Origin of the sequence: uncultured Jannaschia sp. (assembly GCF_947494055.1) — a bacterium.
Classification (GTDB): Bacteria; Pseudomonadota; Alphaproteobacteria; order Rhodobacterales; family Rhodobacteraceae; genus Jannaschia.
In genome coordinates, this window is sequence record NZ_CANLTR010000001.1 from 167478 (window position 1) to 223294 (window position 55817).

Below are 55817 nucleotides of genomic sequence, written 5' to 3' on the forward strand. Positions count from 1 at the left end.
CTTCATGACCTTCACCAAGTGGACCGTCATCGGCATCATCGTGCTTCTGGTCCTGCTCGCCATCTTCCGGACCTGACGGCCCGGACATGCGTCTCGTCCTCGCGCTCACGGCGCTGCTGCCGCTCCTCGCGGCCTGCGCCGAACACGTCTACGCGCCGATGGAGGAGGTGGCCACGCGGGCCTGGGTCGAGCCCGGGCCACCGACGCTCACGCTGCTGACGGCGATCAACAACCGCACCGGCGGCGGCGGGCATTCGGCGCTGATGGTGTCGGGCAGCCAGCGCGTGATCTTCGATCCCGCCGGCACCTGGCACCACCCCACCGCGCCAGAGCGGGGCGACGTGATCTACGGCGTCACGCCCCCGATCTACGGCCTCTACATGGACTACCACGCCCGGCCCGCCTACCACATGGTCGCGCAGGAGATCGAGGTCACGCCGGACATGGCGGAACGCGCGCTCGCGCTCGTGCAGGCGCACGGTCCCGCCAACAAGGCCACCTGCGGCATCTCCGTCAGCGGGCTTCTGCGGGAGCTCGGCTTCACGGAGATCCGCCGGGCCTGGTATCCCGACCGGATCATGCGCGACTTCGCGGATCTCCCCGGCGTCACCCGGACCGAACTGTACGACGACACGGAGGATATTGATTCTCCGGGTCCCCTTGCCCAGGTGACGGCCAACACGCTCGCCCGCGACGACTGACCGGTCCGCGCCGGGCCTCCCACCCTCAAACGAAAGACCCCCGGCGCCGCATCCGGCACCGGGGGTCGATTCCATCGGCATGATCGCGGGAACGACTTACATCATCCCTTCGCGCTGTGCCTTCTTGCGTGCGAGCTTGCGGGCACGCCGAACGGCCTCGGCCTTCTGGCGCGCTTTCTTCTCGGAGGGCTTCTCGAAATGCTGCTTGAGCTTCATCTCGCGAAAGACGCCCTCGCGCTGCAACTTCTTCTTCAGGGCCCGGAGGGCCTGATCGACGTTGTTGTCGCGAACGCTGACCTGCATGTGGTTTTCACCACCTTTCTAAGCTGGAGTACGTCCCGTCATCGGGTGCAGGAGGTGGCGATATAGACGCCGCCACCTATCTTGTCCAGCGACCCCGCCGAACCGGAGACGCCCGATGACACCGCTGCAGTCCCGCATGATCGACGCCGCCTTGCCGCATGTCGCCTTCGACGGCTGGTCGCCGGCGACGTTCCGGCGCGCCGCCGAGGACGCGGAGGTCACGCCCGCGCAGGCTCGCGCCGCCTTTCCGCGCGGCGCCATCGACCTCGCGCTGGCCTTCCACCAGCGCAACGACGACGCGCTGGTCGAGCGGTTGCAGGGCGAGGATCTTTCGGCCCTGCGCTTCCGCGACCGGATCGCCCGCGTCGTGCGCCTGCGCCTCGAGATCGCGGGCGAGCATCAGGAGGCGGTGCGCCGCGGCGTCACGCTGATGTCGCTGCCCAACCACGCCGCCGACGGAACCCGTGCCATCTGGGGGACCGCCGACGCCATCTGGACCGCGCTCGGCGATACCAGCCGGGACGTGAACTGGTACACCAAACGTGCCACGCTGGCGGGCGTCTACTCGGCGACGCTGCTCTACTGGCTCGGCGACAAATCCGAGGATCGTCGGGAAAGCTGGGGGTTCCTCGACCGGCGCATCGACGACGTGATGCAGATCGAGAAGGTCAAGGCAAGCGTCCGCGACAACCCGGTCCTGTCACGCCTGATGGCCGGTCCGAACCTGATCCTCGGCCGGATACGGGCGCCGGCGCGATCGCCGCGTCCGGACATGCCGGGCCGGTGGGACGATCCGGAGTAGGCGATTCCGGCTTCCGGGAAACATTCTTTCGCTCGGGGAAACTTCCGTCGGTGCCGGACGTTGGCCCTGGACGCGCAAGCAGAACGCTGCGCCGCCACAAAGGATGCCTGCATGCGAACTCCCTCTCCCGTCTCCGCCGCGACCCCGTCCGCCGGCACTGTGCGCCGCGTCTCCTGGGGCGCGATCTTCGCAGGGGCCGTCGTGACGATCGCGCTGATGATCCTCTTCACCACCTTCGGAATCGGGATCGGCGCCGGGATGTTCGACCCGCAATACGAGGCGAACCCCGCATCGGGAATCGGCATCGGCTCTGCGATCTACCTCGTCGTGACGCAACTCATCGCGCTCGCCGCGGGGGGCTACGTCGCCGGACGTCTCGCCGGCATCCCGCGCGAGATCAGCGCCGTGCTGCACGGGGCCTCGGTCTGGGCCGTCACGACCGTCTTCGTCGCCTGGGCCGCGATCTCCGGCGGCAGCGCCTTGTTCGGCGCCGCGACGAGTGCCATCGGCAACACCGCGGGCGCCGTCGGAAATGCGGGCGAGGCCATCGTGCCCGAGGACCTGTCCCTGCCGAACCCGTCGAACCTCGCCGGCTCGCTCTCCCTCGACGCGCTGCCCGAGGAGCTTCGGGCCCGGCTGGAAGAGGAAGGCATCACCGAGCAGAACATCCGCCAGGAAGCCACCGCCGCCTTCCGCGACGTGTTCAGCCAGGAGGAGCAGCAGGCCGCCGTCTCCGAGGCGCGCGAAACGCTGGGCGACATCCTGCAATCGCCCGCCGATGCCGGCGAGGAGATCGGCGCCTTCTTCGATCGTCTGGTCCAGGGTCCGGATGCCATCATCTCCGAGGAAGATCGCCAGCAGGCCCTCGACCAGATGGAGCAGCGGCTCGGCATCACGCCCGAAGAGGCCGAGAGCCTCGTGCAATCGGTGCAGGACGGCGTGCAGAACGCCGTGGCCGAGGCGCGCGACGCGGTCGAGGCAGCCCGCCAGCAGGCCGTGGAGGCCGCACAAGCCGCGAGCGCCGCAATCTCCAAGGCCGCGCTTCTGCTGTCGCTGGTCTCCGTTCTGGGCCTCGCCGCCGCCGCCGGCGGCGCCTATGCGGGCCGACCGAGCCGCCTCATGGCCGATTACGTCTGACGGCGCAGCGCGCCGTCGACGGTTTCACGGGGGCGCGTCCGGTCGGGATGCGCCCCCGTCTCGCGCGGGCATGACGCATTCCCTTGCTGCGACCGCCCGACCCTGCGATCCTGTGCTGCCGAAGGAGACCCGCCATGCCCGACATCATGCGCGCCATCGAGATCAGCTCGCCCGGCGGACCCGACGTCCTGACCCTTTGCGAACGCCCCGTTCCCGAGCCGGAGACGGGCGAGATCCGGATCGCCGTGGATCATGCCGGGGTGAACCGCCCCGACACCTTGCAGCGCGCGGGGGCCTACGACCCGCCGCCCGGCGCCTCCGACCTGCCCGGCCTCGAATGTTCCGGCACCGTCGAGGCCATCGGGCCGGGCGTGACGCGGTGGAAGGCGGGCGACCGGGTCTGCGCGCTGCTGCCCGGCGGCGGCTACGCGGAATATGTCACCTGCCCCGCCGACCACGCGCTTCGCATCCCGGACGGGATGGGCATGGCCGAGGCCGCCGCGCTGCCGGAGACGTTCTTCACCGTCTGGACCAATGTCTTCGACCGCGGGCGGTTGGAGGGGGGTGAGCGATTCCTCGTCCATGGCGGTTCCTCGGGGATCGGGACGACCGCGATCCAGCTCGCCCATGCCCGCGGCGCGCGCGTCTTCGCCACCGCCGGCTCGCCCGGAAAGGTCGAGGTCTGCGAGCGGCTGGGCGCGACCGGCATCGACTACAAGCGGGAGGCGTGGGAGGACGTGCTGCGCGAGGCGGGCGGCGCGCATCTGATCCTCGACATGGTCGGCGGCGACTATGTTCCCCGCGACCTGAAAGCGCTGGCCGACGAGGGCCGGCTGGTCCTGATCGGCGCGCAGCACGGACCGACGGCGGAGGCGAACTTCGCCCAGGTCATGGTCCGCCGCCTGACGATCACCGGCTCCACGCTGCGCCCGCGCTCGGTGCTGGAGAAAGCGCGCATCGCCGAGAGCCTGCGCCGCGAGGTCTGGCCTCTGCTCGACGCCGGCACCGTCGCGCCGGTGATGGACGAGGTCTTCCCGTTCGAGGACGCCGCCGGCGCGCATGCGCGGATGGAAGGCGGCGACCACGTCGGCAAGATCGTTCTCCGGGTGCGCTGACCGCGACACGCTTTTCCGCGCCCCGTGCACGCGGCGGCTGGTTCTCCCGCGGACAGGGTGGCAAGGTCTAAGGATGGATCTCGACGTCGCCTATCCCGCCCTCTCCGACCTCCGTGCCCGCGCGAAGCGGCGGATGCCGCATTTCGCCTTCGAATATCTCGACAGCGGCACCGGGCGGGAGCTCGGCGTGGCGCGGAACCGCGCGGGGCTCGACGCGATCCGGTTCCGCCCGGCGATCCTGAAGGGCGATCTCGTCCCCGACCTGAGCCGCGCGACGCTCGGGATGACGCATCCGGTGCCCTTCGGCATCGCGCCCGTGGGGCTGGCCGGCGTGCTCTGGCCCGACGCGGAGCGGCATCTGGCCGAGGCCGCCGCCCGCCACCGCATCCCCTACGGTCAGTCCACCGTCGCCGCCGCCCTGCCCGAGGATACCGGCCCGGTCGTCGGCGACCTCGGCTGGTATCAGCACTACCCCGTCAACAAGCCGGAGATCCGTCGCGACATGCTGGCGCGTATCAAGGCGTCGGGCTGGCGCGTCCTCGTCGTGACCGTTGACGTGCCGGGCGAGAGCCGTCGGGAGCGACAGCGACGGGCGCAGGTCTCGATGCCCCCGGTGCTCACCCCGCGCATCCTCGCTTCCATCGCCGCGAGCCCCGCCTGGGCCGCGGGCATGGCGCGCAAGGGAATGCCGCACATGGCCTTCCCCGCCTCCTATTCGCCCGTGGCGAGCGGGCCGGACAGCTTCACCCATGCCGGCCGCATCATCCGGGGCTTTCCCGACGACGCCTATATCGAGGCGCTGCGCGCCGAATGGGACGGCCCACTCGTCGTCAAGGGCGTGCAGGACCCCGACGACGCGGAGCGGCTGATCGGCATGGGCGCCGACGCGATCTGGGTGTCCAACCATTCCGGCCGCCAGTTCGAGGGCGGCCCGGCGGCGGTCGACGCGCTCGGCCCCGTGGTCGAACGGGTCGCGGGACGGGTGCCGGTCTATTACTGCTCCGGCATCCAGGGCGGGCTCGACATCCTGCGCGCGCTCGCGCTCGGCGCGGAGTTCGTGTTCCTGGGCAAGGCGTGGTACTTCGCGCTGGCGGCGCTCGGACCGCGCGGGGTGGACCATCTCGTCCATGTGCTCTCCGACGACATGATCGCCAACATGACGCAGATCGGGGCGGCCTCGCTCGACGACCTGCCGGGGCGGCTCATCCGCTGACCCTGTCGCCCGGCCGGTGCGTCGGAGCCTCCGGCGGGGATATTTGGAAAGCAAAGACGCGGGTCAGGGGTTTGCGCGCCCGACGAGTTCCGCGACCTTCGGACCGAATGCGTCCACGATCCGGGCGACGCCCTCGCGGTTCGGATGCAGGCCGTCGGATTGCAGATAGCGCGTGCGGGCGGTGGCGATGTCGTTGCCCTCGATCAGCGGGCCGAGGAAGTTCGGCTCGAGCAGCGCGTCGTATTGCCGGGCCAGTTCGGGATACATCGCGTCGAAGGCGGCCTCGTAGCCGGCGCCGTAATTACCGGGCGCGTCGAGGCCGATGAGGAGGACGGGCAGGCCCCGTTCCCCCGCCACCCGGTCGAGGATCGCGGCGAGGTTGTCCCGCGACGTCGCGGGCGGCAGGCCCCGCAGGAGGTCGTTGCCGCCGAGCGCCACGATCATCGCGCCGGTCTCCGCATCGAGCGCCCAGTCGAGCCGGGCGAGGCCGCCCGCCGTCGTGTCGCCGGAGACGCCCGCGTTCACGATCGTGGCATCGACGCCGTTCGCGTCGAGCCAATCCTGAAGCTGCGGCACGAAGCCCTGCCCGTCGGGCAGGCCGTAGCCCGCCGTGAGCGAGTCGCCCAGCGCCACCACCCGCACCGGCTCCGCCGCGACCGGCAGCGCCAGAAGGAGCGTGACCGCGCCTGCCGCGAGCGGCTTGCCGCATGCCGCGGAGGCCCCATATCGGAGGGAACCCGCCACCCGCCGCAGACAAGCCGCCATATCCCGGAGACGCATCATGGTCCTGTCCCTCAGAGACGTGTCGCTGTCGCTTGCGGGAAATGCGGGGGTGGTCGACATCCTGCACGGCATCACGCTCGACGTGGCGGCGAAGGATACGCTGGGGCTGGTCGGTCCGTCGGGCTCGGGCAAGTCGTCTCTCCTGATGCTGATGGGCGGGCTGGAGCGCGCCACCTCCGGTTCGGTCGAGGCGCTGGGCCACGACCTTACGGCGATGGACGAGGACGCGCTGGCTCGGTTTCGCCGCTCTCATATGGGGGTGGTGTTCCAGTCCTTCCACCTGATCCCGACGATGACCGCGCTGGAGAACGTCGCGACGCCGCTGGAACTTGCCGGCCACGCCGACGCCTTCGACCGGGCCGCCGCCGAGCTCGACGCGGTCGGGCTGGGCCACCGGACCGGGCATTACCCCGCGCAGATGTCGGGCGGCGAGCAGCAGCGCGTGGCGCTGGCCCGCGCCGCCGCGCCGCGCCCCGACATCCTTCTGGCCGACGAGCCGACCGGCAATCTCGACCAGGCGACGGGAGAGGCGATCATGGACCTCCTCTTCGGGCTGCGCGACCGGCACGGCGCGACGCTGGTGTTGGTCACGCACAGCCAGCGGCTCGCCGACCGGTGCGACCGTGTGGTCCGGCTGGTGGACGGGCGCCTCGACACCGACAGCCGCCGCGCCGCCGAGGCCGCCGAATGAGCGCGGCGCCGGGGCGCGGCTGGTTCGGCAACGCCACGACCATCGCCCGGCGGGAATTGCGCGGCGGGCTTGCGGGGTTCCGGATCTTCCTTCTCTGCCTCGCCCTCGGCGTCGCCGCCATCGCGGCGGTCGGCTCCGTGCGCGTCTCGATCACCGACGGCCTCGCCCGCGAGGGGCGGATCATCCTCGGCGGCGATGCCGAGGTCGAGTTCGGCTACCGGCGCGCCGACACCGAGGAGCGCGCATATCTCGAAAGCCTCGGCACCGTGTCGGAGGTCGTGGACTTCCGCTCCATGCTGGCGACCGGCGAGGGGGCTGAGGCCGAGCGCGCGCTAACGCAGGTGAAGGCGGTGGACGAATTCTATCCGCTGACCGGGGAGATCGAGCTGGACCCCGCCATGCCCATCGCCGACGCGCTGGCCGATGACGGGGCGATCCTCCATCCGGTGCTGGCCGACCGGCTGGCGCTGGAGGTGGGCGATGCGGTCTTCCTCGGAAACAAGCGCTTCACGCTGCGCGCCCTCGTCACGCGGGAGCCGGACGCCGGTGGGGCGAGCTTCGGGCTCGGGCCGCGGACCATCGTGGCCAGCGCGGCGCTCGAAGGGTCCGGCCTCATCGCCGAGGGCAGCCTCTTCGACACCGATTACCGCATCGCCATGCCCGAGGTCACCGATGACCGGCTCGACGGGCTGCGCGAGGCCACCCGCGCCGAGTTCGCCGAGGCCGGAACGCGCTGGCGCGACCGGCGCAACGCCTCGCCCTCCGTCGCCCGCTTCGTGGACCGCATCGGCAGCTTTCTCGTCCTCGTGGGTCTCGCGGGGCTCGCCGTCGGCGGCGTCGGCGTGTCGGCGGCGGTGCGGGCCTATCTCGACCGCAAGACCGAGGTCATCGCCACGCTGAAGACGCTGGGGGCGGAGGGGCGGACGATCTTCGCCGCCTACATGATGCAGATCGGGGTGCTGGCGCTGGCGGGGATCGCCGGTGGCCTGATCCTCGGAACGCTCATCCCGCTCGCGGCCGGCCCGCTCATCCAGTCGTTGCTGCCGGTGCCGGTCGCGCTCGGGGTGCATCCGCTGCCGCTTCTGGAGGCGGCGATCTACGGTGCGCTCACGGCGCTCATCTTCACGCTCTGGCCGCTCGCCCGGACGGAGCAGGTCCGCGCGGCCTCGCTCTTCCGGGACGCCACGGGGTCGGTGCGGATCTGGCCCCGGCGCCGCTACCTCGTAACGCTCGCCCTGTCGGTCGCGCTGCTGATCGGGCTCTCCGCGTGGCTCTCGGGCATTCCCACCCTCGCTTTCTGGTCGGCGGGCGGGATCGTCGCGGCGCTGGCCGCGTTGGTGCTCGCGGCCATCGGGGTGCGCATGCTGTCGCGGCGGCTCGCGCGCACCCGCCTCGCCCGGGGGCATCCCGCTCTGCGTCTCGCGCTCGGCGCGGTGGGCGGGCCGGGCGGCGACGCGACGGCGGTGGTCCTGTCGCTCGGGCTCGGGCTCACCGTGCTCGCCGCCGTGGGGCAGATCGACGCAAACATGCGCGCGGCCATCGACCGCGACCTGCCGTCAGTCGCGCCGAGCTATTTCTTCATCGACATCCAGCCCGACCAGCTTCCCGGCTTCCTCGAAACGGTCGAGAACGACCCTGCCGTCAGCCGCGTCGACACCGCACCGATGCTGGGCGCCGTGGTCAAGTCGATCAAGGGCCGGCCCGCTGCCGAGTTCGACCACTGGGTCACGCGCGGCGACCGGCGGATCAGCTTCGCCGACGCGCCGTCGCAGGGCACCCGGATCGTCGCGGGCGAGTTCTGGCCCGAAGGCTACGACGGGCCGCCGCAGATCAGCTTCGCGCGGGAGGAAGCCGAGGAACTCGGGATCGAGCTCGGCGATGAGGTCGTGGTGAACGTGCTGGGCCGCGACGTCGCGGGCACCGTCACCTCTTTCCGGGAGGTCGACTTCTCCTCGGGCGGGATCGGCTTCGTCATCGTCTTCGACGCCGCAGCGCTCCAAGGCGCGCCGCATACCTGGCTCTCGACCGTCTATGCCGAGCCGGAGGCCGAGGCGCGCATCCTGCGGGAGGTGGCGGGCGACGCGCCCAACATCACCGCGATCCGGGTGCGCGACGCCATCGACCTCGTGACCGAGGCGCTCTCCGCGTTGGCCGCGGCGACGAGCTGGGGGGCGGGCGCGACGCTTCTCACCGGGTTCGTCGTCCTCGTCGGCGCGGCAGCGGCGGGCGAGCGTGGCCGGGTGTTCGAGGCGGCGGTGCTCAAGACAATCGGCGCCACACGGCCCACCATCCTCGCGAGCTTCGCGCTGCGATCCGCCCTTCTGGGCGCAGCGGCGGGGATCGTCGCCATTGCCGGCGGGGCGCTTGCGGGCTGGGGGATCATGCGCTTCGTGATGGAGGCGCCCTACGCGTTCGAATGGGTCTCGGCGACGGCGATCGTGCTCGGCGGGGCGGTGGCGACGCTGCTGGCCGGGCTCGCCTTCGCCTGGCGGCCGCTCGCGGCACGACCGGCCCGCGTTCTCCGCGCGCAGGAATGAGGGGATTCCGGATGCGATGACGCGTCCGGGCCGTTCAATCGCACGAACCGGTTCAGGTGAAGAACTCGCGCGGTCGGACCATTGCCGTCCTGCCAATCGTCGTGCGCTTTTCCGTCGAAGCTGAACCGAACGGCTCCGACGACGCCCGCCCGGCGCCCCGAAAAGGGCCCGGTCACGGGGGCGCGCGACCGGGCCGCTCCTGATGAAATCGTTCGGGATGGCGCCCGATACTGCGGACGCGACGGCAATGCGCCCTTCTAATCCGCCGATCGTCACGAACGGATGACGGTTCCGCGTCCGTTCGATGACGTGCCGACGCGCAGGCCATTCCCTCCGCCCGGCGTGACGGCTAGCCTCGCGCGCATGTGGCGCGCCCTGCTCAATCGAACCGTCTCCCTTCTGGCCGCACTCGTCGTGGCGAGCGTGGTGATCTTCGGAATGCTGCAGGCCGTGCCCGGCGATCCCGCGGCCTTCATGCTGGGCCTCAACGCGCAGCCCGACACGGTCGCCGCCCTGCGCGCGGAGCTGGGGCTGGAGGGATCGCTCGTCGCGCGTTACCTCGCCTGGACCGGCGGCATGCTGACGGGCGATTTCGGCACCTCCTACACCTACCGCGTCCCCGTCGCGGGGCTGATCGCCGACCGGATCGGCGTCAGCGCGCCGCTTGCCGCCTACGCGCTCCTCCTGACGCTGGTGATCGCCGTTCCCGCCGGGCTCCTCGCCGCGTCGCGCCGGGGCGGGGTCGCCGATTGGGGCGTGATGGGCGCGACGCAGCTCGGCCTCGCGGTGCCGAACTTCTGGTTCGCGATGCTCCTCGTCCTCGTCTTCGCGGTCTCGCTCGGCTGGGCCTCGGCCGGCGGGTTCCCCGGCTGGTCCGACCCCGTGGCGGCGATCGGCGCGCTCACCCTGCCCGCCATCGCGCTGGCCCTGCCGCAGGCCTCGATCCTCGCGCGGGTCCTGCGTTCCGCGCTCCTCGACACGCTCGACGCGGACTACATCCGCACCGCCCGCGCCAAGGGGCTGAGCCGTCGCGCCACGGTGCTGCGCCACGCGCTGCGCAACGCGGCGATCTCGGTGCTGACGATCCTCGGGCTGCAATTCTCCTTCCTGCTCGCCGGGGCCATCATCATCGAGAACGTGTTCTTCCTGCCAGGCCTCGGCCGTCTGATCTTCCAGGGCATCACCCAGCGCGACCTGATCGTGGTGCAATCGGTGACGATGCTCCTCGTCTTCGCGGTGATCGCGGTCACCTTCGCGGTGGAGCTCGCCTACACGCTGGCCGATCCCCGGCTGCGCCGCAGGTGAGCTGGGCCTTCCGGATCGGAGCGCTCCTCGCGGGGCTGGCCGTGCTCGCCGCCGGGGTCGGGCTGGTCTGGCTGCCCTACGACACGGCGAGCGTGAACATCGCCGAACGCACGCTCGGCCCCTCGCTTGCCCATCCGCTCGGCACCGACCATTTCGGCCGCGACATGGTGTCGATGCTGATGGCCGGCGCGCGGACCTCGATCGCGGTGGCGCTCGTCGCCGTGGGAATCGGGATGGGCGCGGGCGTGCCGCTCGGGCTCCTGGCGGCGGCGCGGCGCGGCGGCTGGGTGGACGAGGTGGTGATGCGCGGCAACGACCTGATCTTCGCCTTCCCCTCGCTCGTCATCGCGATCCTGATCACCGCGGTATTCGGCCCCTCGGCGGTGAACGCGATCCTCGCCATCGGCATCTTCAACATCCCCGTCTTCGCCCGCGTCGCCCGCGGCGGGGCTCTGCCGCTCTGGACGCTGGACTACGTCATGGCGGCGCGGGTGGCGGGCAAAAACGCGGGCCGGATCAGCGTCGAGCACATCCTGCCCAACATCGCCAACCTCTTGATCGTGCAGGCAACGATCCAGTTCTCGCTCGGCATCCTCGCGGAGGCGGCGCTGAGCTATGTGGGCCTCGGCGCGCAGCCGCCCACGGCCAGTTGGGGCCGGATGCTCGCCGACGCGCAGACGATGATCTACACCGAGCCGCAGCTCGCCATCCTGCCCGGCCTCGCCATCGTGGCGACGGTGCTGGGGCTGAACCTGCTGGGCGACGGGCTGCGGGACATGCTCGACCCGCGGCTCAGACGGGTGCGGATGTGAGGAGGGGCACGGCGAACGGGCGGTCTCCGGCCGCCACCGGACAGCAGGCGTCGACCTCCCGCGACGGACAGGTACGTTCCGCCGACGACCACCGCCGTGGACCGATGCGTCCAGCGTCCGCGCAGATGGACCACCCCACCGATCCGGACGCGGACGACGCGCGTCCGGCGCGAGGGCAGCCCCTGGCCGCGGGTGGGGGCAAAGCCACCGCCCTGGGGGGCGGTCGGGGGCTGCCCGGCCTGTCGGTCGGGCTGGACGGGACCGAGGGCGTCAGGGCGTTGCAGTGGTGAACGACTGGACGGAATGTCATGGTGCGCCTTCAGCGCCGTTTGGGCGAGACCCGACCGTGCCGGACGCCGGGGAGACCACCCTCCTCGCGTTCGACCGCCTCTCCGTCGCCATCCACGGCACGCCGATATTGCAAGACGTCTCGCTCGCCCTCCCCGCGGGCCGCGTCACCGGGCTCGTGGGCGAATCGGGGTCGGGCAAGTCGATGACTGCGCTCGCCGCCACAGGCCTGCTGCCCGTCGGCGCGCAGACGCATGGCGCGATCCGCCTCGACGGCCGCGACCTCACGACCATTCGCGAGCGCGACTGGCTCGACATCCGCGGGCAGGACGTCGCGATGATCTTCCAGGAGCCGATGACCGCGCTGAACCCGGTCCACACGATCGGCGCGCAGGTCTCCGAGACGCTGCGGCTGCGCGGCACGTCCCGTGCGGAGGCCACGCGGATCGCGCGCGACCGGCTCGACCGCGTGGGGCTCGGGTCCATCCCGCTCGACCGCTATCCGCACGAGCTCTCGGGCGGTCAGCGGCAGCGGGTCTGCATCGCGCTGGCCATCGCGCGCCGGCCGCGGCTGCTCATCGCGGACGAGCCGACGACCGCGCTCGACGTGACCACGCAGGCGGAGATCCTGACGCTCCTGCGCGTGCTGGTCGACGACGAGGGGATGGCGCTCCTCCTCATCACCCACGATCTCGGCGTGGTAGCGGGCATCGCCGACTGGGTCGCGGTGATGAAGGACGGCCGCATCGTCGAGACCGACGCGACCCAATCGCTGTTCCGCGACCACCGCGACCCCTATACCCGCGACCTCTTGGCCGCCTCACGCCCCCCGGCGCGCGCGCCACGCAAAGTGCCGCCCGACCCGGTCCTCGCCGCCCGCGACGTGGTGCGCGCCTACGGGGGGCACCGGGCCGTCGACGGCGTGTCGCTCACGCTCAACCGGGGCGAGAGCCTGGGTCTCGTGGGCGAGTCGGGCTGCGGCAAGTCCACGCTGACCCGCGCGCTTCTGGGGCTGGAGCCGGTGCAGGGTGGCACGGTCGAGCTGATGGGCCGGCCCAGCGGCACCGCGATGACCCGCGCGGACCGGGCGAAGATCTCCGTCGTCTTCCAGGACCCCTACGGCTCCTTCAACCCGCGCTGGACCGTCCGGCGCATCGTGACGGAGCCGTTCCACCTCACGGGCCGCCCGCCCGATGCCGGGGCCCGTGCCTCCGCCGCCCTCGAACGCGTCGGCCTCTCTGCGGGCGATCTCGACAAGTATCCGCACGAATTCTCCGGCGGCCAGCGCCAGCGCATCGCCATCGCCCGCGCGCTCATCACCGAGCCGGCGGTGCTGGTTCTCGACGAGGCGGTCTCCGCGCTCGACGTCCGGGTCCGGGCGCAGGTGCTCGCGCTTCTGGACGACCTTCAGGCGCGGCTTGGGCTGGCTTACCTTTTCATCAGCCACGACCTGAGCGTGGTGCGCGCCATCGCCGACCGGGTGATCGTCATGCAGGCGGGCCGCTTCGTCGAGGATGGCCCCGTCGCGGACGTGTTCGCCGCGCCGGAATCGGACTATACCCGCAAGCTCATCGCCGCCGCCCCCGCCATACCCGACGCCTGGGTGAAGGAGACATCATGAAGGACATGCCCACCCCCCTCTGGTTCGACCCGGAGGAGATGCTGATCGGCGGACGCTGGCTGCGCGCCTCCGAGACGCTGACGCTGGAAAACCCCTCGACGACGGAGCCGCTCGCCCGGATCGCCCGGGGCCAGTCCCGCGAGATCGATGCCGCCGTGGCCGCCGCCCACGCGGCGCTGGCCGGCGAATGGGGCCGGATGCCCGCGCTGGAGCGCGGCCGCATCCTCGCGCGGATGGGTCGGCTGGTCGAGGCGCGGGTAGACGACCTCGCCGTGCTCGAGGCGCTCGACGTGGGCAAGCCGCTCCGGCAGGCGCGCGCCGATGCCGTGGCGCTGGCCCGCTATCTCGAGTTCTACGGCGGCGCGGCCGACAAGGTGCACGGGACGACGATCCCCTATCTCGACGGCTACAACGTCTACACCCTGCGGCAGCCGCACGGCGTGACGGGTCATATCGTGCCGTGGAACTACCCGATGCAGATCATCGGCCGCTCCGTCGGCGCGGCGCTCGCCATGGGCAATGCCTGCGTCCTGAAGCCCGCCGAGGAGGCGTGCCTCACCGCGCTGGCCTTCGCCCGGCTGGCCGAGGAGGCGGGCCTCCCGCCCGGGGCGCTGAACGTCGTGCCGGGGCTGGGCGCGGAGGCGGGCGCCGCGCTCGCCGCCCATCCGGGCATCCACCACATCAGCTTCACCGGCTCGGTCGCGACGGGGGCGAAGATCCAGGCGACGGCGGCGCAAAACGTCGTGCCGGTGACACTCGAACTCGGCGGCAAGTCGCCCCAGATCGTCTTCGAGGACGCCGATCTCGACGCGGCCCTGCCCTTCCTCGTCAATGCGGGCATCCAGAACGCGGGCCAGACCTGCTCCGCCGCCTCCCGCATCCTCGTCCACCGCGAGGTCCACGACGAGGTCGTGGCGCGCATGGCCGAACGCTACCGCGCGCTCCGCGTCGGCGCGGCGATGGACGATCTCGAGGTGGGCCCACTGATCTCCGCGCGGCAGAAGGCGATCGTGGACGATTTCCTCGCGCAGGCCGAAGGGCTTACCGTCGCCGCCGAGGGGCGGATCGAGGGCACGGGCGGCCATTACGTCGCGCCGACGCTGCTGACCGGCGCGACGGGCGACCACCGGCTCGCGCAGGCGGAGATCTTCGGCCCCGTCCAGGTCGTCATCCCCTTCGCGGACGAGGCCGAGGCGCGCGCCATCGCCAACGGCACCGATTACGGCCTCGTCGCGGGCGTCTGGACGCGCGACGGCGCCCGGCAGATGCGGATGGCGCGCGATCTGCGCGCAGGGCAGGTCTTCCTCAACAATTACGGCGCGGGCGGCGGGGTCGAGCTGCCCTTCGGCGGCGTCGGCAAGTCCGGCCACGGGCGCGAGAAGGGTTTCGAGGCGCTCTACGGGTTCTCGCAGCTCAAGACCGTCGCGGCCTACCACGGATAGGACCGGAGCGGCGCGCGATGGGGGCGGGTGCGAGCCGCGGGACCTGCCCCCGGGCATTGCGCTCGCCGGTTGTCGTCACAGGCTCTTGGGGCCGCGCGCGGGACAGGTTAGCGGTTCCCGGAAGAGATGAAGGGAGAGGCCCATGAGGCTCGAAGGCAAGACAGCGATCGTGACAGGGGCCGCATCGGGCTTCGGCCGCGGCATCGCGGAGAAGTTCGCCGCCGAGGGCGCGCGCGTGATCGTGGCCGACCTGAACGCCGAGGGTGCCGAGGAGGTCGCGCAGGCGGTGCTGGGCATGGCCCACCGGGTCGACGTGTCGGCGGATGCGGACTGGGCGGACCTGACCGCGCGGGCGATGGAGGAATGGGGCCGGATCGACATCCTCGTCAACAACGCGGGCATCACCCACATGCCGAAGCCGATGGAGGACGTGACCGAGGAGGAGTTCGACCGCGTCCTGCGCGTCAACGCGAAGTCGGTCTATCTCTCCGCCCGCCATGTCGTGCCGGTGATGAAGGCGGCGCGGGCGGGCGCGATCCTGAACGTCGCGTCGACGGCGGGCGTCTCGCCCCGGCCGCGGTTGAACTGGTACAATGCCTCGAAGGGCTGGATGATCACGGCGACGAAGGCGATGGCGGTGGAGCTCGCCCCCGAGGGCGTCCGCGTCAACGCGCTGAACCCCGTCGCGGGCGAGACGCCGCTTCTGGCGAGCTTCATGGGCGAGGACACGCCGGAGATGCGGGCGAAGTTCCTGTCCACGATCCCGCTCGGCCGCTTCTCCACCCCGCAGGATCTGGGCAACGCGGCCTGCTTCCTGTGCTCCGACGAGGCGTCGATGATCACCGGCGTCGCAATGGAGGTGGATGGCGGGCGCTGCATCTAACCATGCGGATCGCCGCCGATATCCATGTCCTCGCCGGGGCCTTTGCCTCGCAGCAGCTGGCCTATGCGCATCTCCTCGACGTGGCGGAGGCGGAGGGGCTGTCGCCCGACCTCGACCATGTGGAGGTGATCGCCGGGCCGCTGCACAAGCGGTTGCGTGCCTATTTCGACGACGACCTCGTGTCCGAGCTGGCGCGAGCCGCCGACGGGGAGGCGCTGATCCTCGTCCTGCCCGGCGCCTTCGTCACCGGTGCCTTCCCGGAGACGTCGCTGCTGCGCGATCTGGGGCGGCATCCGGGCCATGTCACGCGGGCGGCTTTGTCGTGAGCGTGCGCGCGTGAGGCCGGGGCCGCGCAACCTGATCACCGACGTGGCGGGATTGCGCGTCGGGAACGCGGCGGACGAGGGGCTGCGCTCGGGCGCGACGGTCCTGCTGGGCGCGCGGCCGTTCACCGCCGCGGTGCATGTCATGGGCGGCGCGCCCGGCACGCGGGAGACGGACCTGCTCGCCCCCGACCGGCTGGTGCAGGAGGTGGACGCGCTGGTCCTCTCGGGCGGCTCGGCCTTCGGGCTCGACGCGGCCTCGGGCGTGGCGGACGGGCTCCGCGACATGGGGCGCGGCTTCGCCGTGGGCAACCAGCGCGTGCCGATCGTGCCGGGGGCGATCCTGTTCGACCTGCTGAACGGCGGCGACAAGGGCTGGATCGCGAACCCCTACGGCGCGCTTGGCCGGACTGCGCTGGAGGCGGCGGGCGAGGACTTCGCGCTCGGCACGGCCGGTGCGGGGTTCGGCGCGAACACGATGGACCTCGCCGGCGGGCTCGGCTCGGCTTCCTGCGTGCTGGCGAACGGCGTCACGGTGGGCGCGCTGGTCGCGGTGAACGCGCTTGGGCGGGTCTGCGACGACGAAGGCCGGTTTCACGCCGCGCCTTTCGAGATGGCGGACGAGTTCGGTGGTCGAGGCCCCGCGACGCTCGACCCCGGATGGGAGCCCTACGGCGACCGGGCGCCGGGCCAGTCCACCACCATCGCCATCGTCGCCACCGACGCCGCACTCACGCAGGCGCAGGCGACGCGGATGGCGGTGGCGGCGCATGACGGCATGGCCCGCGCCATCGTGCCAAGCCACACGCCGATGGACGGCGACCTTGTCTTCGCCGCCGCGACGGGCGCGCATCCCCTTGCCGATCCGGTCTGGGACGCGCTGCGGCTCGGCCACGCCGCGGCCGCCTGCCTTGCCCGTGCCATTGCGCGGGGGGTGTATCTCGGCGGCGACGGGTCCCTCCCCGCCTGGCGCACGCGGTTCAACGGCGGCTGAGGAAGAAGGCGCGGAGCAGCGCCGCGCTCTCCTCGGCGGCGAGCCCGTCCTGCACCTCCGGCACGTGATGCGTCTGGCGATGCGCGAAGACGCGCGCGCCGTGCAGCACCCCGCCGGATTTCGGGTCCGCCGCGGCGAAATGGAGCCGCGCGAGCCGCGCATGGGCGATGGCCTGCGCGCACATCGCACAGGGCTCCAGCGTGACCCAGATCGCGCAGCCCGCGAGCCGCTCCTGCCCGAGCGCGGCGCAGGCGGCGCGGATCGCCAGCATTTCCGCGTGGGCCGTCGGGTCGGTCAACTCCCGTGTCCGGTTGCCCGCGCGGGCCAGCACATCCGCGCCGCGCGTAACGACCGCACCGACCGGCACCTCGCCCCGCGCACCGGCGGCGCGGGCCTCCTCGAGCGCCTGGGGCATGAAGGACCGGAACATGGCCCCGCTCCTGCCGCCCCGCGCGCGGCCGCGCAAGCCGCTTCCCCCGGCCCCTCCCGCGCGCTACGTCCCGAATCATGACCGATGACCCGCACCAGACCGACCGCCCCGGAGACCGCATCGCCAAGGTGATCGCCCGCGCGGGCCTCGCCTCCCGGCGCGACGCCGAGCGCATGGTCGAGGAGCTGCGCGTCAAGGTGAACGGCCGCACCGTGTCGAACGTCGCCCACAACGTCGCCGCCGGCGACCGCGTGACGGTGGACGACGCGCCGCTGCCGCAGGCCGAGGGCGCCCGGCTCTGGCTCTACCACAAACCCGTGGGCCTCGTGACGTCCGAGCGCGACGAGAAGGGCCGTGAGACGGTGTTCGACACGCTGCCCGCCGAGCTGGGCCGGGTGCTGTCGGTCGGACGGCTCGACCTGAACTCCGAAGGGCTGCTGCTGCTGACGAACGACGGCGCGCTGAAGCGGCAGCTGGAACTGCCTGCGACGGGCTGGCTCCGGCGCTACCGGGTGCGCGTGAACGGCACGGCAGAGGAGACCGCGCTGGAGCGGCTGCGCGCGGGGATCGAGGTCGACGGCGAGGCCTTTGCGCCGATGCAGGTCGCGCTCGACCGCCAGCAGGGCGCGAACGCCTGGCTGACCGTCGGGCTGCGCGAGGGGCGCAATCGCGAGGTGCGGCGCGCGATGGCGGCAGTGGGCCTCTACGTCAACCGCCTGATCCGGGTCAGCTACGGGCCGTTCCAGCTTGGCCATCTCGAACCCGGCGCGGTCGAGGAAGTGAAGCCCCGCGTCCTGCGCGAGCAGCTCGGGGGCACGTTCGAGGGAGAACTGGCCGAAGGCCGGAAAGGAGCCGCGATGGCGGAGGATGACAAGGGCGGCAAGCCGCGCAAGCCCCGCAGTTCCGGCGACCGACTGGTCGATCACGGACGCGGCAAGCCGGGCGGCGCCAATCCGAAGGGCGGGCATCGCAAGGGGACCGAACCGGATGCCGAGGGCCGGTCCGAACGCGCCGGCCGGCCCGAACGGCCGCGGACGGGAAAGCCGCCGGTCACGCGCAACGACGGCGCCGGCAGCAAACCGCGATCCGGCGGCCCCGCACGCGACGGCGACAAGCCCCGCGGGCGGTTCGGGGACAAGCCGCGCGGCCCGCGGGACGAGGGCGGCAAGGACCGCCCGCGCGGCAAGCCCTTCGGCAAGCGCCCCCCGCGCGACGGCGACGCGACGCGGGATGCGGGGGATCGCCCGAGGCGCGAGGACCGGCCCCGGCCGGAACGCGCGCGCGAGGATCGCAAGCGCCAGGATCGGCCGCGCGGCCCGAACGCGGACCGTCCCGAGAACGGAAGCGACCGTCCGGCCCGGTCCGGCGGACCGAAGCGGGCGGGCGAGCGTCCGGCCCGGCCCGGCGGCACGTCCGGTTCGCAGCCCGATCGCCGCCCCGGTGCGACCGACGCGCCGAAGGAGACCAAGGCGGAACGGACCGCGCGGCTGCGTTCCGACAGTTCGGTCAGCCTGCGCAAGGGCGGTCAGCGCGGCCGGGGCATCGCCAAGCCCAAGCGGACCTCCGGCAAGACGCTCACGAACAAGCCCGGCGGGAAGTCCTGACACGACGATCGGCCCGTCGTGTCGCGCTTCGCTTTACCCCGAGGGCGTCACCCCCGCTTGCGGCCGGGGCCAGCCTTGCCCCTATCCAGTCCGAAGATCGTGCCCGTCGCCGGTGATCCTCAGCCCTTGTCGTCGAGCCCGTGGGCCTTCATCAGCCGCGCCTGCGCGAAGAAGAAGATGAACATCGCCACCGGCAGGCCGAAGGTCTTGAAGTTCACCCAGGTCTCGGTCGACATCCCGCGCCAGACCAGCTCGTTGGTCACGGCGAGCCCGACGAAGAACCACGCCATCCGACGCGTCAGGATCATCCAGCCCGCATGGTCGAGCGGCAGCGCTTCCGACAGGACCATCGCCAGATAGCTGCGCCCGCGCCAGACGCCGAAGAACAGCACCGCCGCGAAGAGCGCGTAGATCAGCGTGGGCTTCATCTTGAAGAACCGCTCGTCGTTGAGCCAGACCGAGAGCCCGCCGAACACCGTCACGAGGATCGCGGTGACGAGCTGCATCTGGCTCAACCGACCTGTGAGCCACCAGAGCGCCGCCGTGGAGGCCAGCACCAGCGGCACGAACAGCGCGGTGATGACGATGAACCCCTCATATTCCGTACCCCCGAAGGCGTAGCTCTCGTCCTTGAGGTAGAGATAGCCCAGGAAGAACAGCACCACCGGGCCGAGCTCCAGCGCGGTCTTCAGCCATCCAGGCACGGCGCGTTCGGGTCTGTCTGGCATGGCGGGCCTCCTTCGGGTGCGGCGGGGATACGGAATGCGCGCGGCGGGGTCCAGCCTCGGCGGCGGCGGGCTTCACGCGCGCGCGATGCGGGGGGCAGTCGGGTCCGACTGGAGTGGTGCGCCTGAACGGTGCGTTCGTGCGGCTTGCTGACGGCTGAAGGTGATAAAGGCGCTGTCGGGCGGCCTTCACCCGAATTCCACCACCACGGCCCCGAGGGCGATCAGGGAGATCAGGACCAGCCGGCGAAGGCCGACCGCCTCGCCGAGGAGGAACCAGCCGAGCAGCGCCGCGAAGACGGTGGAGGTCTCGCGCAGGATCGCCGCCTCGCCCACGTTGTCGAGCCGCGTGGCCATCATGATCGACCCGAAGGAGCCGAGCGCGACCACGCCGCCGAGCGCGCCGAGCCGCACCAGAGGCGCCTCCGGCCGCCGCCATTTGCCACGTAGGAGCGCAGTCAGGGGGAAGTCCAGGGACGTCAGCATGAAGAACCACGCGAGGAAGGTGAACGGATCGGCCATCGCCCGGATGCCGTACGCGTTCCACGTCGTGTAGACCGCCACCATCAGGCCCGTCACCACGGCGAGCCCGAGCGCCGGCACCAGCGTCGCGCGCTCGACCGTGACATGGGTCATGTTGTAGGCCGAAAGCCCGAAGAGCCCCACCAGCAGAAGGCCCACGCCCGCCCACTGGATCGCGGTGAAGTGCTCTCCGAAGATGAGGCCGGCGCCCAGCACGGTAAAGAGCGGCCCGGTCCCGCGCACGACCGGGTAGACCACCGTGTAGGCACCCCGTTCGTAGGTCGCCCCCTGCAGGAGCTTGTAGGTCGTCTGGATCGCGATCATCCCGGCGAGCACCCACCACAGCTCCGCCGGCGGCCAGGGCACGAGGAACAACGCGACCGGCGCCGCCAGGCTGAAGATCGCCACGTCCATCACGGTGCGCGAGGTCCAGGGGTCGTAGGTCCCGCCCTTCTGGAGCGCGCCGAACAGCGCGTGCAGGAACGCCGCCGCCAGCGCGAGGACGAGCGCCACGTCATGGCCGGCCGGCGTGCCCTCGATGGCGTAGATCCAGTCGCGCATCACCCCGTCCGCGTCTTTCCGGTCGCGCCTCCTGTCTACGTCCCGGCCGGCCGGGGCAAGAGGCCGCCTGTTGCCTCACCCTGAGATGTTACCAAGCGCGGTAACTGGATTTCGGGCCAGCGGCAGGACCATGCCTGCGATCGGCAGCGGCGTCAGGGCTTCCATTCCGTGACGGACGATCCTCGCGGCCTGATCGGCCCGCCACGCCTTCACCAGCCGCTGCATGGTGCGCAGGTGGGAGGCGTTGAACCGGTCAGGATGGCGGTCCTTGAGCCGGGCCAGAACATCGACCGCGGTCATCGCAGGTTGAGCGTCGAGCCATGCCTCGATCTCAAGGCGATGAGGCTCGAGCATTGATGGGCGCTTCGGAACCGGTTTCACCCGATGATAGGGCCTGCGATGGATCTCCCGGCGTTCGCCGTTCCGCGTCGCATCGGCGATGGCGGCTGCGAGATCAACCAGAACAGGCGACTCATACGCCGACGGTGCGATCCCCCTCCGATCGACCCGCTTGCCCAGATCAGCCTGCGCCGCGCGGATCGCTGCCAGGGCGACCACCGGATCGGCGCGATTTAGCAGATCGACGATGCGCGCGATGCTTGCAGCATCTACCCGCCCCGAGGCCAATGCCCGCCCGGCCGGAGGGACCGGCGGATGCCAGTACTTCGTAACCTTCGCACCGACGCGAACCTTCTTGCGCAGCTTGAAGGAGGGCTGGAACAGGTTGGTCTGCAAACGCACCGCCGCGTAGAGCTTTGCCAGCGCCGCAGCGGCTGCCATGCCCTCGAACCTGCCGTAGCCGACGATGCGGCGGACGATGGCCCCGTTCTTTTGCTCTACCCAGGCCTGATCGTTCTTTCGGTAGGCCCGCGAGCGCGTCACCTCTAACTTCTGCGCCCGGCACCAGGCGACGACTGGCTCGTTCATGAAGGCCCCGTCGTTGTCGAAGTCGACACCTTTCAGAGGGAAGGGAAACAGCGTTTGTGCCGCCCGAAGCGCTTCCAGCACGAGCGCCCCTGACCGAAACACCACCGGCACGCATTCGGTCCAGCCCGTGGCGATGTCGGTCAGCACCAGCGTCTGCACGAAGGCACCTGCCGTGCTGACCCCTGAATGCGCGACGAAGTCGACCTCGAGGAAACCTGGCTCCGGGTCGCCCCAGTCGGCGAACGTCCGCACCGGCACTGACCGACGCACCGCCGAGCTGAAGCCGGCCCGCTTGCGCCTTCCCTGTGCGGCCGCAATCGATCGTCGCCGGGCTGATCGCGAGCAGCGCGGCTCGCAGGTCCGCATCGGGCGCGAGCTGCCCATGCCGCTCCAGTGCCGGCAACAAAACCGGGATCATTGGCTTCAGACGCTTGGAGCAGACCCGATCCGACGCTTCCCAAAGCAGTGCGGGGGCTTCTTTCACCTCCTGATTATAGCGCGCCTTCGGCTTGCCCCGCGGACGCTTCTCGGCATCTCCCGACCCGAGGAGCCGGATCGCGTGCTTGCGGTGCAGCCCGGTCAGCGCCACGAACTCGTCGAGGATGACGCCCTTCGCCACACGTCCGCTCTCTGCGTATCGGTCCCTGATCGTCGCCGTCACCTCCGCCCGTGCCGCCATGCTGAGCCTCCCCGCCATCGTTCCGCACCCCACCGACCCACTCAGATCGTGCGTAGCGATCAGGGTGCGGCAACGGCAGCGTCGGGTAACGTTTCATGCGAGACAATGCGCCTGTCTCTTCAGCATCATCTGCCAAGACCCCACGCGCTTCGACTTCGACCGGCAGACGGAGGTCAACGCAGATCCATTGCGACTGATCGAGGGGGTGACCGCCGGCATGGCGCTCCTCGCGGCCGGAATCATCTTCGCCTCGGGCGGCTGAATCGAGCGTCGCTTCGCCGAAAAACGCCCGCCGCGCGGAGGAGCAGGGTTAAAGGTCAGCGCCTCAACAGGAAACGAATACGAAAGGGCGCGCCGCCGGGTTGAACGGAACGCGCGGCCCTGACCCCGCCGCCGGTCAGGCGTCGAGACCGACCAGCGCGGCGGCGAACTCCTCGGGGTCGAAGGCGTCGAGGTCGTCGATCTGCTCGCCCACCCCGATCGCGTGGATCGGCAGGCCGAACCGGTCGGCGAGCGCGACGAGCACCCCGCCCTTCGCCGTCCCGTCGAGCTTGGTCATCACGAGGCCCGAAACCTGCGCGAGCTTCTGGAAGACCTCCACCTGCATCAGCGCGTTCTGCCCGGTGGTCGCATCGAGCACGAGCAGCGTGTTGTGTGGCGCGCTGTCGTCCTTCTTGCGGATCACGCGAACGATCTTGGAGAGCTCCTCCATCAGGTCGGCGCGGTTCTGCAACCGACCCGCCGTGTCGATCAGCAGCAGGTCCGCCCCCTCCGCCTCGGCCCGGCCCATCGCGTCGAAGGCGAGCGAGGCGGGGTCGGAGCCCTCGGGCGCGGTCATCACCGGCACACCGGCGCGGTCGCCCCAGACCTGCAGCTGTTCCACGGCGGCGGCGCGGAACGTATCGCCCGCGGCGATGACGACGGATTTGCCGGCCGCGCGGAACTGGGAGGCGAGTTTGCCGATCGTCGTGGTCTTGCCGGACCCGTTGACGCCCACGACGAGCACCACCTGCGGCCGCTTCGGGAAGAGCGGCATGGGCGTCGCCACCGGCTCCATGATCCGCGCGATCTCGGTCGCCAGAAGCCGCTTGATCTCCTCGGTCGAAAGCCGCCGGCCCATCCGCCCCTCGGCCAGGTTCGCGGTCACGCGCATCGCCGTGTCGACGCCCATGTCGGCGGCGATCAGCAGCTCCTCGAGCTGCTCCAGCATCTCGTCGTCGAGCACGCGGCGCGGCGCGGCGGGCGCGGCGCGGCCCATGAGGCGGTCGAGCAGGCCGCGACGGGCCGGCGCCTCGGGGGCAGGCTCGGCCTCCGGTCGGGACGTTGCCGGCGGAACCGGCGCGCCGGGAGACGGGATCGGTGCGATGTCGAGCGGCGGCGCGACGGGGACCGGCCGCGGCGCGGGCGCGGGCTCGGCGGGCGCGGGACCGGGTGCGCGCGCGTCCTCGACCTCGGCCGCCGCGCCGGGATCGGGCGCGTCCTCCGCGGCCCCCTCCTCGACGATGGCGTCGAGACCCTGCTCGAGCTTGGACGACGACCGCGTGAGACGGTCCTTGAGCTTGCTGAAGAACGACATGCCGCCCCCTTTCGCTCTTCACCTAATATGCCCGGCCGCGCGGCGAAAGGCCGGGCGACAGGGCGTTGCGGGCGGCCCGCGTTCGACGTTGGTATGCGACACCGGCGGCGCCCAAGATCGCGATTCTCGATTCGGAAGCGACCGATTCGGCGGCCACGATCGCGAACGACCGGTTAACAGCCCCCCCGGCGTACGCTGCTTATCTCAATGATTTCCGCGTTTACCGAGAATAAACCAGTCGATGGTAGAGATGTTAGGGACTTGTTAACCATTGGGGCTCAAATTAGGCGAAGTGGACCCAGGCCCGTGCGCCAAGGTTTGCTCCGTGCAGTGCTCCCGCTGCCGACCTTTCTCCCTCGGGGTCAGGCGGCGGGACACGCAAAGACCCCACCCCTTCCCCATCCGGACACCGGCCCCACCGGTGATCCGGAGCGGGGATCGGGCCGTCGATTGTCCAGCGCGTGTTCCATGCCATGAACTTCGGGATCGGTCTCCACCCCGCGCGGCGACCCCCTCGCGGTAATGCCTCGATCGTAAACGGAACGCGCTCGACGCCGCCACGCCGGGCGGACACGGCCCGGGCGTGGCCGGGCCGGTTACCATGTCGCGGCGTTCGGGATGGACAGTCCGGATGGAACCGGAAAGACTCGGCCCCGGAAGGAAACCCGTCATGCGCCCGATCCCCGCCCTCTGCCTCACCCTCCTCTGCGCGGCCGCCACGCCCGCACTGGCCCAGCGGGTCGTCTCCGCCGACGAGTTCTCGCAGATGGTCACCGGCAAGACGCTGCATTTCGACCGCGACGGGTCGGCCTTCGGGGCGGAACAGTATTTCGAGGACAAGCGCGTGATCTGGGCCTTCGAGAACGGCCAGTGCCAGCGCGGCATCTGGTTCGAGAACCGCACGGGCGAGATCTGTTTCGTCTACGATTCGAGCCCGGACCCGCAATGCTGGTCCTTCCTCGAAGGCGGCGACGGGACGTTCCGCGCGCGGTTGTCCGACGATCCGGCGGCCTCCGACCTTGTGACGCGGGAAATCGGCACCGACCCGCTCGATTGCCCGCTGCCCGATCTCGGGGTCTGAACGCGCCGCACGGGCCGGAAGGGCTTTGCCCTCGGGCCTTCGACAACGGGGCATCGGACGTTCACGGGCGAAACGCTTGGCGAGCGTTTCCGGGACGCCCGCTCGCCCACGGATATTCCGGACGCAACGACCTCAGAACAGCGAGCCTTGGTCGGGTGGCTTGGGCTTTGCCTTCCCGCGCGGGGCGGTGCCGGTGACGGCTTCGATCCTGTCGTCGCCCGCGAACTGGATCTGGATCTGCCCGGCCTGCCGCGCTGCGGCGGCATCGGTCACGATGGACGATCCGGCCCGGACGACCGCGAAGCCCCGCTCCAGCGTGCGCTCGTAGCCCAGCGACAGACGCAGCCGTTCGAGCCCGGCCAGCCGCTCCTCGGCCCGCGCCGCGATCGCGCGGACGAGCGGGTCCAGTCGGATGGCGGCGTTGTCCACCCGGCAGCCCTCGGCCACGAGACGGCGGCGGAGCGGTTCGGGCGAGAGGCGGGCGGCCTGCCGCGCCAGATCCTGCGCCGCCCGTGTCCGCGCCCGCGGCAGGGCGGCGTCGAGACGGGCGCCGAGCTGTTCCAGCCGCCGCCGCTCGGTCGCCGTGCGTGCCGCGAGCGCGCCGGGCGTGATCCGTCCCTCCAGCCGGGACAGCGCAACCCGTGCCCGCGCCGTGCGGCCCCGTAGCGCCGTCGGCAGGCGGTCGGAGGCAAGGTCCAACCGCTGCCGCGCCCCCGAAAGCAGTGCCTCGCGCCGCGGCAGCGCGCGGGAGAGGTCGCGCCACCGTTGCCGCCGCGACTCGACCCCCGCGCGGGCGCAGCGCGCCTGCCGCGCCCCCAGATCGGCCACCGCCGCCAGGAGGTCGAGCCGGACCGGCACCGCGATCTCGGCCGCGGCCGTCGGTGTCGGCGCACGGCGGTCGGCGGCGTGGTCGATCAGCGTCGTGTCGGTCTCGTGGCCCACGGCGGAGATCAGCGGGATCGCGCTTTCGGCCGCCGCACGGACGACGACCTCCTCGTTGAAGCCCCACAGATCCTCGATCGAGCCGCCGCCCCGCGCGACGATCAGCAGGTCCGGCCGCGGGATCAGCCCGCCGGGGGCGAGCGCGTTGAAGCCGCGGATCGCCGCCGCCACTTCCGGCGCCGAGGCGCGACCCTGCACCGCGACCGGCCAGATCAGGACGTGGCGCGGAAACCGCTCCCGCAGGCGGTGCAGGATGTCGCGGATGACCGCCCCCTGCGGCGAGGTCACGACGCCAATCACGTTCGGCAGTCGCGGAAGATCGCGCTTGCGCGACGCGTCGAACAGCCCCTCCGCCGCCAGCGCCACGCGCCGCTTCTCCAGCATCGCCATCAGCGCGCCGGCGCCCGCCACTTCCATCGCATCGACGTTGAGGTTGTACTTCGACTGCGCCCCGAAACCCGAGAGGCGGCCGGTGACGATCACCTCCATCCCCTCCTCGGGCGCGACGGAGAGCTGCGCGATCTGGCCCTTCCACGTCGTGCAGGCCAGCACGTTCCGGTCGTCCTTGATGTCGTAGTAGAGATGGCCCGAGCGGGCGCGGAAGATGCGCCCGATCTCGCCGCGCACGCGGATGCGCCCGAACGCGTCCTCCAGCGTCCGCTTCACCGCGCCCGAGATCTCGGAGACGGTGTACTCGGTTTCGTTGCGTCCGGGCTGCGGCCCGAATTCGTCGATCAGATCGTCCATGCGCCCTCCTACCGCGTGGCCCCGTGCCGGGCCAGTCTTGTCCGGCCCCGCCCCGCCCCCTAAACCGCGCCCGAGACGACAGGAGGCGGCCCATGAACATCCTCATACTCGGCTCCGGCGGGCGCGAGCACGCGCTGGCCTGGGCGGTGCTGCAGAACCCGAAATGCGACCGGCTGGTCGTGGCGCCGGGCAATGGGGGCATCGCGGAGATCGCGGAATGCGCGGCGCTCGACATCCTCGACGGCGCGGCGGTGGCGGACTGGGCCTGCGAGGAGAGCATCGACTTCGTGATCGTCGGACCGGAGGCGCCGCTGGTCGCCGGGGTGGCAGACGCGCTGCGCCAGGCCGGACTTACGGTGCTCGGGCCCTCGGTCGCGGCGGCGCGGCTCGAGGCGTCGAAGGCCTTCACCAAGGAAATCTGCGCCGCCGTGGGTGCGCCGACCGCGGCCTATGCGCGGTTCGACGATTTCGACGCGGCGCGGGCCTACCTTGCCGACCATCCCCTGCCGGTCGTGGTGAAGGCCGACGGGCTCGCCGCCGGCAAGGGCGTCACCGTGGCCGAAACACGAGAGACGGCGGAGGCGGCGCTCGCCGACATCTTCGACGGCGCGCACGGGACGCCGGAGGTGGTGATCGAGGCGTTCCTGACGGGCGAGGAGGCGTCGTTCTTCTGCCTCGTCGATGGCGCGGACGTGCTGCCCATCGGCACGGCGCAGGACCACAAGCGCGTGGGTGACGGCGATACGGGGCCGAACACCGGCGGCATGGGCGCCTATTCCCCCGCCCCGGTGATGGATGCCGAGGTGGAGCGGTGCGCGCTGGACGAGATCGTGCGGCCGACCATGGCCGAGATGGCGCGGCGCGGCACGCCGATGCAGGGCGTCCTCTTCGTCGGGCTGATGATTGCGGAGGGCCGGCCGAGCCTCGTGGAATACAACGTCCGCTTCGGCGATCCAGAATGCCAGTGCTTGATGATGCGGCTGGGCGGGCAGGCGCTCGACCTGATGCTCGCTTGCGCGGAAGGGCGGCTGGGCGAGGCGCGCGTCCGCTGGGCCGAAGACCACGCGCTCTGCGTCGTGATGGCGGCGCAGGGCTATCCCGGCCCCTATGCCAGGGGCGGCGCGATCGGCGGGCTCGACGCGGTGGCGGCCGACGACGGGACGACCGTGTTCCATGCCGGGACGGCGATGCAGGACGGGCGGCTCGTCGCGGCGGGCGGCCGGGTGCTGGGCGCGACCGCGCGGGGCGAGAACCTGCGAACGGCGCGGGACCGGGCCTATCGTGCGGTGGACCGGATCGACTGGGCGGACGGGTTCTACCGCCGGGACATCGGCTGGCGCGCGCTGTGAGCCGCCGCCGCCGCGCCCGCTGGCACGCGCCGGCGCTGCTGATCGCGCGGCTGCTGATCGCCGCGCTGTTCGCGAGCGGAGCGGCGCAGAAGGCGCTCGACCCCGCCCCGGTGGAGGGCCTGCTCGGGGATAAAGGCCTGCCCGAATGGCTCGTCTGGGCGGCGCTCGCCTACGACGCGACGGCGGCGCTCTGCCTCGTCCTCGGGCGCTTCGTCACGCCGGTCGCGCTGTCGCTGGCGGCCTATTGCGCCTTCACCAGCCTGTTCCACTTCCGGCCCGACGATCCGTGGCAAATGACGATCTTCGTCAAGAACTGGGCGATCGCCGGCGGCTGCCTCGCGCTGGCCGTGGCATGGGACGCGACGGGCCGCCGGCGGTAAGGCGTCAGATCTGCTTCTCGGGCATCTGCACGACCAGCCCGTCCAGCGCCTCGCTCACCTTGAGCTGGCAGGTCAGGCGGGAACGGTCCGGGTCGGGCTCGTAGGCGAAGTCCAGCATGTCCTGCTCCATCGGGTCGACGGGGGGCAACTTCTCGACCCACTCCTTGGCGACATAGACGTGGCAGGTGGAGCAGGCGCAGGCGCCGCCGCAATCGGCCTCGATGCCGGGAATGCCGTTGTCGCGGGCACCCTCCATCACGGTGAGGCCGACGGGAACGTCCACGACGTGCTCTTTGCCGCCGTGCTCGATATAGGTGATCTTGGGCATGGGAACTCCTGGGCCGGTCTGGGCCCGGGTTAGCTTCCGGGTGGCCGGCGTGCAACAGAGCGGATGCGCGCGGTTTCTCGGCCCCGGCCGCTCGGCTAGGAAGACGGGGACGGCTCCGTGCCGTCTCTCCTGACACAGGTGCAATGACCCGACGTTCCTCCCTTCCACCGACCCCGTGGCTCGCGGCCGGCCGGGCCGGCGTTTCACGTCGGCCGCGGTCGAACGAGTCGGGGCGCTGCGACGTCACGCGCGGGAGAAGGACGTCAGAATGGTTTTGACAGCGTCTATCCCGGCGGCCGCGATCCGCCATGCCGACGATGGAGGCGCGGCGTGAGCACGTCATCCGAGACCGGCCGCCTGATCGCGGTGGACTGGCTGCGCACGTTGGCGATCGTGGCGATGGCGGCGTTCCATTTCGGCCGCGACTTCGAGGTGCTGGGTCTGGTGCCGCCGGGGACGACCTTCGGCGGGCTCTGGGATCTTTCGGCGCGGACCATCGCCTCGACCTTCATCTTCCTCGCCGGGCTGTCGCTCTGGCTGGCGCATGGGCGCGGGTTCCGCCGGCGCCCCTACCTCGTCCGGCTGGCGCAGGTGGCGGGCGCGGCGGCGGCGATCTCGCTGGTCACGTGGATCGCCGTGCCGGGAGCCTGGGTGCGGTTCGGCATCCTGCACTCGATCGCGTTGTCGAGCGTGCTGGCCCTGCCCTTCCTGCGCGCGCCGGCCTGGGGGACCGCATCGGCGGCCGCGCTCGTCCTATGGGGTCTGCCTACGTTGCGCGGGCCGGCCTTCGACGGGCTCCTCTGGCTCTGGACCGGGCTCGGGACTGAAGTGCCGCCGATGATGGATTACGAACCGATGGTGCCGTGGTTGGCGCCGTTCCTCGCCGGGCTTGCCTTCGGGCAGGCGGGCGGGATCGCGCTGTTCCGCTGGGGGCCGGCGCGGCCGGGGCGGCTGGCGCGGGCACTGGCCTGGCCGGGGCGGCACGCGCTGCCGGTCTATCTCGTCCACCAGCCGGCGCTGGTGGGGGCCATCCTCGCCGGCGCCTGGCTCTGGCAGCGCATGTGAGAACGGGCGCCCGTGGGCGCCCGTCGATACGTCGTCGCGTCAGGAGACGCGGATCACTCGCCGTCGAGCGGGATGGCGACGAAGCGGGCATCCTCACCGCGACGAACCAGAAGAAGGAAGGTCTTCTGCCCGGCGTCGCGCGCTTCCTCGATCCGGTCCTCGAACTCGCTGACGCTCGTCACGTCGACCTGCCCGGCCTGCTCGATCAGGTCGCCCGCGGCGATCCCCTTCTCGTAGGCGGCACTGTCGGGGTCGACATCGGTCACGACCAGGCCGGCGGCCTCATCGTCCAGCCCGAGCTCGGAACGCACCTCGTCGGTCAGCGTCGAGACGGTCAGGCCCAGCGTCGTCGTCTCCGCCGGATCCTCCGAATTCATCGAAGCCGGCACGGCCCGCTCGGCCTCCTCGCGACGACCCAGCGTCACCAGCAGCGTCTGCGTCTCGCCGTCACGGAACACGGTCACGCGGACGGCCTTGTCGACCGGGGCGTTGCCGACCGTGCGGACGAGCTGGCGGGTCGAGTCGATCTCGGTGCCGTCGAAGGACACGATCACGTCGCGCGCCTCGATGCCGGCTTCCCGGGCCGGGCCCTCCGGCACGTCGGTGACGAGCGCGCCGCGCGCCTTCTCGAGCCCGAGCGCGTCGGCCAGTTCGTCATCCACGTCCTGGATGCGCACGCCGAGCCAGCCGCGGCGGGTCTCGCCGTATTCCCGCAACTGGTCGACGACGTTGGTCACGACGTTCGAGGACATCGCGAAGCCGATCCCGATGGAGCCGCCGGTGGGCGACAGGATCGCGGTGTTCACCCCGATGACCTCGCCGTCGAGGTTAAAAAGCGGGCCGCCCGAGTTGCCCCGGTTGATGGCCGCGTCGGTCTGGATGTAGTCGTCGTAGGCGCCCTGAAGCTCCCGCTCGCGGGCGGAGACGATGCCGGCGGAGACCGAGAAGCCCTGGCCCAGCGGGTTGCCCATCGCCATGACCCAGTCGCCGGTGCGCATCGCGTCGCTGTCGCCGAAGGGCACGAACTCCATCGCTTCCGGCGCGTCGACCTTGAGGAGCGCGATGTCGGTGTTCGGATCGGTGCCGATCAGCTCGGCGTCGAGCTCCTCGCCCGAGTAGAACTCGATTGTGATCTCGTCGGCATTCTCGATCACGTGGTTGTTGGTGACGATGTAGCCATCCTCGGAGATCACGAAGCCGGAGCCGAGCGCACTGCCGCGGCGCGATTGCGGCGGGACGGGGGGCGTCGGACCGTCGGGGCGCTGGTTGCGGAACTCCTCGAAGAAATCCTCGAGCGGATTACCCGAATTGGGGCCGCGCTCGGCCGAGGCGATGGTCGTGTTCGTGGTGATGTTGACCACGGAATCGGAAACCTGATCCACGAGGTCGGCGAAGGTGTCGGGCTGCGTCTGCGCGGCGGCGGCCAGCGGGGCCGCGACCGTGAGCGCGACGCCGAGTGCGGCGGCCTGCAGGGCGCGGAACGCGTCGCCGACGGGCCGCGGAGAGGTGATGTCGGTCGTCAAGATGATCCTCCTGAGATACCAGAGCGCGGCGCGAAGGGCCGCCAGTTCGGTGCTCGTCATGTTCATATCACACCGGCCGGGTTCAACGCACGAAGCTTCACATGGGTGTGACGGTTCCACGCTGTCCGGTGGGCCGGTCGACGGACGCGGGAGCGTATGGGCGAACGCAAACGGGCGCTCGCGCGCCCGTTCCGTCGTCCTGGTTTCGCCGGTCGTTCGGCGCCTGCGGTCAATCCGCGGGCACGATCTCAACATCGGTCTCCAGCTCCGCCTCGACCTGCCCTTCGGGGTCCGGCGCGGCGATGTCGGCGGCGGGCGTCTCCGCTTCCGTCCCCGTGTCGTCCTGCGACTGCGTCTCGTCCGACGGCGGCGTGTCGTCGGTGATCGCCTCGGGCGAGAGATCCGCGTCGTCGCCCTCGGCCGCGTTGCCCGGCGGGTTGGCGGGCTCGACCTGCGCGGTCGGCGTCCCGGTCCGCGCGCCCGGTCGGCGATCGGTCTTCAGGTAGTCGAAAAACTCCGAATCCGGCGACAGGACGAGCGTCGAGTTGCTGCCCTGCAGGGCACGCGTATAGGCGGTCAGCGAGCGGTAGAACTCGAAGAATTCCGGGTCCGCCGAGAACGCAGTCGCGAAGACCGAGTTGCGACGGGCATCGGCTTCGCCGCGGGCGATCTCGGCCTCGCGCGTGGCCTCCGAGGTCAGCTCGATCACGGTCCGGTCGGCCTGCGCGCGGATGCGCTGCGCCGCCTCCTCGCCGCGGGCGATCTCGTCGGCGGCCTCGCGCTCGCGTTCCGCCCGCATCCGCGCGAAGGTCGCTTCGAGGTTCTGCGACGGCAGGTCGGTGCGCTTGAGCCGCACGTCGATGACCTGCAGGCCGAGATTGGAAGCGCGCGAGCGCACGTTCTCGGCGATCTCCTGCATAAGGGTGGCCCGGTCCTCCGACAGGATCTCGTCGGAGGAGACCGAGCCCAGCACCGCCCGCAGCTGCGAGCTGATGATGCCGTCGAGCCGCGATTCCGCCTGCTCGATCCCGGCGGCGGGGTTCGCCTCCCGGAACTGGCGCAGGTCGGAGATGCGGTAGCGCGCGAAGGCGTCCACGACGAGGCGGCGGTCGTCGCTCGGCGTGACCTCGATCGGCGGGAAGTCCCGCGACAGGATGCGGTCGTCGTAATAGGCGATGTCCTGGATGAGCGGGATCTTGAACGACAGGCCCGGCTCGGTCTTCACGTCGACCACGCGGCCGAATTGCAGGACCAGCGCCTTCTGCCGCTCGTCGACTACATAGACCGACGAGAAGATCACCACGAGGATCACGGCCGCGACGGGGAGAAGCCAGATAGAGCGGTTCATTGGGTCGGTCCTCCTTGGGTGGTGCGACCACCCCGCAATTCGTTGAGTGGCAGATAGGGCACGACACCCTGTCCCCCGCCGGCGCCGCCGGTGACGCCGCTATCGACGATGATCTTGTCCACGTCGCCCAGCACCTGCTCCATCGTCTCGAGATAGAGGCGCTTTCGGGTCACTTCGGGTGCCTGGGCATATTCGTCGAGCACGGCGGAGAAGCGGCTCGCCTCACCCTCGGCCTCGTTGACGACGCGGGCACGGTAGCCCTCCGCCTCCTCCAAAAGCTGCGCCGCCTCGCCGCGCGCGCCGGCCAGCACCTGGTTGGCGTAGCGGTCGGCTTCCGATTGCAGCCGCTCGCGCTGCTGCTCGGCAGCCTGCACCTCGCGGAAGGAGTCGATCACCTGCTCCGGCGGATCGGCGCGGTTGAAGTTGACCCGCTGAATCTGGACCCCGGAATTGTAGCTGTCGAGCGTCGACTGGATGAGCTCGCGCAGGCGGTCGGCGATGATGCCGCGGTCGCGGTTCAGGATCGGGGCAAGCTGCGACTGCGCCACGATCTCGCGCATGGCGGATTCGCTCACCGCGCGGATCGTCTGCTCGGGGTCGCGCAGGTTGAAGAGGTACTCGGCCGGATCGCTGATCTCCCAGACCACCTCGAAGTCGATGTCGACGATGTTCTCGTCGCCCGTGAGCATCAGGCCCTGCTCGGCCCGGTTGCCGCGGTTCTCGCCGATGGCGACCGTACGCTCGGCGGTGACCGAGAGGACTTCTTTCGTCACGACGGGCCATGGCGCGAAGTTCAGGCCCGGCTCGCCGATGCCCGAGAACTCGCCAAGGAAGAGCTCGACCGAGCGCTGGTCGGGCTGGACGCGGTAGACCGACAGGACCAGCCAGATCAGCACGAGGATCGCGAGACCGACGCCGATGGTCGCCCGGTTGATCGGCAGCCCGCCGCCCGGCCCGCCGGGTCCGCGCGAGCCGTTGCCGCGCCCGCCCATCAGGACGCGGAGCTGATCCTGACCCTTTTTGAGGATCTGGTCCATCTCGGGCACGCCCTGCGGCCCGCGGCTCGGTGGCCTCCGCCCGCCGTTCGGACGTTCCGGCGGCCGGTTGCCGCCACCGTCCGAATTGCCGCCACCGCCCCAGGGGCCTCCGCTACCTGCCATCAGGATCGTCCCTCTCAGATCATCATTATGCGCGTCGCACGTCCGCGCCGTTTCTCCACGCTAGATCGGGCCTTGGCTACCCCGATTCAAGAAAGTGTGCGAACCGGCCGCGGAACCTCAAGACAATGTGCGAACCGGCTCGCGCATCGTGACCAGTTCCTCGGCCATCGTCGGGTGCACCGCGCAGGTCCGGTCGAAGTCGGCCTTGGTCGCCCCCATCTTGAGCGCGACGGCGACGAGCTGGATCATCTCGCCGGCCTGCGGCCCGACGATATGGGCGCCGAGGATGCGGTCCGTGGCCTTGCTCACGAGGAGCTTGAAGAGCACCCGCTCCTGGCCGCCGGCGAAGGCATGCTGCATCGGCCTGAAGGCGGTGGCGTAGACCAGCGTCGGCTCGGCCTCCTCGGCTTCCTCCTCGGTCAGGCCGACGCTGCCCATCTCGGGCTGGGTGAAGGTGGCCGTGGCGATGAGGTCGTAGTCCATCGCGGTCTTCTCGCCCGCGAACACGGTCCTGTGGAACGCCACCGCCTCGCGGATCGCCACCGGGGTCAGCTCCATCCGCCCGATCGCGTCGCCCAGCGCGAAGATCGACGGTACGGCGGTCTGGCCGTATTCGTCGACGCAGACCGTCCCCTTGCGGTCGATCTCCACGCCCAGCGCCTCGAGCCCGAGCCCTTCGGTGTTGGGCCGGCGGCCGGTGGCCCAGAGCAGGCAGTCGAACGCCTCCTCGTGGCCGTTCGTCCCCCTGACGAGGATGCGTCCGTCCTGCCGGTCGATCCGCATCGGTGCGCAGCCGGTATGAATGCGGATGCCGCGCTGCTGCATGGCGTCGGCCACGTGACCGCGCGCCTCCTCGTCGAAGCCGCGCAGGATCTGCGCGCCGCGGACGAACATGCCGACCTCGGCGCCGAGCCCGTGGAAGATACAGGCGAACTCGCAGCCGATATAGCCGCCGCCGACGATCAGCATCTTCCCGGGCACGCCGTCGAGGTGGAACACGTCGTCCGAGACGATGCCGAGATCGGCGTTCTCCATCTCCGGCCGGTACGGGCGGCCGCCGGTGGCGACGAGGATGTGCTTGGCGGTCTTCGTGGTGCCGTCGGCGAGCTTCACCGTATGCGGATCGTCGAGCGTGGCGCGCTGATCGAAGATCTCGACCCCCGCCCGTTCGAGGTTCCTGCGGTAGACCCCTTCGAGCCGGTCGAGCTCCCCGTGCAGCCTGTCGCGGAACCGCATCCAGTCGAAGTCGCCGGCATCCGCGTTCCAGCCGTATTCCCGCGCCAGCGCGATCGCCTCGGGATATTCGCTGGCATAGACCATCAGCTTCTTGGGCACGCAGCCCCGGATGACGCAGGTCCCGCCCATCCGGCTGGATTCGGCCAGCCCGACCCGGTAGCCGTCCTGCGCCGTCAGCCGCGCGGCCCGGACCCCGCCGGAGCCGCCGCCGATGACGAAGAGGTCGTAGTCGAAATCCATGTGCGGTCCTTTCGCGGATCGGGTTCGGGACAGGCGGGGCGGCGCTAGTCGCGGAAGATGTTCTCCTCGCGCGCGAGGTCGACCCGTTCCTGCGTGACCGTCCCGGCAAGGCTGTCGTGCAGCTCGACCGCGCCGTCGGCCGCGCCGATCACGACGACGTCGCAGATGTCGAGGAACAGGCCGTTCTCGACCACGCCGGGGATCTGGTTGAGCGCGAGGGCGAGCTGGTTCGGGTTGTCGATCCGCCGCAGATGCAGGTCGAGGATCAGGTTGCCCTCGTCGGTGCGGAACGGCGCCTCCCCGCCCTGGCGCAACGTCACCGTGCGGCTGGTCACGTCGGCGCCGACCAGGCTCTCCTCTATCAGGCCCTTCGTCGTCTGCCAGCCGAAGGGGATCACCTCGACCGGAAGCGGGAAGGCGCCCAGATGCTCCACCTTCTTGGCGGGGTCCGTGATGACGACCATCATGTCCGAGGCGGTGGCCACGATCTTTTCCTGCAAAAGCGCGCCGCCGCCGCCCTTGATGAGGTTCAGGTCGCCGTCGAACTCGTCGGCCCCGTCGATGGTGAGGTCGAGCCAGCGCAGCTCGTCCAGCGTGGCGAGCGGGATGCCGCATTCCGCCGCCAGCTTCGCGGTGCGGTCCGAGGTCGGCACGCCGGTCACGCGCAGCCCGTCGCGGCGGATCATCTCGCCCAGCCCGCGGACCATGAAGTTGGCCGTGGACCCGGTGCCGAGGCCGATCCGCATGCCGTCCTGCACGTAGTCCAGCGCGCGCCGGGCGGCGACGGCCTTGGCCTTGTCGGACGGGTCGAGATCGGCTGGCATGCGCGGCTCCTTGTCTGTCGGGCGGGGTTATAGCGACGGGGGTCCGGGGCGGCGAGGCCCCATTTGCCGTGCCGCCAGCATCGCGTCGAGCGCGTCCGCCGGCAAAATCAGCGCCGTCGGCGCGCCCGACAACGATAGCGTGACGCGTCCCGTGGCGCGGTTCGACGTGCCGACCCGGCCCGCGGGCGACATCGCGATCCCGTCGATCGGCCATTCGAGCCCGGTGCTGCGTCCCTCCGCCGGTCCCAGCGGCCAGAGCGAGACGCGGGTGCCGGGGGCGAGGTCGAGCGCCATGTCGGCTGCCGCGATGCAGACGCAATCCTCCTCGCCCAGCAGGATACAGGGGGCCCCGCCCCGCGCCAGTTCGCTCAGGCAGGCGAGGAAATGGTCGACCCGTGCCCCGATGAAACCGACGGCGATGGCCGGCCCCGGGAACGTCCGCCGCGCCTTGGCGAAATCGGTGCTGTCCTGCTCGGCGACGGGATGCAGGCGATCGGCGAAGGCGGCGCGGGCCGCGGGCGAGATCGAGTCGAGGTCGCCGATCACCGCCTCGGGCACCAGACCCGCGCCCTGCACCGCGTCCGCGCCCCCGTCCACCGCGATCAGGCGCGGGGCACGGGCAAGGGCCGCGCGGAGCGTCGCGGCCCCGACCGGCGCCCCGCCAACCAGGGTCGTCATCGGGGGCGTCTCGCCGGCCGATCCGGCGGTGGAACGTGTCAAAATCTGGCCCTCGCCATCGCCAAATGGCCCTGATACGGACGCCATTTGACTGAATTCCTCTGGTCATGTCCAAAGGGAAGAAACGCAGATTCCCCGCCGGGAAGGAAGTGGCCGAGAAGATGTCCCCGCCGTCGAAGAAGCTCACCGTGTCCTACGGAACCTTCTCCTGTACGCTGGAGGGCTTCGACGATCCGGTCGCCGCGTTGTCGCAGATCGCCATGCAGTTCCGCGACCTCGCCGCGCAGGATCGCCATTTCGGCGCCGCCCCGACCGTGCCGGACGCGGAGACGCGGCACGGGGAGGACGACCGGCGCGGCTCGGACGACGTTACGGAACCCGAAGGCGCGGCGCGACCCACGGCGCCCCCGGACGCGCCGGCATCCGACCCGCAGGATACCACAGCGGAGCGGCCGGAGACCGCGCCGGAGGAATCCGAGGAAGACGAGCCGGAACCTTCAGCCGATCCGGCGCCGCGCGACGGGCCGGACGGGCCGGACGGGCCCGGGCCGGAGCCCATGACGGACGTGCCCTACGGTCCGCTGGAGGCCGGGGACCATGCCTGGGAGGAGGAGATCTGGGACGAGGGCGCCTGGCATTTCTGGCAGGCCGACGAGACGCAGGCGACGCCGGACGACACGATCGAGGTCGGCGCCCCGCCCGACCCGGCTGCGGATTCACCGGGGGCGCCGCCCGAACCGCCGCGGACGGGAAAGGCGGAGCTCGGCGACCCGGAGCCCGAGCGCCTTTTCGCCGCCACCGACAGCCGCCTGACCGAGGGCGATGCCAGCCGCCGGCACGCCAGCATCTCGCACATGAAGGCCGCCGTCGCCGCCCGCCGGGCCGACACCGCGCCGCCGGGGACGCCGGACGACGCGACCGGCGCCTACCGCGCCGACCTCGCCTCCAACATGCGGCCGCGTCCGGACGACGCGGAGGGGAGCAGCCCGCTCGTCCTCGCCTCCGGGCAGCGGATCGAGGCGGAGCAGGCGGACACGGCCGAGCCGCCCGACTTCGAGAGCTTCGCGCTCGAGACCGGCGCGGCGAGCCTGCCCGAGATCCTCGCCGCCGCCGCGATCTTCGCGACCGGGACGCTCGGACAGGACCGTTTCTCGCGGCCGCGGGTTCTGCACATCGCGGCCGAGGCCTTCGGGGAGATCGGTCGGGAGGAGGGCCTGCGCGCCTTCGGGGCGCTCCTGCGCGAGGGTCGTATCGTCAAGGTCGCCCGCGGCCTCTACGCGCTGGCCGATGCGGGGGGCCGTGGCGAGGGCTAGCGCAGCAGGCCACGGATCGAAGGCACGGAGTCTGTTTTCCGCCCCGCAGTGGAGTCGGGCAGCTTCCATCCGACAAACCGAGGCAATCCGGCTTCAAGCGTAACGTCGGTCGACGCCGACGTCGCCCTTCCCGGCGTCATTCCTCCGGTGGCGGGGCGTCGGGATCGGCGCGGCTGGTGCCGAGGAAGATCGGCTTGAGCGGCAGGAAGGCGACAACGCCCAGCACGACGTAGATCGCCAGCTCCAGCAGGATGGGCGGCTGTCCGAACCGGTCGTAGACCAGTCCCAGCACGCCCACGACCACGAAGATGTAGAGCGGGAGCCCCACCACGAGGATGAGGAGCGACAGGCGCTTTCGGGTCCGGTGCGTGAGGGCCATGCTGCGGACCTAGTCCTCGAACGGGTCGGTGACGAGGATCGTGTCCTCACGCTCCGGCGAGGTGGACAGGAGCGCGACCGGACACTGGATCAGCTCTTCCACGCGGCGCACGTACTTGATCGCCTCCGCCGGCAGGTCGGCCCAGCTCCGCGCGCCCTCGGTGGATTGCGACCAGCCCGGCATCTCCTCGTAGACGGGCGTGCAGCGCGCCTGCGCCTCGGCGGCGAAGGGCAGATGGTCGAGCCGTTCCCCGTCGAGCTCGTAGCCCGTGCAGATCCGCAGCGTCTCGAACCCGTCGAGCACGTCGAGCTTGGTGAGCGCGATGCCGTTCACCCCCGAGGTCGCGCAGGTCTGGCGCACCAGCACCGCGTCGAACCAGCCGCAGCGGCGCTTGCGGCCCGTGACGGTACCGAACTCGCGCCCCCGCTCGCCCAGCCGCTGGCCGTCCGCGTCGTGAAGCTCCGCCGGGAACGGTCCCTCGCCCACCCGGGTCGTGTAGGCCTTGACGATGCCCAGCACGAAGTCGATCGCGCCCGGCCCCATCCCCGTGCCGGTGGCCGCCTGCCCCGCGATGACGTTGGAGGAGGTGACGAAGGGATAGGTGCCGAAATCGATGTCGAGGAGCGCACCCTGCGCGCCCTCGAAGAGGATGCGCTTACCCGCCCGGCGCTTCTGGTCGAGCACCTTCCAGACCGGCGCGGCGTATTCCAGCACGACGGGCGCGATCTCGCGCAACGCGGCAAGGAGCGCGTCACGGTCCACCGGGTCGAGCCCGAGCCCGCGGCGCAGCGCGTCGTGATGGACGAGCGCCCGGTCCACCCGCGTCTCGAGCGTCGCGGCGTCGGCCAGGTCGGCCACCCGGATCGCGCGGCGGCCGACCTTGTCCTCGTAGGCCGGGCCGATGCCGCGGCCGGTCGTGCCGATCCGGGCGACGGCGTTCGCGCTTTCCCGTGCGCGGTCGAGCTCGCCGTGGATCGGCAGGATGAGGGGCGCGTTCTCTGCGATCATCAGCGTCTCGGGCGTGATCTCCACCCCCTGCCCGCGCAGCGTCTCGATCTCCGCCTTCAGGTGCCAGGGGTCGAGAACGACGCCGTTGCCGATCACCGAGAGCTTGCCGCCGCGCACGATGCCCGAGGGCAGGAGCGACAGCTTGTAGACCTCGCCGTCCACGACCAGCGTGTGACCGGCATTGTGGCCGCCCTGGAAGCGGGCGATGACGTCCGCCCGCTCGGAGAGCCAGTCGACGATCTTGCCCTTGCCCTCGTCGCCCCACTGGGCCCCGACCACCACCACGTTCGCCATCTCGTCCCCCGCGTCGCGCGTTCAAACCGCGTCCCCCTAGCGCAGCGGCCGGAGCGAGGGAAGCCTCCGGGACTTGCGGCACCGGCCCGGACCCAATAGGTAGCCGCCGACCCAGAGACCGGAGCCGGCCCCCGCATGGAAAACGTCGTCCTCGTCATCCACCTGATCCTCGCGCTGTGCCTGATCGGCATCGTGCTGCTGCAGCGTTCCGAAGGGGGCGGGCTCGGCATGGGCGGGAGCGGCGGCGTGATGAGCGGGCGTCAGGCCGCGACGGCGATGACCAAGCTGACCTGGGGCTTCGCCATCGCGTTCCTCGCCACCTCGATCGCGCTGACGATCATCGCGGCGTCCAACACCGCCGGCGGCTCGGTCGTCGACCTGACCCCGCCGGAGACCGGGGACGCGACACCCGCGCTGCCGTCCGAGAACCTGCTGCCGCCCACCACGAGCGACGCGCCGCTGGTTCCGCCCCGCGCGGACTGACGGGGCGGAGCGCCGTCCGGTATCGCCCGACCCGCCTGACGGCGGGTCGGGCGATACCGCGAGCGGGCCATTTTCTTTGGGTTCGGTGCAGCACAGCGGCAGATCGACGTCCGAACGCATGCTGCGTGTTAGCCACCGGATACCGCTGCCGTGCCCGGCACAGTGCGGAGCACGGCAACCGCCGGTGATTTTGCGGCTCGTGACCGTACGCGGACCCGCATTGCCCGCGACATCGCGGATGCCATCGCGGCAGGCTGGCTCCGTGCCGGCGGGAATCGGTTTGCAATCCCCGCGCGCCCGGTCCAATCCGCCGCCGACGAGACCGATCGGACGGGCCGGAACGACCGACCACGCCGCGCGACGCGGCTTGCGGCGGTGGCGGGAATCGCGATATTCTTGAGCCCCGTGGTGACGCGATCCTGCTGACGGTCGCGCCATTGCTCCGAGCAGAGAACCACGGGGGACCGACCCAGTATGGCGCGTTTCATCTTCATCACCGGCGGCGTGGTGTCCTCGCTCGGCAAGGGGCTCGCCTCGGCCGCGCTGGGCGCGCTGCTGCAGGCGCGGGGCTTCACCGTGCGGCTGCGCAAGCTCGACCCCTACCTCAACGTCGATCCGGGCACGATGAGCCCCTACGAGCACGGGGAGGTCTTCGTGACCGACGACGGCGCGGAGACCGATCTCGACCTCGGCCATTACGAGCGCTTCACCGGCGTGGCCGCGCGGGCGACCGATTCCATCTCCTCGGGGCGCGTCTATTCCAACGTGCTCGAGAAGGAGCGGCGGGGCGACTATCTCGGCAAGACGATCCAGGTGATTCCGCACGTCACCGACGAGATCAAGGACTTCATCCGCATCGGCGAGGACGAGGTCGACTTCATGCTCTGCGAGATCGGCGGCACGGTCGGCGACATCGAGGGCCTGCCCTTCTTCGAGGCGATCCGCCAGTTCTCCCAGGAGAAGCCGCGCGGCCAGTGCGTGTTCATGCACCTGACGCTGCTGCCCTACATCAAGGCCTCGGGCGAGCTGAAGACGAAGCCCACGCAGCACTCGGTGAAGGAGCTGCGCTCCATCGGCCTCGCCCCCGACATCCTCGTCTGCCGCTCCGAGGGGCCGATCCCCGACAAGGAGCGCGAGAAGCTGGCGCTGTTCTGCAACGTGCGGCCCGAATCGGTGGTCGCGGCGCAGGACCTCAAGTCGATCTACGAGGCGCCGCTGGCCTATCACCGCGAGGGGCTCGATCAGGCGGTGCTCGACGCGTTCGGCATCAGCCCCGCGCCGCGCCCCAATCTCGCGCGCTGGGAGGACGTGGTCGATCGCATCCACAACACCGACGGCGAGGTCCGCGTGGCCATCGTCGGCAAGTACACGCAGCTCGAGGACGCCTACAAATCCATCGCCGAGGCGCTGACCCACGGCGGGATGGCGAACCGGGTCAAGGTCCGGGTGGACTGGGTCGACGCGGAGATCTTCGACCGCGAGGACGCGGCCCCGCATCTGGAGCGCTTCAACGCGATCCTCGTGCCCGGCGGCTTCGGCGAGCGCGGCACGGAAGGCAAGATCAAGGCCGCGCAATTCGCCCGCGAGAAGGGCATCCCGTATCTCGGCATCTGCCTCGGCATGCAGATGGCGGTGATCGAGGCGGCGCGGAACATGGCGGACCTGTCGAACGCGCGCTCCGAGGAGTTCGCCGGCGACATCGACCCGCGCGACTTCACGCCGGTGGTCTATCACCTGAAGGAATGGATCAAGGGCAACGCCAAGGTCACGCGCCGCAAGGACGACGCCAAGGGCGGCACGATGCGGCTCGGTGCCTACGACGCGGTGCTGAAGGACGCGTCCCGCGTGGCGGAGGTCTACGGCACCACCGCCATCGAGGAGCGGCACCGGCACCGCTACGAGGTCGACATCCGCTTCCGCGAGCAGCTCGAGGAGAAGGGCCTGCTGTTCTCCGGCATGTCGCCCGACGGCCGCCTGCCCGAGATCGTGGAGGTGAAGGGCCACCCGTGGTTCATCGGCGTGCAGTTCCACCCCGAGTTGAAGTCCAAGCCCTTCGCGCCGCACCCCCTGTTCCGCGACTTCGTGCGCGCCGCGAAGGAGCAGTCGCGGCTGGTGTGAGGCAGGGCTTCCGGCGACGGATCGAGCAGTGGCCTGCGGAAATGCAGACACGAGGGCTTGGATATGTTCGTAATGCGGAGAGGGTGGCTCCCGACCGCGGGTGGGGCCGAGGCCCCCGCCCGGGGGACGGTCGGGGGCTGCCCGACCTGACGGCCGGGCGGAAAGATCACGCCTCTCGACCTTGGATTTGATCCTTCGTTCTGGCGTCAGGGCTATTGGGTGCTCGTAAGGAGCTTTCCTCTCCGCCTCACCCCTCCTCGTCCGGCAGATACCGCCGCACGAGCTCCTGCCCCGCCTCCGAGGTCAGCACGTCGAGAAGCGCGCGGTCGAGGCGCTCGCGTAGCGCATCGCCCTCGGCCACGGCCATCGTCACGAGAACCGGGTCCCATTTCGTCGTGCGGACGCGCAGGTCGTGGCCGGCCCGGTCGCGCTGCCATTGCAGGATGGGCGCGGCGCCGACCGCCACGTCCACGCCGCCGGTCTCGACCAGGCGCAGGGCCGTCTCCGCGTCGGGCGCCGTCTCGGACACCACGCCGCGCCCGTCGAGGAAGGCCTGCGCCGCGCTGCCCTCGATGACGACCACGCTCCGGTCGCTCAGCGCTTCCGGCAGGTCCGGGCTGCCCCCGCCCCCGCCCGCCAGCGTGACGACGGCGGCGGTGAGCGAGGCGCTGACGGCAAGCCCGGTCAGCATCCAGAGCATCGCCACCGCCCGGCCCGCCACCGTGACCGGCGCCTTGTCGCCGTAGCCGATCGTGGTCAGCGTCACGCCCGCCCACCAGAACCCGTCGCCGAGGCCGCGCCTGGCATCCTCGCGGAACATCTCGGTGTTGCGCCGCCGCTCGATGAGCCAGACCACTGCGCCGACGACGAGCAGGAGCACCGCCACGCTCGCGATGATGCGAAGGAACTCGAGCGTCATCAGCCCGCGCACCACCGCGAGCGGGCCGCTGCCGACCTTCGACGCGTAGCCCAGCGTCGCGGTATAGACCGGATGCGTCAGGTCCGCCGCCGCCTCCAGCGCACGGTCCGCCTCCACCGGCAGGACGATGTCGTGATCGGCCAGCGCGGCGACGGGATCGTCCGCGACCGCCGTCATCTCGAAGTCGATCTCCGCCCGCTCGGCCACGAGGCGGAACAGGTCGACCGCGAGGCCGGTATGCACGCCGGTCCGGTCGCGGATCGCGAAGGGCGGCGCGTCGATCACCCCGACCGAGACGGTCTGGGACAGGGCGGGAAGCGGGAGGAGGAGAAGCGGGAGCAGCAGCCGGCGCAGGAAGGTCATGCCGGGTCAGCGCGCGGAGCGCCGCCGCGGTTCCCGCGACCGCGTTGTGCCCCAGCGGGACCCCGGCTAGCGTCGCGCCATGAACGATCTGCGCTTCCACGTCTGGGACGTGTTCACCGACACGCCCTTCGCCGGCAACCCGCTCGCCATCGTCGAGGCGGCCGGAGACCTGACGACCGGTCAGATGCAGGTGCTCGCCCGCCAGTTCAACCTGAGCGAGACGATCTTCCTGATGCCGCCCCGCGACCCCGCGCACACGGCGCGGGCGCGCATCTTCTTTCCGACGGCGGAGATCCCGTTCGCCGGCCATCCGACCATCGGCGCGGCGCTGTTCCTCGCCCGGCGCGACGGACACGCCGAGGTCGTGCTGGAGGAGGAAGCGGGCCGTGTCCCGGTCCGCATCGACGGCGACCGCGCGCAGTTCACCGCGCCCGTCCTGCCCGCGCCGCATGGCGGTCCGGTGGACGCGGCGCTCGCGGCCGAGGCGCTCGGACTTTCGGTCGATGCCATTGGCCCGCACGCGCCCGCGGCCTTCACGGGCGGGCCGGCCTTCCTCTACGTCCCGGTTCGAGATCGCGACCGCCTCGCCCGCGCCCGTCCGCAGGAGCCCGCCTGGACCGGCCTCGTCACGCGCATGGGCGTGACCGGCGCCTTTCTTTACGACCCGGACCTCAACGCCCGCATGTTCGCGCCGACCGCCGGCATCCCGGAGGATCCGGCGACAGGCGCGGCCAGCGCGATCCTCGCCGCGCAGCTTCTCGCAAACGATGCCCTGCCCGAAGGCACGACGCGGCGCACGATCCGGCAGGGCGAGGATATGGGCCGGCCCTCGGAAATCGGGTTCGAGGCGGACGTGGCGGAGGGTCGGATCACGGCGATCCGCATTTCGGGCAACGCGGTGCCGGTGGCCGAGGGGCGGATACGGGTTCCGCCCCCCTGAGGCTCAGAAGCCCAGCGTGAAGCGGCGGGTGACGCCGATGCTGGCGCGGAACTGATCCTCGTCCTCGGTGATCGGGCTGTCGGCGGCGTCGCTCTGCAGCTTTTCGTAGGTCACGATCGCATCGACGCCCCAAGTGTCGTTGATCCGGTAGCCCGCGCCGAACTCGACCCCGGCGGAGACGAGCCCGCCATCGGGGTCGTAGGCCGAAAGGTTGCCGCCGCTCGCCGCGGCCTCGTTGCCGGAGACGCCGAAATAGGTCTCCGCGTAATCGCCGTCAGCGAAGAGCGCGCGCGGCCCCGCACGCAGCGTGATCCGGTCCGTGGGACGTGCATAGAGGTCGGCGCCAAGCTCGCCCACGAAGGCCTCGTGCCCGAACGCACCGTAGCGGACCACGCCGAAGACGCGGTAATCCGGCGTCGCGTAGCGCAGGCCGCCGCCGATCTCGAGCGTCGCATCCACGTCGTCGAGGCCGTCGAGCTCGTCGTGGTCGCTGGTGTCGCGCTTGGACACGTAGCGCAGCGACCCCATACCGCCGAACCCGGTGGGCGCGTAGAGCGGGTCCGGATCGCCGAAGCTGAAGCCGCCGAGCCGCAGGTAGTTCAGCGACCCGCCGATCGCCGGGGCGGCCTCGTAGGAGTCGGAGCCGGGATATTCCGGCGCCGTGCCCACCCCGCCGCGCAGGGTGAAGCCGATGGCGGAACCGCCGCTCTGCGAGGACAGGGTCGGCGTGCCGAGCTCCTGCGCGGAGGCGCCCGCGGCGAGCGTGGACAGGACGAGGGTAGCGAGGAGTGTGCGCATGGGGCGAATCTCGTGGCAGCGTGATTGCGTCGATCCGACAGCTAGCACGTCCATCGCCAAAGACACGGTTGATCCCGCGAAATCTTGCGCCTTTGTTGCACGAACGCTAGCCCCCGCGAAATGCTGTCCTACCAACACGGATACCACGCGGGAAACGCGGCCGACGTGCACAAGCACGCGGCGCTGGCGCTGGCGCTGTCCTATCTGACGCAGAAGGACAAGGCGCTGAGCTATCTGGAGACGCATGCCGGGCGCGGGCTCTACGATCTCGGCGGCGCGATGGCCGCCCGGACGGGCGAGGCCGCGGCGGGCGTAGGGCGGCTCCTGTCGCGCTTTCCCGACGGGCACCCCTACCCCGTCGCGCTGGCCGCGATCCGCGCCGCGCACGGCCCGGACGCCTATCCCGGTTCGCCGCGCCTCGCCGCGCATCTGCTGCGCCGGTTCGACCGGATCGACCTGGCCGAGCTGCACCCCGCCGAGCATGCGGCGCTGATCGAGGCGATGCCGGCGAGCCCGAACACCCGCATCCATCGTCGAGACGGGCTGGAGATGGCCCGTGCGCTGACTCCGCCCGATCCCCGCCGGGGGCTGATGCTGCTCGACCCGTCCTGGGAGGTCCGGACCGAATACGAACGCCTCGCCGCGCTGCTGCCGCAGCTTCACCGCAAGTGGAACGTGGGCGTGCTGATGCTGTGGTATCCGCTCCTGCCCGACCGACGCCACGGCCCGATGGTCCGCGCGCTGCGTCAGGCGATCCCGGATCTGTGGGTGCACGAGGTCCGCTTCCCGCCGGCCCGCGCGGGGCACGGGATGGAAGGCTCCGGTCTCGCGGTGGTGAACCCGCCCTGGGGGCTGACGCAGGGGGCGTACGACCTGACCCGCATCTTCGAGGAGGGACCATGACCAAGGGATACTGGATTGCGCATGGCCGGGTGGATGACCCGGAGCGCTACGACCTCTACCGAGCGGCCAATGCCGCGCCGCTCGCCGAGCACGGGGGCCGCTTCCTCGTGCGCGGCGGGCCGCAGGAAGTGTGCGAGGGGGACGCGAAGCCGCGCACCGTGGTGATCGAGTTCCCGAGCTACGCCGCCGCCCGCGCCTGCTACGACAGCGACGCCTACCAGGCGGCCATCCGGCTCCGGCAGGGGATCAGCGAGATCGATCTGGTGATTGTCGAGGGCTGGGAGGGTTAGGCTGACCGATCATGCCCGGGACGGCGAGAGCCACCGAAGGCAGGCCCCGGCCGCGGGTGGGAGCAAAGCCCCTGCCCGGGGGGCCGCTCGGCGTGCCGCCGGGCGAACCGGACCCGTCCGTCCGCCCTCGCGAAAGGTTTACAGACCGTTAACCGCTCCGCCCGAGCTTCATCCGCGTCGACGAAGCAAGGACAGGTTCCACGGCCGGGCGGGTCACGCCGCCGACGGGGAATCGCGCGATAGACCCGGATGCGGGGAGGTGAACGCCCCCGCAGGCCCCGGAACCGACCCTCGCCCGAGGGCGGCTCCGTCCTCATCCTCGACCACCCCGGTCGTCCCCTAGCCAGACGCGCCAGGTTGGCGCCGACCCCGCCGCGGCATCCCGCCGACGGCGGCCGCGGCGCGCGCTCTGGCCGTGGCGCGGCATCGCGCCTATATCCGCGTCATGTTCGCCGATCTCCTCCGCCGCCTCACCACGCCCGAACCGGGCGACTTCACCGAACCGGATGCCCGCCTCGCGCTGGCCGCGCTGATGGTGCGGGTCGCGCGCAGCGACGGGCATTACGCGATGGCGGAGATTTCGAAGATCGACCGCATCCTCATGCACCGGCACGATCTCGATGCCTGGGGCGCCGAGGCGCTCCGCAAGGAGGCCGAGGATCTGGAGGCCGAGGCCCCGGACACCGTCCGATTCACTCGTGCGGTCAAGGACGCCGTGCCGCTCGAGGAGCGGATCTCGGTGATCGAGGCGCTCTGGTCCGTCGTGCTGGCCGACGGGGAACGCGACGCCGAGGAGGACGGGCTGCTGCGGCTTCTCGCCAACCTGCTCGGTGTCGCCGACCGCGACAGCGCGCTGGCGCGGCAGCGGGCCGAGGCGCGGCTCTGACGGATGGCCGTTACGGCACGCCCGCCCGGCCATTGCAATCCGATTGGAATTGCGGCGTAAACACGCGAACGCCAACCGAGAGAGCGCACCCTTGCCCGACGCGCCGCCCGTCCTCGAAATCCGCGCGCTCCACAAGGCCTACGGCCAGCTGGAGGTTCTCAAGGGCGTCGATCTTCTCGCGCGGCAGGGCGAGGTCGTCTCGCTGATCGGCTCCTCCGGCTCCGGCAAGTCGACGATGCTGCGCTGCGCCAACCTGCTCGAGGACAGCCAGCAGGGCGAAATCCTGTTCTGCGAGGAACCGGTGCGCTGGCGCGGGACCGGCCATGCCCGCCGCCCGGCCGATCCGAAGCAGGTCACGCGCATCCGCACCAACCTCTCGATGGTGTTCCAGTCCTTCAACCTCTGGTCGCACCTCACTATCCTGCAGAACGTGACCGAGGCGCCGATCCACGTCCTGAAGCGCGATCCGCAGGAGGTCGAGGCGGCGGCGCGCGGCTATCTCGACAAGGTGGGGATCGGCGACAAGGCCGATGCCTGGCCCGCGCAGCTCTCGGGCGGCCAGCAGCAGCGCGCCGCCATCGCCCGGGCGCTCGCGATGGAGCCGAAGGCACTGCTCTTCGACGAGCCGACCTCCGCCCTCGACCCCGAGCTCGAACAGGAGGTGATCCGCGTGATCCGCGCGCTGGCCGAGGAGGGGCGCACGATGGTCATCGTCACCCACGACATGAACCTCGCCCGCGACGTGAGCGACCACGTCATCTTCCTGCATCACGGCCGGATCGAGGAGGAGGGCGCGCCCGACCGCCTCTTCGGCGCGCCCCGATCCGAACGCCTGCGCGGCTTCCTGAACGCCGTCGCCGCCTGACCCCATCCCCGCCAGCCCCGACAACAGGGGCGGCCCAACACGGAGAGACCACATGAAGTTCATCGCCATCGCCGCCGCATTCGCGCTCGGGGGCACCGCCGCCCTCGCGCAGGACACCGTCCGCATGGGAACGGAGGGCGCCTACCCCCCCTACAACTTCCTCAACGATGCGGGCGAGGTCGACGGGTACGAGCGCGAGCTCGGCGACGAACTCTGCGCCCGGGCGGAGCTGACCTGCGAATGGGTCACGAACGACTGGGATTCGATCATCCCGAACCTCACTTCGGGCAATTACGACACGATCATCGCCGGCATGTCGATCACCGACGAGCGCGACGAGGTGATCGACTTCACCCAGAACTACATCCCGCCCGCGTCGTCGGCCTATGTAGGGATGTCGGAGGACGCTGATATCGAGACCGGCGTCGTCGCGGCGCAGACCGCGACGATCCAGGCGGGCTACGTCGCCGAGTCGGGCGCGACGCTGCTGGAATACGCGACCTACGACGAGACGGTGGCCGCCGTCCGCTCGGGCGAGGCCGACGCGGTCTTCGCCGACCGCGACGCGCTGGTGCCCACGGTCGAGGAATCGGCGGGCGAGCTCGTCTTCGTGGGCGACGAGGTCCAGCTCGGCGGCGGCGTCGGCATGGGCCTGCGCGAGAGCGACACCGAGCTGCGCGAGACCTTCGACGCCGCGATCGAGTCGATGAAGGCCGACGGCACCCTGAACGAGCTGATCGTGAAGTGGTTCGGCGAGGAAGCCGACATCTACGAGTGAATCCGTGTGGGGGCCGTGGATCAGGCTTCGCCGCTGGCTGCGGCCCCTGCCGACCGTGGGATGGGTATTCCTGCTTCGCTGGGATTACGGTTCCGTGGTCCCTCCTTTGCAGTGGCGGGCATATGAAACGATTCCGGGTCGGGCCGGCAAGGAACGCGATCTCGTCATCCCAGTCGAGAATTACGAGGCCGCGAGGGAGACGGCCAAGCGCCTCATGGCCAAGACGCTGAAGCCGGGCGCGGAAATCGTGGCCGTGCGCGCCGCGGACCGCCGCGACATCCCCGAAGAGTGGGATGGCCCACGCCTTGGGCCGCGCCGCCATTTCGGTTTTATCATCCCTTGGTACCGCAGCTGGGAGATGCTGTCTTGAAGGCGATTTTCCAAGAATGGGGCCGGCCGACGGAATGATCGCCGTCCGTCTGCGTCGCCGGGGTTTCACGATGCGGTTCACGAGTATAACGCGCCTTCAATTGCGCTCGCGGCGCTTCGTGCCGCCCTTCGCGCTGCATACCTGGTGGTCCATGCGGCAAGTCCGGGACAGTGTGGGTTTTTGCTCCGGCGCGATACTGGCGGATTGCGACCTGACCTTCTGGACGATGACCCTCTGGCGGGACGAGGCCGACATGCGCCGTTACATGAGCGCGGGCGCGCATCGGCAGGGCCATGCCGAAGCTTGCGCGGTGGTGCGACCAGGCGAGCGTCGTCCACTGGACCGCCGACGCGGCGCCGGACTGGGCAGAGGCGGAGCGGCGCATGCGAAGGGAGGGCCGTCCGTCGAAGGTCCGGCATCCGAGCCCAAGGCACGCAGAACTCGCCTTCGACCCGATCGATACGGGCCGCGTCGCGCGGGCGCTCCGGCTCGCGCCGGCGGATCGTCCCGCCACGGCCTGATCCGGTCGAGTATCGGTCCGGGTTCCCCTGCGCGGGGCAGGCCCGCCCGGTCGAGGACGGGCTGCCCGCAAACCGTCCAGGACCCGCCCGCTCCCGCGCCAAACTGCAACATTCGCCGGACGCGGCCCCGCCGCCGTCGCGTCCGCCCTTTCCGTTCCGGCCCGACCCCGGCTATCGTCGCGCGATGTTCGCCTGCGCCGATCCCGCCACGCTTGAGGGGCTTCCCTGGCTCCTGTGCTACCTGACCACGGGCAAGCACCTGTCGCTCTATTGGGCGGTGGGCACCGTGCTCCTGCTGCTGGCGATCACCGCGCCGGTGGCGATGGCCTTCGGCTTCGGCGGGGCGATGGCGGCGCGGTCGGGGATGGCACCGCTGCGCTGGTTCGGGAAGGGCTACATCGCGATCGTGCGCGGCGTGCCCGACATCGCGTTCTTCCTGTTCTTCGTGATCGCGCTCGACCAGGGGATCGAATACCTGCGCCACCGCGTCAAATGCCCCGACTGGGACCAGCCCGTCCGGCAGGGCAGCGATTTCCTCGTCTGCGCGGCGGCCAAGATGCCGCTCGGCAACGCGCCGCAATGGGTGCACGAGACCTACGGCTTCGCGCTCGCCGTGCTAACCTTCGCCATCGTCTTCGGCGCCTTCGCGGCCAACGTGCTCTACGGCGCGATGCGGGCCGTGCCGCGCGCGCAGGTCGAGACGGCGGAGGCCTACGGGATGTCGCGCCGGCAGACCTTCTGGCGCGTCACCGTCCCGCAGATGTGGACCTACGCGCTGCCGGGCCTCGGCAATCTCTGGATGATCCTCATCAAGGCCACGCCGCTTCTGTTCCTGCTCGGCGTGGAGGACATCGTCTACTGGGCGCGGGAGCTCGGCGCGGCCAAGACCGCGCGGTTCTCGGACTATCCGCATCCCGACTGGCGGATGTGGTACTTCCTCGCGCTCCTCGTCTTCTACCTCGCTTTCACCCGGCTCTCCGAAATCGTCCTCGCGCGGCTGTCGGTGCGCCTGAGCCACGGGCAGGCCACCGCGGCCGGCGAGCGTCTGCGCCGGGCGGGCGCCAATGCGGGGCCGCCCTGATGTGCTGGGAAACGCTCCTCGATTACGGGCTGCGCTCGCTGGGCATCGGCGAGCGCCTGCTGCCGCGCGCCGATTTCACATTCTGCCAGCAGGTCGTCCTGATCGGCTCGGGGATGATCTGGAACGTCTATTTCGGGATCCTCGCTCTGATCTCGGGCTTCCTGCTCGCGACGCTCGTGGCGACGGGCAAGGCCTCCGACAACGTGTTTCTCCGCAAGCCCGCGGAATGGTTCGTCTTCGTGTTCCGCGGCTCGCCGCTCTTCATCCAGTTCTTCTTCGGCTATTTTCTGTTCCTGTCGCTGAAGCAGGTCCTGCCCGCCGCCGAACCGTTCTCCTCGGCCTGGCTCGGGGCGCTCGTCGTGCTGTTTTTGAACACCGCGGCCTACTCGGCCGAGATCTTCTACGGCGGCCTGCAATCCGTGCCGAAGGGCGACCTCGACGCGGCCTCCGCCTACGGGCTGACCGGGTGGCGACGGTTCCGGCGGATCACCTGGCCCACGATGCTGCGGCTGGCCTGGCCGGCCTACACCAACGAGGCGATCTTCCTGTTCCACGCCACCACGCTCGTCTTCTTCAGCGGCTTCCCGGCGCGGTCGCAGAAGGGCGACGCCCTCTATTACGCCAGCTACTTCGCCGACAAGACGTTCAACCCCTTCGTGCCCTACCCGATCCTGGCGGGATACTTCATCCTGCTCACGCTCTGCATCATCGGACTCATGGGTTTCGTGAACGCGCGTCTGAACCGCCACCTGCCGCAGGCCGCCACCCGGCGGCCGCGCCTCCTGCCGCAGATCATCCGATGAAGGACCGGTCCACCGATCCTGCGGGCGCGGCCGCGGATGCCGAGCACCAGGGCGCGCCCGGCGGCTGGCTGCACGCGCATCCGCACATCCATTCGGTCCGCGTCGCCGCCTGCGACCTGAACGCCCAGGCCCGCGGCAAGCGCGTGCCGCGCCGCTTCGCCCATGCGCTCGAGACAAAGGGAACGCGGTTCCCCTTCTCGATCCTCAACCTCGACATCTGGGGCGAGGACATCGAGGACAGCCCGCTGGTCTTCGAAAGCGGCGACGCCGACGGCGCCCTCATCCCGACCGAGCGGGGCTTCGTGCCGATGCCGTGGCTCGACACGCCGACGGCGCTGCTGCCGGTCTGGATGTTCCACCACGACGGTCGTCCCTTCGCGGGCGATCCGCGCCACGCGCTGGCCGCCGTCCTCGGCCGCTACGCCGCGCGCGGGCTCACCCCGGTCGTGGCCACGGAGATGGAATTCTACCTCGTCGACGACTCGACGCGGCAGCTCCGCGTGCCGAAGGCGCCCGGCTCGGGCAAGCGGCGCCCGGGGGCGGAGACGCTGTCGATGCGGGCGCTCGACGCGTTCGACCTGTTCTTCACCGAGCTCTACGATGCCTGCGAGGCGATGGACATTCCCGCCAACACCGCCATCTCCGAGGCGGGAATCGGGCAATTCGAGATCGACCTCGCGCATCAGCCCGACGCGCTGAAGGCGGCCGACGACGCCTGGCTCTTCAAGCTCCTGATCCAGGGGCAGGCACGCAGGCACGGCTTCGCGGCGAGCTTCATGGCCAAGCCCTATCCGGATTATGCCGGCAACGGGATGCACGTGCATTTCTCGGTCCTCGACGCGGACGGGCGCAACGTCTTCGACGACGGGACTGCGAAGGGGTCGGACACGCTGCGCCATGCCGTGGCCGGGCTCCTGTCCGCCGCGCCGGCCTCGACGCTGGTCTTCGCGCCGCATCTGAACTCCTACGACCGGCTCGTCCCCGGGGCCCACGCGCCGACCGGGCTCGGCTGGGCCTACGAGAACCGGACCGCGGCGATCCGCATTCCCGACTCGCCGCACGAGCACCGCCGGATCGAGCACCGGATGTCGGGCGGGGACGTGAACCCGTATCTCCTGCTCGCCGTGATCCTCGGCGCGGCGCTGGCGGGGATCGAGGACCGCGCGACCCCGCCCGCGCCGATCACCGGCAACGCCTACGCGCAGGACCTGCCGCGGATCCCGGACGCCTGGGCCGCCGCGATCGAGCGGTTCGAGCGCGACCCGCTGACCCCGCGCCTCCTGCCGGAGGCGCTCGTCCGCAACATGGTCCTGACCAAGCGGCAGGAGCTGCGCGACATCGAGGATCTGTCGGAGGCGGAACGGCAGGACCTCTATCTGGACACCGTGTGAGCACAGGCGTCCTGCTGGCCGTGCTGGGCGCGGCCTTCTTTCACGCGGCGTGGAACGGGCTGGTGAAATCGGGCAGCTCCAAGGTCGGCGGCATGGCGATCATGACGCTGATCCAGGGGCTGGCCGGAGGCATGGTCGCGCTGGCCTATCCCTGGCCCGGCGCGCAGGTCTGGCCCTGGCTCGTCCTGTCGGGCGCGTTCCACGCCGGTTACAAGCTGTTCCTCGCCTTCGCCTACGAGCAGGGGGACCTGAGCCGCGTCTACCCGATCGCGCGCGGCGCGGCGCCGATGATCGTCCTCCTCGTCGGGCCGCTGATCCTGACCGACGTGATGAGCGGCGCCGAGATCGCCGGCATCCTGCTCCTCGGCACCGGCATCGCGACGATGGCGGCCGGCTCGTTGCGCGCGCGGGAGGCGCGGCGGCTGGTGCCCTACGCGCTGGGCTCGGCCCTGATGACGGCGGGCTATACGATCGTCGACGGCTCGGGCGCGCGGGTGGCCGCCTCGGCCGCACAATACGTGGGATGGCTGTTCCTGCTCGACGTCGCGATCTTCTCGCCGCTCGTCACCTGGCTGCGCGGACCGGGCCTCTGGCGCGCCGACCGACGGACCTGGGCGCTCGGCGCGCTCGCCGCGGCCTGCAGCTACGGCGCCTACGCGGTCGCGGTCTGGGCGATGACGGTGGCCCCCATCGCGCTCGTCGGCGCGCTCCGGGAGACGTCGATCCTCTTCGCCGTCCTCCTCGGCTGGGGTCTGATGGGCGAGCGCGTGGACCGCTGGAAGGCCGCGGCGGCGGTGCTGATCGTCGGCGGGGTTGCGGTGACGCGTCTGTAGCGTGGAGCCGGAGGGAACATGGCGACCGGACGACCGCGGCCTTGCGGCCCCCGCGCGCAGCGCCTAGCCTTGCGGCACGCATCGCAAGCGCAGGTTTTCATGCATATCGGTATCCTCCAGGCGGGCCATACGCCGCCGGAACTTCGTGCCGAACTCGGCGATTACGACGCCATGTTCGCGCGCCTCCTCGACGGACACGGCTTCACGTTCTCCGCCTGGGACGTCGAGAACATGGTCTTCCCCGAAGACGTGCACACCGCCGATGGCTGGCTCGTCACCGGGTCGCGTCACGGCGCCTACGAGGATCATCCCTTCATCCCGCCGCTCGAACGCTTCGTGCTCGACGCGATGGCGGCGGACGTGCCTGTGGTCGGCATCTGCTTCGGCCATCAGATCGTCGCGCAGGCGCTGGGCGGCCGCGTCTCGAAATTTTCCGGCGGCTGGGCCCTCGGCCGGGCGGACTACGCCACGGCGGGCGGGCATACGCTGACGCTGAACGCGTGGCATCAGGACCAGGTGACGGACCTGCCCCAGGGGACCGTCGTGCTGGCCGGCAACGAATTCTGCGTCAACGCGATCCTGGCCTACGGGCGCCGCGCCTTCACGGTGCAGCCGCATCCCGAGTTCGACAACGCGCTGATCGACAGGTTCGTGTCGCTCCGCCGCGGGACCGGCACCTATCCGGACGATCTGATGGATGCGGCCGCCGCCGGGACCGGGAGCCCGGTCGATGCCGACCGGATCGCCGCCGCCGTCGCGCGGTTCTTCACGACACGGGTGGCCAATGTCGAAGCCTGACCTGACGCACGACCCCCTGCCCGCCTCCGGCCCCGATTGGGTGGAACGCGCGCCGCCGCATGCCCGCGCCTACGCGCACGGCCGGCGGCTCGACGAGGTGGAATGCATCGTCGCCGACCTGTCGGGCATCGCCCGCGGCAAGGCCATGCCGGCGGCCAAGTTCGCCAAGCAGAGCCATTTCTACCTGCCGAACTCGATCTTCCAGCAGACGATCACCGGCGACTGGGCCGACGATGGCGACGCGGCCTTCCTCGAGCCGGACATGGTGCTGACGCCGGACTTCTCGACCGCCTGCGCCGCGCCCTGGACCGCCGACTGGACGATGCAGGTCATCCACGACATGCACGACCAGGCCGGCGCGCCGGTGCCGATGGCGCCGCGCAACGTGCTGAAGCGCGTCGTCGGCCTCTACCACGAACGCGGCTGGAAGCCGGTCGTCGCGCCGGAAATGGAGTTCTACCTCGTCGCGCGCAACGTCGACCCGTCCGTCCCGGTGGAGCCGCCGATGGGGCGCTCGGGCCGGCGCGCCGCGGCGCGGCAGGCCTATTCGATGTCCGCGGTGGACGAATACGGTCCCGTCATCGACGACATCTACGACTTCGCCGAGGCGATGGGACTGGAGATCGACGGCATCCTGCAGGAGGGCGGCGCGGGCCAAGTGGAGATGAACCTGCGCCACGGCGACCCGGTCAAGCTCGCCGACGAAATCTTTTACTTCAAGCGCCTGATCCGCGAGGCGGCGCTGCGCCACGATTGCTACGCGACCTTCATGGCCAAGCCGATCCAGGAAGAGCCGGGCTCGGCCATG

57 protein-coding genes (2 of these 57 cut by a window edge) are annotated in these 55817 nt (G+C 70.9%); 38 read left to right on the plus strand and 19 right to left on the minus strand.

What is annotated here, in order from left to right:
• Together Q1A87_RS00850 and Q1A87_RS00855 are read left to right on the plus strand one after the other, a co-directional pair.
• Nucleotides 1-76 carry the 3' portion of an aa3-type cytochrome c oxidase subunit IV gene (locus tag Q1A87_RS00850; protein ID WP_299646079.1) on the plus strand. 62 nt of this gene lie to the left of the window's left edge, so 76 of the gene's 138 nt are visible here — the last part of the coding sequence; its start codon lies beyond the left edge, outside the window; the stop codon is at nt 74-76.
• Between the two features lie 10 nt (nt 77-86).
• On the plus strand, nt 87-701 hold the full coding sequence (locus Q1A87_RS00855) for a hypothetical protein (RefSeq protein ID WP_299646081.1): 615 nt from the start codon (nt 87-89) through the stop codon (nt 699-701).
• Nucleotides 702-797: 96 nt separating this feature from the next.
• Here Q1A87_RS00855 and rpsU read toward each other — a convergent pair whose 3' ends face one another.
• Nucleotides 798-1004 (minus strand): 30S ribosomal protein S21, encoded by a 207-nt coding sequence (rpsU, locus tag Q1A87_RS00860; protein ID WP_055082236.1) that lies wholly within the window; start codon nt 1002-1004, stop codon nt 798-800.
• Between the two features lie 115 nt (nt 1005-1119).
• On the opposite strand from rpsU, the gene Q1A87_RS00865 reads away from it, so the two are divergent.
• From Q1A87_RS00865 to Q1A87_RS00880, 4 genes are all read left to right on the plus strand, one after another.
• Nucleotides 1120-1806 (plus strand): COQ9 family protein, encoded by a 687-nt coding sequence (locus tag Q1A87_RS00865; protein ID WP_299646087.1) that lies wholly within the window; start codon nt 1120-1122, stop codon nt 1804-1806.
• Nucleotides 1807-1917: 111 nt separating this feature from the next.
• Nucleotides 1918-2943 (plus strand): hypothetical protein, encoded by a 1026-nt coding sequence (locus tag Q1A87_RS00870; RefSeq protein ID WP_299646089.1) that lies wholly within the window; start codon nt 1918-1920, stop codon nt 2941-2943.
• 134 nt (nt 2944-3077) lie between these two features.
• On the plus strand, nt 3078-4058 hold the full coding sequence (locus Q1A87_RS00875) for an NAD(P)H-quinone oxidoreductase (protein ID WP_299646091.1): 981 nt from the start codon (nt 3078-3080) through the stop codon (nt 4056-4058).
• A gap of 73 nt (nt 4059-4131) precedes the next feature.
• Nucleotides 4132-5271: an alpha-hydroxy acid oxidase gene (locus tag Q1A87_RS00880; RefSeq protein ID WP_299646093.1), complete on the plus strand. Its 1140-nt coding sequence runs from the start codon at nt 4132-4134 to the stop codon at nt 5269-5271.
• Nucleotides 5272-5334: 63 nt separating this feature from the next.
• Here Q1A87_RS00880 and Q1A87_RS00885 read toward each other — a convergent pair whose 3' ends face one another.
• Nucleotides 5335-6054, minus strand: a complete 720-nt coding sequence (locus Q1A87_RS00885) for an arylesterase (RefSeq protein WP_299646095.1) — start codon at nt 6052-6054, stop codon at nt 5335-5337.
• Here Q1A87_RS00885 and Q1A87_RS00890 point away from each other — a divergent pair.
• The 9 genes from Q1A87_RS00890 (at nt 6053) to Q1A87_RS00930 (ending at nt 16950) form a co-directional block, all read left to right on the plus strand.
• On the plus strand, nt 6053-6745 hold the full coding sequence (locus Q1A87_RS00890; protein WP_299646097.1) for an ATP-binding cassette domain-containing protein: 693 nt from the start codon (nt 6053-6055) through the stop codon (nt 6743-6745). The two genes, Q1A87_RS00885 and Q1A87_RS00890, sit on opposite strands and share 2 nt — an antisense overlap.
• Nucleotides 6742-9282 (plus strand): FtsX-like permease family protein, encoded by a 2541-nt coding sequence (locus tag Q1A87_RS00895; RefSeq protein WP_299646099.1) that lies wholly within the window; start codon nt 6742-6744, stop codon nt 9280-9282. The genes Q1A87_RS00890 and Q1A87_RS00895 overlap by 4 nt, the downstream gene beginning before the upstream one ends.
• 363 nt (nt 9283-9645) lie before the next feature.
• A complete protein-coding gene (locus tag Q1A87_RS00900; RefSeq protein ID WP_299646100.1) occupies nt 9646-10587 on the plus strand; it encodes an ABC transporter permease in 942 nt (313 codons plus the stop codon).
• Complete coding sequence (locus Q1A87_RS00905; protein ID WP_299646102.1) at nt 10584-11399, plus strand: ABC transporter permease; 816 nt, start codon at nt 10584-10586, stop codon at nt 11397-11399. The genes Q1A87_RS00900 and Q1A87_RS00905 overlap by 4 nt, the downstream gene beginning before the upstream one ends.
• 346 nt (nt 11400-11745) lie before the next feature.
• The gene (locus Q1A87_RS00910) at nt 11746-13308 is read left to right on the plus strand and encodes a dipeptide ABC transporter ATP-binding protein (protein ID WP_299646104.1); all 1563 of its coding nucleotides are present in this window, start codon (nt 11746-11748) and stop codon (nt 13306-13308) included.
• Between the two features lie 5 nt (nt 13309-13313).
• On the plus strand, nt 13314-14750 hold the full coding sequence (locus Q1A87_RS00915; protein WP_299646517.1) for an aldehyde dehydrogenase family protein: 1437 nt from the start codon (nt 13314-13316) through the stop codon (nt 14748-14750).
• A 142-nt stretch (nt 14751-14892) separates the two neighbouring features.
• Nucleotides 14893-15633, plus strand: a complete 741-nt coding sequence (locus Q1A87_RS00920) for an SDR family oxidoreductase (protein WP_299646106.1) — start codon at nt 14893-14895, stop codon at nt 15631-15633.
• Nucleotides 15634-15635: 2 nt separating this feature from the next.
• Nucleotides 15636-15959, plus strand: a complete 324-nt coding sequence (locus Q1A87_RS00925; RefSeq protein WP_299646108.1) for a hypothetical protein — start codon at nt 15636-15638, stop codon at nt 15957-15959.
• 10 nt (nt 15960-15969) lie between these two features.
• Nucleotides 15970-16950: a P1 family peptidase gene (locus Q1A87_RS00930; protein ID WP_299646109.1), complete on the plus strand. Its 981-nt coding sequence runs from the start codon at nt 15970-15972 to the stop codon at nt 16948-16950.
• Here Q1A87_RS00930 and Q1A87_RS00935 read toward each other — a convergent pair.
• Nucleotides 16937-17380: a nucleoside deaminase gene (locus Q1A87_RS00935; RefSeq protein ID WP_299646111.1), complete on the minus strand. Its 444-nt coding sequence runs from the start codon at nt 17378-17380 to the stop codon at nt 16937-16939. The two genes, Q1A87_RS00930 and Q1A87_RS00935, sit on opposite strands and share 14 nt — an antisense overlap.
• Nucleotides 17381-17457: 77 nt before the next feature.
• Here Q1A87_RS00935 and Q1A87_RS00940 point away from each other — a divergent pair, with 77 nt between their 5' ends.
• Entirely contained in the window at nt 17458-18984 is a 1527-nt protein-coding gene (locus Q1A87_RS00940; protein ID WP_299646113.1) for a pseudouridine synthase, read from the plus strand.
• A gap of 119 nt (nt 18985-19103) precedes the next feature.
• Here the strand turns inward: Q1A87_RS00940 and Q1A87_RS00945 are convergent, their stop codons facing one another.
• The 3 genes from Q1A87_RS00945 to Q1A87_RS00955 form a co-directional block, all read right to left on the minus strand.
• Entirely contained in the window at nt 19104-19712 is a 609-nt protein-coding gene (locus Q1A87_RS00945; protein ID WP_299646115.1) for an inner membrane-spanning protein YciB, read from the minus strand.
• Between the two features lie 186 nt (nt 19713-19898).
• The gene (locus Q1A87_RS00950) at nt 19899-20792 is read right to left on the minus strand and encodes an EamA family transporter (protein WP_299646117.1); all 894 of its coding nucleotides are present in this window, start codon (nt 20790-20792) and stop codon (nt 19899-19901) included.
• A gap of 75 nt (nt 20793-20867) precedes the next feature.
• Nucleotides 20868-21971: a transposase family protein gene (locus Q1A87_RS00955; RefSeq protein ID WP_299646119.1), complete on the minus strand. Its 1104-nt coding sequence runs from the start codon at nt 21969-21971 to the stop codon at nt 20868-20870.
• Between the two features lie 350 nt (nt 21972-22321).
• Here Q1A87_RS00955 and Q1A87_RS00960 point away from each other — a divergent pair, with 350 nt between their 5' ends.
• The gene (locus tag Q1A87_RS00960; protein WP_299646121.1) at nt 22322-22660 is read left to right on the plus strand and encodes a hypothetical protein; all 339 of its coding nucleotides are present in this window, start codon (nt 22322-22324) and stop codon (nt 22658-22660) included.
• A gap of 135 nt (nt 22661-22795) precedes the next feature.
• Here the strand turns inward: Q1A87_RS00960 and ftsY are convergent, their stop codons facing one another.
• Nucleotides 22796-23974 (minus strand): signal recognition particle-docking protein FtsY, encoded by a 1179-nt coding sequence (gene ftsY / locus Q1A87_RS00965; protein WP_299646123.1) that lies wholly within the window; start codon nt 23972-23974, stop codon nt 22796-22798.
• A 670-nt stretch (nt 23975-24644) separates the two neighbouring features.
• Here ftsY and Q1A87_RS00970 point away from each other — a divergent pair.
• Nucleotides 24645-25055, plus strand: coding sequence for a hypothetical protein (locus Q1A87_RS00970; protein WP_299646125.1), 411 nt, complete (start codon nt 24645-24647; stop codon nt 25053-25055).
• A 132-nt stretch (nt 25056-25187) separates the two neighbouring features.
• On the opposite strand, the gene xseA is transcribed toward Q1A87_RS00970, so the two are convergent.
• Nucleotides 25188-26744, minus strand: coding sequence for an exodeoxyribonuclease VII large subunit (gene xseA / locus Q1A87_RS00975; protein WP_299646127.1), 1557 nt, complete (start codon nt 26742-26744; stop codon nt 25188-25190).
• Between the two features lie 92 nt (nt 26745-26836).
• Between xseA and purD the strand changes: the two genes are divergently transcribed.
• Nucleotides 26837-28093 (plus strand): phosphoribosylamine--glycine ligase, encoded by a 1257-nt coding sequence (gene purD, locus Q1A87_RS00980; protein ID WP_299646129.1) that lies wholly within the window; start codon nt 26837-26839, stop codon nt 28091-28093.
• Nucleotides 28090-28473 (plus strand): DoxX family protein, encoded by a 384-nt coding sequence (locus Q1A87_RS00985; RefSeq protein ID WP_299646131.1) that lies wholly within the window; start codon nt 28090-28092, stop codon nt 28471-28473. The genes purD and Q1A87_RS00985 overlap by 4 nt, the downstream gene beginning before the upstream one ends.
• A 4-nt stretch (nt 28474-28477) precedes the next feature.
• Here Q1A87_RS00985 and Q1A87_RS00990 read toward each other — a convergent pair whose 3' ends face one another.
• Entirely contained in the window at nt 28478-28801 is a 324-nt protein-coding gene (locus Q1A87_RS00990; protein WP_299646133.1) for a 2Fe-2S iron-sulfur cluster-binding protein, read from the minus strand.
• 330 nt (nt 28802-29131) lie between these two features.
• Here Q1A87_RS00990 and Q1A87_RS00995 point away from each other — a divergent pair, with 330 nt between their 5' ends.
• Nucleotides 29132-29866: a heparan-alpha-glucosaminide N-acetyltransferase gene (locus tag Q1A87_RS00995; RefSeq protein WP_299646135.1), complete on the plus strand. Its 735-nt coding sequence runs from the start codon at nt 29132-29134 to the stop codon at nt 29864-29866.
• Between the two features lie 53 nt (nt 29867-29919).
• On the opposite strand, the gene Q1A87_RS01000 is transcribed toward Q1A87_RS00995, so the two are convergent.
• From Q1A87_RS01000 to Q1A87_RS01025, 6 genes are all read right to left on the minus strand, one after another.
• Nucleotides 29920-31449 (minus strand): Do family serine endopeptidase, encoded by a 1530-nt coding sequence (locus Q1A87_RS01000; RefSeq protein WP_299646137.1) that lies wholly within the window; start codon nt 31447-31449, stop codon nt 29920-29922.
• A gap of 169 nt (nt 31450-31618) precedes the next feature.
• Nucleotides 31619-32737, minus strand: coding sequence for a protease modulator HflC (locus tag Q1A87_RS01005; RefSeq protein WP_299646139.1), 1119 nt, complete (start codon nt 32735-32737; stop codon nt 31619-31621).
• Nucleotides 32734-33897, minus strand: coding sequence for an FtsH protease activity modulator HflK (gene hflK / locus Q1A87_RS01010; protein WP_299646141.1), 1164 nt, complete (start codon nt 33895-33897; stop codon nt 32734-32736). The genes Q1A87_RS01005 and hflK overlap by 4 nt, the downstream gene beginning before the upstream one ends.
• A gap of 117 nt (nt 33898-34014) precedes the next feature.
• A complete protein-coding gene (gene gorA / locus Q1A87_RS01015) occupies nt 34015-35373 on the minus strand; it encodes a glutathione-disulfide reductase (RefSeq protein ID WP_299646143.1) in 1359 nt (452 codons plus the stop codon).
• Nucleotides 35374-35417: 44 nt separating this feature from the next.
• On the minus strand, nt 35418-36197 hold the full coding sequence (rpiA, locus tag Q1A87_RS01020) for a ribose-5-phosphate isomerase RpiA (protein ID WP_299646145.1): 780 nt from the start codon (nt 36195-36197) through the stop codon (nt 35418-35420).
• 27 nt (nt 36198-36224) lie between these two features.
• Nucleotides 36225-36875 (minus strand): thiamine pyrophosphokinase, encoded by a 651-nt coding sequence (locus tag Q1A87_RS01025; protein WP_299646146.1) that lies wholly within the window; start codon nt 36873-36875, stop codon nt 36225-36227.
• A gap of 161 nt (nt 36876-37036) precedes the next feature.
• Here Q1A87_RS01025 and Q1A87_RS01030 point away from each other — a divergent pair, with 161 nt between their 5' ends.
• Nucleotides 37037-38188 (plus strand): hypothetical protein, encoded by a 1152-nt coding sequence (locus Q1A87_RS01030; protein ID WP_299646148.1) that lies wholly within the window; start codon nt 37037-37039, stop codon nt 38186-38188.
• Between the two features lie 136 nt (nt 38189-38324).
• On the opposite strand, the gene Q1A87_RS01035 is transcribed toward Q1A87_RS01030, so the two are convergent.
• Entirely contained in the window at nt 38325-38567 is a 243-nt protein-coding gene (locus Q1A87_RS01035) for a DUF2842 domain-containing protein (RefSeq protein WP_299646150.1), read from the minus strand.
• A 9-nt stretch (nt 38568-38576) separates the two neighbouring features.
• Nucleotides 38577-39869 carry an adenylosuccinate synthase gene (locus Q1A87_RS01040; RefSeq protein WP_299646152.1) on the minus strand — a complete coding sequence of 431 codons (1293 nt, stop codon included), beginning with the start codon at nt 39867-39869 and terminating at the stop codon, nt 38577-38579.
• Nucleotides 39870-40004: 135 nt separating this feature from the next.
• On the opposite strand from Q1A87_RS01040, the gene secG reads away from it, so the two are divergent.
• Both secG and Q1A87_RS01050 read left to right on the plus strand, forming a co-directional pair.
• On the plus strand, nt 40005-40352 hold the full coding sequence (gene secG / locus Q1A87_RS01045) for a preprotein translocase subunit SecG (protein WP_299646154.1): 348 nt from the start codon (nt 40005-40007) through the stop codon (nt 40350-40352).
• A 474-nt stretch (nt 40353-40826) separates the two neighbouring features.
• The gene (locus Q1A87_RS01050) at nt 40827-42470 is read left to right on the plus strand and encodes a CTP synthase (RefSeq protein ID WP_299646156.1); all 1644 of its coding nucleotides are present in this window, start codon (nt 40827-40829) and stop codon (nt 42468-42470) included.
• Nucleotides 42471-42717: 247 nt separating this feature from the next.
• On the opposite strand, the gene Q1A87_RS01055 is transcribed toward Q1A87_RS01050, so the two are convergent.
• Nucleotides 42718-43752, minus strand: a complete 1035-nt coding sequence (locus tag Q1A87_RS01055) for an ion channel (RefSeq protein WP_299646158.1) — start codon at nt 43750-43752, stop codon at nt 42718-42720.
• A 79-nt stretch (nt 43753-43831) separates the two neighbouring features.
• On the opposite strand from Q1A87_RS01055, the gene Q1A87_RS01060 reads away from it, so the two are divergent.
• Nucleotides 43832-44692: a PhzF family phenazine biosynthesis protein gene (locus Q1A87_RS01060; protein ID WP_299646160.1), complete on the plus strand. Its 861-nt coding sequence runs from the start codon at nt 43832-43834 to the stop codon at nt 44690-44692.
• A 3-nt stretch (nt 44693-44695) separates the two neighbouring features.
• Here Q1A87_RS01060 and Q1A87_RS01065 read toward each other — a convergent pair whose 3' ends face one another.
• The gene (locus Q1A87_RS01065; protein WP_299646162.1) at nt 44696-45490 is read right to left on the minus strand and encodes a MipA/OmpV family protein; all 795 of its coding nucleotides are present in this window, start codon (nt 45488-45490) and stop codon (nt 44696-44698) included.
• Nucleotides 45491-45610: 120 nt separating this feature from the next.
• Between Q1A87_RS01065 and rlmJ the strand changes: the two genes are divergently transcribed.
• The 13 genes from rlmJ to Q1A87_RS01130 form a co-directional block, all read left to right on the plus strand.
• Nucleotides 45611-46393 carry a 23S rRNA (adenine(2030)-N(6))-methyltransferase RlmJ gene (gene rlmJ, locus Q1A87_RS01070; protein ID WP_299646164.1) on the plus strand — a complete coding sequence of 261 codons (783 nt, stop codon included), beginning with the start codon at nt 45611-45613 and terminating at the stop codon, nt 46391-46393.
• Complete coding sequence (locus tag Q1A87_RS01075; protein ID WP_299646166.1) at nt 46390-46683, plus strand: DUF1330 domain-containing protein; 294 nt, start codon at nt 46390-46392, stop codon at nt 46681-46683. Before rlmJ ends, Q1A87_RS01075 begins: the two co-directional genes overlap by 4 nt.
• 445 nt (nt 46684-47128) lie before the next feature.
• Nucleotides 47129-47569 carry a TerB family tellurite resistance protein gene (locus tag Q1A87_RS01080; RefSeq protein WP_299646519.1) on the plus strand — a complete coding sequence of 147 codons (441 nt, stop codon included), beginning with the start codon at nt 47129-47131 and terminating at the stop codon, nt 47567-47569.
• Between the two features lie 91 nt (nt 47570-47660).
• Nucleotides 47661-48434 (plus strand): ATP-binding cassette domain-containing protein, encoded by a 774-nt coding sequence (locus tag Q1A87_RS01085; RefSeq protein WP_299646168.1) that lies wholly within the window; start codon nt 47661-47663, stop codon nt 48432-48434.
• A 52-nt stretch (nt 48435-48486) separates the two neighbouring features.
• Complete coding sequence (locus Q1A87_RS01090) at nt 48487-49212, plus strand: transporter substrate-binding domain-containing protein (RefSeq protein WP_299646170.1); 726 nt, start codon at nt 48487-48489, stop codon at nt 49210-49212.
• A 214-nt stretch (nt 49213-49426) separates the two neighbouring features.
• On the plus strand, nt 49427-49582 hold the full coding sequence (locus tag Q1A87_RS01095) for a hypothetical protein (RefSeq protein ID WP_299646172.1): 156 nt from the start codon (nt 49427-49429) through the stop codon (nt 49580-49582).
• Nucleotides 49583-49875: 293 nt separating this feature from the next.
• Entirely contained in the window at nt 49876-50103 is a 228-nt protein-coding gene (locus tag Q1A87_RS01100) for a hypothetical protein (RefSeq protein ID WP_299646173.1), read from the plus strand.
• A 184-nt stretch (nt 50104-50287) separates the two neighbouring features.
• Complete coding sequence (locus Q1A87_RS01105; protein WP_299646175.1) at nt 50288-51184, plus strand: ABC transporter permease subunit; 897 nt, start codon at nt 50288-50290, stop codon at nt 51182-51184.
• Nucleotides 51181-51987 (plus strand): ABC transporter permease subunit, encoded by an 807-nt coding sequence (locus Q1A87_RS01110; protein WP_299646521.1) that lies wholly within the window; start codon nt 51181-51183, stop codon nt 51985-51987. The genes Q1A87_RS01105 and Q1A87_RS01110 overlap by 4 nt, the downstream gene beginning before the upstream one ends.
• Complete coding sequence (locus Q1A87_RS01115; protein WP_299646177.1) at nt 51984-53378, plus strand: glutamine synthetase family protein; 1395 nt, start codon at nt 51984-51986, stop codon at nt 53376-53378. Before Q1A87_RS01110 ends, Q1A87_RS01115 begins: the two co-directional genes overlap by 4 nt.
• Nucleotides 53375-54211, plus strand: a complete 837-nt coding sequence (locus Q1A87_RS01120) for a DMT family transporter (RefSeq protein ID WP_299646178.1) — start codon at nt 53375-53377, stop codon at nt 54209-54211. The genes Q1A87_RS01115 and Q1A87_RS01120 overlap by 4 nt, the downstream gene beginning before the upstream one ends.
• Before the next feature lie 99 nt (nt 54212-54310).
• On the plus strand, nt 54311-55009 hold the full coding sequence (locus Q1A87_RS01125; RefSeq protein ID WP_299646180.1) for a type 1 glutamine amidotransferase: 699 nt from the start codon (nt 54311-54313) through the stop codon (nt 55007-55009).
• Nucleotides 54996-55817 carry the 5' portion of a glutamine synthetase family protein gene (locus Q1A87_RS01130; RefSeq protein WP_299646183.1) on the plus strand. 576 nt of this gene lie beyond the right edge of the window, so 822 of the gene's 1398 nt are visible here — the first part of the coding sequence; the start codon lies at nt 54996-54998; its stop codon lies off the right edge, out of view. Before Q1A87_RS01125 ends, Q1A87_RS01130 begins: the two co-directional genes overlap by 14 nt.

Coding starts and splice junctions, on each gene's coding strand:
- Q1A87_RS00855 (WP_299646081.1), top strand. CDS start 87: ATGCGTCTCGTCCTCGCGCTCACGGCGCTGCTGCCGCTCCTCGCGGCC.
- Q1A87_RS00920 (WP_299646106.1), top strand. CDS start 14,893: ATGAGGCTCGAAGGCAAGACAGCGATCGTGACAGGGGCCGCATCGGGC.
- Q1A87_RS00870 (WP_299646089.1), top strand. CDS start 1,918: ATGCGAACTCCCTCTCCCGTCTCCGCCGCGACCCCGTCCGCCGGCACT.
- Q1A87_RS00875 (WP_299646091.1), top strand. CDS start 3,078: ATGCCCGACATCATGCGCGCCATCGAGATCAGCTCGCCCGGCGGACCC.
- Q1A87_RS01075 (WP_299646166.1), top strand. CDS start 46,390: ATGACCAAGGGATACTGGATTGCGCATGGCCGGGTGGATGACCCGGAG.
- Q1A87_RS00915 (WP_299646517.1), top strand. CDS start 13,314: ATGCCCACCCCCCTCTGGTTCGACCCGGAGGAGATGCTGATCGGCGGA.
- rpiA (WP_299646145.1), bottom strand. CDS start 36,197: ATGCCAGCCGATCTCGACCCGTCCGACAAGGCCAAGGCCGTCGCCGCC.
- secG (WP_299646154.1), top strand. CDS start 40,005: ATGGAAAACGTCGTCCTCGTCATCCACCTGATCCTCGCGCTGTGCCTG.
- xseA (WP_299646127.1), bottom strand. CDS start 26,744: ATGGACGATCTGATCGACGAATTCGGGCCGCAGCCCGGACGCAACGAA.
- rpsU (WP_055082236.1), bottom strand. CDS start 1,004: ATGCAGGTCAGCGTTCGCGACAACAACGTCGATCAGGCCCTCCGGGCC.
- Q1A87_RS00895 (WP_299646099.1), top strand. CDS start 6,742: ATGAGCGCGGCGCCGGGGCGCGGCTGGTTCGGCAACGCCACGACCATC.
- Q1A87_RS00970 (WP_299646125.1), top strand. CDS start 24,645: ATGCGCCCGATCCCCGCCCTCTGCCTCACCCTCCTCTGCGCGGCCGCC.
- Q1A87_RS01025 (WP_299646146.1), bottom strand. CDS start 36,875: ATGACGACCCTGGTTGGCGGGGCGCCGGTCGGGGCCGCGACGCTCCGC.
- Q1A87_RS00935 (WP_299646111.1), bottom strand. CDS start 17,380: ATGTTCCGGTCCTTCATGCCCCAGGCGCTCGAGGAGGCCCGCGCCGCC.
- hflK (WP_299646141.1), bottom strand. CDS start 33,897: ATGGCAGGTAGCGGAGGCCCCTGGGGCGGTGGCGGCAATTCGGACGGT.
- Q1A87_RS00880 (WP_299646093.1), top strand. CDS start 4,132: ATGGATCTCGACGTCGCCTATCCCGCCCTCTCCGACCTCCGTGCCCGC.
- Q1A87_RS01000 (WP_299646137.1), bottom strand. CDS start 31,449: ATGACGAGCACCGAACTGGCGGCCCTTCGCGCCGCGCTCTGGTATCTC.
- Q1A87_RS01030 (WP_299646148.1), top strand. CDS start 37,037: ATGTCCCCGCCGTCGAAGAAGCTCACCGTGTCCTACGGAACCTTCTCC.
- rlmJ (WP_299646164.1), top strand. CDS start 45,611: ATGCTGTCCTACCAACACGGATACCACGCGGGAAACGCGGCCGACGTG.
- Q1A87_RS01080 (WP_299646519.1), top strand. CDS start 47,129: ATGTTCGCCGATCTCCTCCGCCGCCTCACCACGCCCGAACCGGGCGAC.
- Q1A87_RS01115 (WP_299646177.1), top strand. CDS start 51,984: ATGAAGGACCGGTCCACCGATCCTGCGGGCGCGGCCGCGGATGCCGAG.
- Q1A87_RS01005 (WP_299646139.1), bottom strand. CDS start 32,737: ATGAACCGCTCTATCTGGCTTCTCCCCGTCGCGGCCGTGATCCTCGTG.
- Q1A87_RS00925 (WP_299646108.1), top strand. CDS start 15,636: ATGCGGATCGCCGCCGATATCCATGTCCTCGCCGGGGCCTTTGCCTCG.
- ftsY (WP_299646123.1), bottom strand. CDS start 23,974: ATGTCGTTCTTCAGCAAGCTCAAGGACCGTCTCACGCGGTCGTCGTCC.
- Q1A87_RS01105 (WP_299646175.1), top strand. CDS start 50,288: ATGTTCGCCTGCGCCGATCCCGCCACGCTTGAGGGGCTTCCCTGGCTC.
- purD (WP_299646129.1), top strand. CDS start 26,837: ATGAACATCCTCATACTCGGCTCCGGCGGGCGCGAGCACGCGCTGGCC.
- Q1A87_RS00940 (WP_299646113.1), top strand. CDS start 17,458: ATGACCGATGACCCGCACCAGACCGACCGCCCCGGAGACCGCATCGCC.
- Q1A87_RS00960 (WP_299646121.1), top strand. CDS start 22,322: ATGACGCCCTTCGCCACACGTCCGCTCTCTGCGTATCGGTCCCTGATC.
- Q1A87_RS01035 (WP_299646150.1), bottom strand. CDS start 38,567: ATGGCCCTCACGCACCGGACCCGAAAGCGCCTGTCGCTCCTCATCCTC.
- Q1A87_RS00950 (WP_299646117.1), bottom strand. CDS start 20,792: ATGCGCGACTGGATCTACGCCATCGAGGGCACGCCGGCCGGCCATGAC.
- Q1A87_RS01100 (WP_299646173.1), top strand. CDS start 49,876: ATGCCGAAGCTTGCGCGGTGGTGCGACCAGGCGAGCGTCGTCCACTGG.
- Q1A87_RS01095 (WP_299646172.1), top strand. CDS start 49,427: ATGGCCAAGACGCTGAAGCCGGGCGCGGAAATCGTGGCCGTGCGCGCC.
- Q1A87_RS01055 (WP_299646158.1), bottom strand. CDS start 43,752: ATGACCTTCCTGCGCCGGCTGCTGCTCCCGCTTCTCCTCCTCCCGCTT.
- Q1A87_RS01090 (WP_299646170.1), top strand. CDS start 48,487: ATGAAGTTCATCGCCATCGCCGCCGCATTCGCGCTCGGGGGCACCGCC.
- Q1A87_RS00990 (WP_299646133.1), bottom strand. CDS start 28,801: ATGCCCAAGATCACCTATATCGAGCACGGCGGCAAAGAGCACGTCGTG.
- Q1A87_RS01040 (WP_299646152.1), bottom strand. CDS start 39,869: ATGGCGAACGTGGTGGTGGTCGGGGCCCAGTGGGGCGACGAGGGCAAG.
- Q1A87_RS00885 (WP_299646095.1), bottom strand. CDS start 6,054: ATGATGCGTCTCCGGGATATGGCGGCTTGTCTGCGGCGGGTGGCGGGT.
- Q1A87_RS01125 (WP_299646180.1), top strand. CDS start 54,311: ATGCATATCGGTATCCTCCAGGCGGGCCATACGCCGCCGGAACTTCGT.
- Q1A87_RS00945 (WP_299646115.1), bottom strand. CDS start 19,712: ATGCCAGACAGACCCGAACGCGCCGTGCCTGGATGGCTGAAGACCGCG.
- Q1A87_RS01065 (WP_299646162.1), bottom strand. CDS start 45,490: ATGCGCACACTCCTCGCTACCCTCGTCCTGTCCACGCTCGCCGCGGGC.
- Q1A87_RS00865 (WP_299646087.1), top strand. CDS start 1,120: ATGACACCGCTGCAGTCCCGCATGATCGACGCCGCCTTGCCGCATGTC.
- gorA (WP_299646143.1), bottom strand. CDS start 35,373: ATGGATTTCGACTACGACCTCTTCGTCATCGGCGGCGGCTCCGGCGGG.
- Q1A87_RS01050 (WP_299646156.1), top strand. CDS start 40,827: ATGGCGCGTTTCATCTTCATCACCGGCGGCGTGGTGTCCTCGCTCGGC.
- Q1A87_RS00900 (WP_299646100.1), top strand. CDS start 9,646: ATGTGGCGCGCCCTGCTCAATCGAACCGTCTCCCTTCTGGCCGCACTC.
- Q1A87_RS01060 (WP_299646160.1), top strand. CDS start 43,832: ATGAACGATCTGCGCTTCCACGTCTGGGACGTGTTCACCGACACGCCC.
- Q1A87_RS00890 (WP_299646097.1), top strand. CDS start 6,053: ATGGTCCTGTCCCTCAGAGACGTGTCGCTGTCGCTTGCGGGAAATGCG.